This is a genomic window from Nonomuraea sp. NPDC049421 (genome assembly GCF_040677005.1).
In the GTDB taxonomy this organism is placed as follows: Bacteria; Actinomycetota; Actinomycetes; order Streptosporangiales; family Streptosporangiaceae; genus Nonomuraea; species Nonomuraea salmonea.
Genome location: NZ_JBFAQA010000015.1, coordinates 115,344 through 171,830, shown reverse-complemented (window position 1 = coordinate 171,830; position 56,487 = coordinate 115,344). Strand labels below are relative to the sequence as shown.

Annotated in this window: 52 protein-coding genes (2 of these 52 running past the window's edge); 20 read left to right on the top strand and 32 right to left on the bottom strand. The window is 70.6% G+C overall.

What is annotated here, in order from left to right:
- A protein-coding gene (locus AB0K18_RS25730) for a type II toxin-antitoxin system PemK/MazF family toxin (protein ID WP_364918681.1) crosses the window boundary here: on the top strand, positions 1–26 show its final stretch. Its footprint begins 307 nt before the window's first position; the window shows 26 of its 333 coding nt (coding positions 308–333); its start codon lies beyond the left edge, outside the window; the stop codon is at positions 24–26.
- A 159-nt stretch (positions 27–185) separates the two neighbouring features.
- Positions 186–923 carry a neutral zinc metallopeptidase gene (locus tag AB0K18_RS25725; protein ID WP_364918678.1) on the top strand — a complete coding sequence of 246 codons (738 nt, stop codon included), beginning with the start codon at positions 186–188 and terminating at the stop codon, positions 921–923.
- A gap of 415 nt (positions 924–1,338) precedes the next feature.
- Here the strand turns inward: AB0K18_RS25725 and acnA are convergent, their stop codons facing one another.
- Together acnA and AB0K18_RS25715 are read right to left on the bottom strand one after the other, a co-directional pair.
- Complete coding sequence (gene acnA, locus AB0K18_RS25720) at positions 1,339–4,071, bottom strand: aconitate hydratase AcnA (RefSeq protein WP_364918675.1); 2,733 nt, start codon at positions 4,069–4,071, stop codon at positions 1,339–1,341.
- Positions 4,072–4,214: 143 nt separating this feature from the next.
- The gene (locus tag AB0K18_RS25715; protein ID WP_364918672.1) at positions 4,215–4,943 is read right to left on the bottom strand and encodes a metal-dependent hydrolase; all 729 of its coding nucleotides are present in this window, start codon (positions 4,941–4,943) and stop codon (positions 4,215–4,217) included.
- Between the two features lie 409 nt (positions 4,944–5,352).
- Here AB0K18_RS25715 and AB0K18_RS25710 point away from each other — a divergent pair, with 409 nt between their 5' ends.
- The 3 genes from AB0K18_RS25710 (at position 5,353) to AB0K18_RS25700 (ending at position 7,419) form a co-directional block, all read left to right on the top strand.
- Positions 5,353–6,096 (top strand): PadR family transcriptional regulator, encoded by a 744-nt coding sequence (locus tag AB0K18_RS25710; protein WP_364918670.1) that lies wholly within the window; start codon positions 5,353–5,355, stop codon positions 6,094–6,096.
- A gap of 4 nt (positions 6,097–6,100) precedes the next feature.
- Positions 6,101–6,649, top strand: coding sequence for a DUF1707 domain-containing protein (locus AB0K18_RS25705; protein WP_364918667.1), 549 nt, complete (start codon positions 6,101–6,103; stop codon positions 6,647–6,649).
- An 89-nt stretch (positions 6,650–6,738) separates the two neighbouring features.
- Positions 6,739–7,419: a DUF6879 family protein gene (locus tag AB0K18_RS25700; protein ID WP_364918665.1), complete on the top strand. Its 681-nt coding sequence runs from the start codon at positions 6,739–6,741 to the stop codon at positions 7,417–7,419.
- Here AB0K18_RS25700 and AB0K18_RS25695 read toward each other — a convergent pair.
- From AB0K18_RS25695 to AB0K18_RS25655, 9 genes are all read right to left on the bottom strand, one after another.
- Complete coding sequence (locus tag AB0K18_RS25695; RefSeq protein WP_364918662.1) at positions 7,416–8,303, bottom strand: ATP-binding cassette domain-containing protein; 888 nt, start codon at positions 8,301–8,303, stop codon at positions 7,416–7,418. The genes AB0K18_RS25700 and AB0K18_RS25695 overlap by 4 nt on opposite strands.
- A complete protein-coding gene (locus tag AB0K18_RS25690; protein WP_364918659.1) occupies positions 8,303–9,244 on the bottom strand; it encodes an ABC transporter ATP-binding protein in 942 nt (313 codons plus the stop codon). The genes AB0K18_RS25695 and AB0K18_RS25690 overlap by 1 nt, the downstream gene beginning before the upstream one ends.
- Positions 9,241–10,125 (bottom strand): ABC transporter permease, encoded by an 885-nt coding sequence (locus tag AB0K18_RS25685; RefSeq protein WP_364363751.1) that lies wholly within the window; start codon positions 10,123–10,125, stop codon positions 9,241–9,243. Before AB0K18_RS25685 ends, AB0K18_RS25690 begins: the two co-directional genes overlap by 4 nt.
- On the bottom strand, positions 10,122–11,117 hold the full coding sequence (locus AB0K18_RS25680; RefSeq protein ID WP_355422059.1) for an ABC transporter permease: 996 nt from the start codon (positions 11,115–11,117) through the stop codon (positions 10,122–10,124). The genes AB0K18_RS25685 and AB0K18_RS25680 overlap by 4 nt, the downstream gene beginning before the upstream one ends.
- 83 nt (positions 11,118–11,200) lie before the next feature.
- Positions 11,201–12,958 carry an ABC transporter substrate-binding protein gene (locus tag AB0K18_RS25675; protein WP_364918656.1) on the bottom strand — a complete coding sequence of 586 codons (1,758 nt, stop codon included), beginning with the start codon at positions 12,956–12,958 and terminating at the stop codon, positions 11,201–11,203.
- A gap of 397 nt (positions 12,959–13,355) precedes the next feature.
- Positions 13,356–13,955 carry a response regulator transcription factor gene (locus AB0K18_RS25670; protein WP_364556821.1) on the bottom strand — a complete coding sequence of 200 codons (600 nt, stop codon included), beginning with the start codon at positions 13,953–13,955 and terminating at the stop codon, positions 13,356–13,358.
- Positions 13,952–15,064 carry a histidine kinase gene (locus tag AB0K18_RS25665; RefSeq protein ID WP_364918653.1) on the bottom strand — a complete coding sequence of 371 codons (1,113 nt, stop codon included), beginning with the start codon at positions 15,062–15,064 and terminating at the stop codon, positions 13,952–13,954. The genes AB0K18_RS25670 and AB0K18_RS25665 overlap by 4 nt, the downstream gene beginning before the upstream one ends.
- The gene (locus AB0K18_RS25660) at positions 15,061–16,176 is read right to left on the bottom strand and encodes a histidine kinase (protein ID WP_364918649.1); all 1,116 of its coding nucleotides are present in this window, start codon (positions 16,174–16,176) and stop codon (positions 15,061–15,063) included. Before AB0K18_RS25660 ends, AB0K18_RS25665 begins: the two co-directional genes overlap by 4 nt.
- 57 nt (positions 16,177–16,233) lie before the next feature.
- Positions 16,234–17,391, bottom strand: a complete 1,158-nt coding sequence (locus tag AB0K18_RS25655; RefSeq protein ID WP_364918646.1) for a hypothetical protein — start codon at positions 17,389–17,391, stop codon at positions 16,234–16,236.
- A gap of 119 nt (positions 17,392–17,510) precedes the next feature.
- Here AB0K18_RS25655 and AB0K18_RS25650 point away from each other — a divergent pair, with 119 nt between their 5' ends.
- On the top strand, positions 17,511–18,428 hold the full coding sequence (locus AB0K18_RS25650) for an LLM class F420-dependent oxidoreductase (RefSeq protein ID WP_364918644.1): 918 nt from the start codon (positions 17,511–17,513) through the stop codon (positions 18,426–18,428).
- A 231-nt stretch (positions 18,429–18,659) separates the two neighbouring features.
- Entirely contained in the window at positions 18,660–20,060 is a 1,401-nt protein-coding gene (locus AB0K18_RS25645; RefSeq protein WP_364918641.1) for a sugar porter family MFS transporter, read from the top strand.
- Positions 20,061–20,156: 96 nt separating this feature from the next.
- Here AB0K18_RS25645 and AB0K18_RS25640 read toward each other — a convergent pair whose 3' ends face one another.
- Complete coding sequence (locus AB0K18_RS25640; protein WP_364918638.1) at positions 20,157–20,927, bottom strand: CAP domain-containing protein; 771 nt, start codon at positions 20,925–20,927, stop codon at positions 20,157–20,159.
- Between the two features lie 527 nt (positions 20,928–21,454).
- Positions 21,455–22,720: a class I SAM-dependent RNA methyltransferase gene (locus AB0K18_RS25635; protein ID WP_364918635.1), complete on the bottom strand. Its 1,266-nt coding sequence runs from the start codon at positions 22,718–22,720 to the stop codon at positions 21,455–21,457.
- Between the two features lie 65 nt (positions 22,721–22,785).
- Between AB0K18_RS25635 and AB0K18_RS25630 the strand changes: the two genes are divergently transcribed.
- Positions 22,786–24,411 carry an alpha/beta-hydrolase family protein gene (locus AB0K18_RS25630; RefSeq protein ID WP_364918632.1) on the top strand — a complete coding sequence of 542 codons (1,626 nt, stop codon included), beginning with the start codon at positions 22,786–22,788 and terminating at the stop codon, positions 24,409–24,411.
- Here AB0K18_RS25630 and AB0K18_RS25625 read toward each other — a convergent pair.
- Positions 24,404–26,449, bottom strand: coding sequence for an APC family permease (locus tag AB0K18_RS25625; protein ID WP_364918629.1), 2,046 nt, complete (start codon positions 26,447–26,449; stop codon positions 24,404–24,406). The genes AB0K18_RS25630 and AB0K18_RS25625 overlap by 8 nt on opposite strands.
- A gap of 103 nt (positions 26,450–26,552) precedes the next feature.
- Between AB0K18_RS25625 and AB0K18_RS25620 the strand changes: the two genes are divergently transcribed.
- Both AB0K18_RS25620 and AB0K18_RS25615 read left to right on the top strand, forming a co-directional pair.
- The gene (locus AB0K18_RS25620; protein ID WP_364918626.1) at positions 26,553–27,218 is read left to right on the top strand and encodes a TrkA family potassium uptake protein; all 666 of its coding nucleotides are present in this window, start codon (positions 26,553–26,555) and stop codon (positions 27,216–27,218) included.
- A complete protein-coding gene (locus AB0K18_RS25615; RefSeq protein WP_364363717.1) occupies positions 27,218–27,877 on the top strand; it encodes a TrkA family potassium uptake protein in 660 nt (219 codons plus the stop codon). The genes AB0K18_RS25620 and AB0K18_RS25615 overlap by 1 nt, the downstream gene beginning before the upstream one ends.
- 13 nt (positions 27,878–27,890) lie before the next feature.
- Here AB0K18_RS25615 and AB0K18_RS25610 read toward each other — a convergent pair whose 3' ends face one another.
- Entirely contained in the window at positions 27,891–28,124 is a 234-nt protein-coding gene (locus AB0K18_RS25610; protein WP_364918623.1) for a hypothetical protein, read from the bottom strand.
- A 118-nt stretch (positions 28,125–28,242) separates the two neighbouring features.
- Between AB0K18_RS25610 and AB0K18_RS25605 the strand changes: the two genes are divergently transcribed.
- Entirely contained in the window at positions 28,243–29,970 is a 1,728-nt protein-coding gene (locus AB0K18_RS25605) for an HAD-IIB family hydrolase (protein WP_364918620.1), read from the top strand.
- Between the two features lie 24 nt (positions 29,971–29,994).
- Here AB0K18_RS25605 and AB0K18_RS25600 read toward each other — a convergent pair whose 3' ends face one another.
- The 6 genes from AB0K18_RS25600 to AB0K18_RS25575 all read right to left on the bottom strand — a co-directional run bounded on the left by AB0K18_RS25600 (position 29,995) and on the right by AB0K18_RS25575 (position 34,309).
- A complete protein-coding gene (locus AB0K18_RS25600) occupies positions 29,995–30,666 on the bottom strand; it encodes a DUF3159 domain-containing protein (protein ID WP_364918617.1) in 672 nt (223 codons plus the stop codon).
- A gap of 4 nt (positions 30,667–30,670) precedes the next feature.
- Complete coding sequence (locus AB0K18_RS25595) at positions 30,671–31,057, bottom strand: OB-fold nucleic acid binding domain-containing protein (RefSeq protein ID WP_355413502.1); 387 nt, start codon at positions 31,055–31,057, stop codon at positions 30,671–30,673.
- A gap of 28 nt (positions 31,058–31,085) precedes the next feature.
- A complete protein-coding gene (locus tag AB0K18_RS25590; RefSeq protein WP_364918613.1) occupies positions 31,086–31,721 on the bottom strand; it encodes a DUF3710 domain-containing protein in 636 nt (211 codons plus the stop codon).
- A 93-nt stretch (positions 31,722–31,814) separates the two neighbouring features.
- Positions 31,815–32,258: a dUTP diphosphatase gene (gene dut / locus AB0K18_RS25585; RefSeq protein ID WP_364918610.1), complete on the bottom strand. Its 444-nt coding sequence runs from the start codon at positions 32,256–32,258 to the stop codon at positions 31,815–31,817.
- Positions 32,255–32,809, bottom strand: a complete 555-nt coding sequence (locus tag AB0K18_RS25580) for a PaaI family thioesterase (protein ID WP_364918607.1) — start codon at positions 32,807–32,809, stop codon at positions 32,255–32,257. The genes dut and AB0K18_RS25580 overlap by 4 nt, the downstream gene beginning before the upstream one ends.
- 93 nt (positions 32,810–32,902) lie before the next feature.
- On the bottom strand, positions 32,903–34,309 hold the full coding sequence (locus AB0K18_RS25575) for an AI-2E family transporter (RefSeq protein WP_364918604.1): 1,407 nt from the start codon (positions 34,307–34,309) through the stop codon (positions 32,903–32,905).
- A 241-nt stretch (positions 34,310–34,550) separates the two neighbouring features.
- Between AB0K18_RS25575 and AB0K18_RS25570 the strand changes: the two genes are divergently transcribed.
- Positions 34,551–36,713 (top strand): DUF6351 family protein, encoded by a 2,163-nt coding sequence (locus AB0K18_RS25570; RefSeq protein ID WP_364918601.1) that lies wholly within the window; start codon positions 34,551–34,553, stop codon positions 36,711–36,713.
- Between the two features lie 85 nt (positions 36,714–36,798).
- On the top strand, positions 36,799–37,344 hold the full coding sequence (locus AB0K18_RS25565; protein WP_364918598.1) for a winged helix-turn-helix domain-containing protein: 546 nt from the start codon (positions 36,799–36,801) through the stop codon (positions 37,342–37,344).
- On the opposite strand, the gene valS is transcribed toward AB0K18_RS25565, so the two are convergent.
- Positions 37,345–39,852 (bottom strand): valine--tRNA ligase, encoded by a 2,508-nt coding sequence (gene valS / locus AB0K18_RS25560; RefSeq protein ID WP_364918595.1) that lies wholly within the window; start codon positions 39,850–39,852, stop codon positions 37,345–37,347. It abuts the gene before it with no gap.
- 78 nt (positions 39,853–39,930) lie between these two features.
- Between valS and AB0K18_RS25555 the strand changes: the two genes are divergently transcribed.
- A complete protein-coding gene (locus AB0K18_RS25555) occupies positions 39,931–40,215 on the top strand; it encodes a DUF4235 domain-containing protein (protein ID WP_364918592.1) in 285 nt (94 codons plus the stop codon).
- Here AB0K18_RS25555 and AB0K18_RS25550 read toward each other — a convergent pair.
- Genes AB0K18_RS25550 through AB0K18_RS25540 form a run of 3 tightly spaced genes read right to left on the bottom strand, consistent with a single transcriptional unit; the run spans position 40,148 to position 44,081 of the window.
- Positions 40,148–41,581: a trehalose-6-phosphate synthase gene (locus AB0K18_RS25550; RefSeq protein WP_364918589.1), complete on the bottom strand. Its 1,434-nt coding sequence runs from the start codon at positions 41,579–41,581 to the stop codon at positions 40,148–40,150. The two genes, AB0K18_RS25555 and AB0K18_RS25550, sit on opposite strands and share 68 nt — an antisense overlap.
- Positions 41,582–41,598: 17 nt before the next feature.
- Complete coding sequence (locus AB0K18_RS25545) at positions 41,599–43,137, bottom strand: FAD-dependent monooxygenase (protein WP_364918586.1); 1,539 nt, start codon at positions 43,135–43,137, stop codon at positions 41,599–41,601.
- Positions 43,134–44,081 (bottom strand): MBL fold metallo-hydrolase, encoded by a 948-nt coding sequence (locus tag AB0K18_RS25540; RefSeq protein WP_364918583.1) that lies wholly within the window; start codon positions 44,079–44,081, stop codon positions 43,134–43,136. The genes AB0K18_RS25545 and AB0K18_RS25540 overlap by 4 nt, the downstream gene beginning before the upstream one ends.
- Before the next feature lie 190 nt (positions 44,082–44,271).
- On the opposite strand from AB0K18_RS25540, the gene paaI reads away from it, so the two are divergent.
- Genes paaI through AB0K18_RS25525 form a run of 3 tightly spaced genes read left to right on the top strand, consistent with a single transcriptional unit; the run spans position 44,272 to position 46,541 of the window.
- Entirely contained in the window at positions 44,272–44,640 is a 369-nt protein-coding gene (gene paaI / locus AB0K18_RS25535; RefSeq protein ID WP_355413540.1) for a hydroxyphenylacetyl-CoA thioesterase PaaI, read from the top strand.
- A 7-nt stretch (positions 44,641–44,647) separates the two neighbouring features.
- Positions 44,648–45,946, top strand: a complete 1,299-nt coding sequence (gene paaK, locus AB0K18_RS25530; protein ID WP_364918580.1) for a phenylacetate--CoA ligase PaaK — start codon at positions 44,648–44,650, stop codon at positions 45,944–45,946.
- Positions 45,939–46,541, top strand: coding sequence for a TetR/AcrR family transcriptional regulator (locus AB0K18_RS25525; protein ID WP_364918577.1), 603 nt, complete (start codon positions 45,939–45,941; stop codon positions 46,539–46,541). The genes paaK and AB0K18_RS25525 overlap by 8 nt, the downstream gene beginning before the upstream one ends.
- Here AB0K18_RS25525 and AB0K18_RS25520 read toward each other — a convergent pair.
- From AB0K18_RS25520 to AB0K18_RS25505, 4 genes are all read right to left on the bottom strand, one after another.
- A complete protein-coding gene (locus tag AB0K18_RS25520; RefSeq protein WP_364918574.1) occupies positions 46,531–47,349 on the bottom strand; it encodes a hypothetical protein in 819 nt (272 codons plus the stop codon). The two genes, AB0K18_RS25525 and AB0K18_RS25520, sit on opposite strands and share 11 nt — an antisense overlap.
- Positions 47,350–47,441: 92 nt before the next feature.
- Positions 47,442–47,741: a DUF4193 domain-containing protein gene (locus tag AB0K18_RS25515; protein ID WP_020542847.1), complete on the bottom strand. Its 300-nt coding sequence runs from the start codon at positions 47,739–47,741 to the stop codon at positions 47,442–47,444.
- 307 nt (positions 47,742–48,048) lie between these two features.
- A complete protein-coding gene (locus AB0K18_RS25510; RefSeq protein ID WP_364918811.1) occupies positions 48,049–49,197 on the bottom strand; it encodes a HAMP domain-containing sensor histidine kinase in 1,149 nt (382 codons plus the stop codon).
- A gap of 161 nt (positions 49,198–49,358) precedes the next feature.
- A complete protein-coding gene (locus AB0K18_RS25505) occupies positions 49,359–50,012 on the bottom strand; it encodes a response regulator transcription factor (protein WP_345387406.1) in 654 nt (217 codons plus the stop codon).
- 255 nt (positions 50,013–50,267) lie between these two features.
- On the opposite strand from AB0K18_RS25505, the gene AB0K18_RS25500 reads away from it, so the two are divergent.
- Positions 50,268–50,432, top strand: coding sequence for a hypothetical protein (locus AB0K18_RS25500; protein WP_165974805.1), 165 nt, complete (start codon positions 50,268–50,270; stop codon positions 50,430–50,432).
- Between the two features lie 52 nt (positions 50,433–50,484).
- Here AB0K18_RS25500 and AB0K18_RS25495 read toward each other — a convergent pair whose 3' ends face one another.
- Positions 50,485–51,273, bottom strand: coding sequence for an inositol monophosphatase family protein (locus tag AB0K18_RS25495; protein ID WP_364918572.1), 789 nt, complete (start codon positions 51,271–51,273; stop codon positions 50,485–50,487).
- A complete protein-coding gene (locus AB0K18_RS25490) occupies positions 51,273–53,294 on the bottom strand; it encodes a S9 family peptidase (RefSeq protein ID WP_364918570.1) in 2,022 nt (673 codons plus the stop codon). The genes AB0K18_RS25495 and AB0K18_RS25490 overlap by 1 nt, the downstream gene beginning before the upstream one ends.
- 11 nt (positions 53,295–53,305) lie before the next feature.
- Here AB0K18_RS25490 and AB0K18_RS25485 point away from each other — a divergent pair, with 11 nt between their 5' ends.
- Complete coding sequence (locus AB0K18_RS25485) at positions 53,306–54,256, top strand: ferrochelatase (RefSeq protein WP_364918568.1); 951 nt, start codon at positions 53,306–53,308, stop codon at positions 54,254–54,256.
- Between the two features lie 3 nt (positions 54,257–54,259).
- Here AB0K18_RS25485 and AB0K18_RS25480 read toward each other — a convergent pair whose 3' ends face one another.
- Positions 54,260–55,444, bottom strand: a complete 1,185-nt coding sequence (locus AB0K18_RS25480) for a lytic transglycosylase domain-containing protein (RefSeq protein ID WP_364918566.1) — start codon at positions 55,442–55,444, stop codon at positions 54,260–54,262.
- Positions 55,445–55,543: 99 nt separating this feature from the next.
- Between AB0K18_RS25480 and AB0K18_RS25475 the strand changes: the two genes are divergently transcribed.
- On the top strand, positions 55,544–56,487 hold the 5' portion of the coding sequence (locus tag AB0K18_RS25475; protein WP_364918563.1) for an MFS transporter. Its footprint extends 259 nt past the window's final position; only the first 944 of its 1,203 coding nucleotides appear in the window; it begins with the start codon at positions 55,544–55,546; the stop codon falls past the right edge of the window.

Here is a 56,487-nt window from a genome sequence, read left to right as displayed (position 1 = left end):
TCACCGTGCTCAAGCGCATGCTCTGAGCACCGTCCGCGCGGCTTCGAGCCGATGATCCGGCTCGCATCCCCAGCGTGCAGGATGGGTCGGTCGCCACAGAAGTGGTGATGCCGCCCGGCGAATTAGAGGTTCGCCGGGTGGCGTCACCCACTCTGCCACACCTGCCGCTGCTTTAGGCTGCCGCCGTGCCGTTCTCGTTTCTTGCGCCCGCTGTCGCCGTCCTCATCGCCGTCACCGGATCCCCGCCTGCTGCGGCCTTTCCTGCCGAGGGTGGGAAGCTGGCGGCGGTGTCGTGTCCTGAGACGGCGCTCTCCGATGGTGGGATACCGCGGGGGCGGGAGTACCTCGCTACGGTTGTGAAATGTCTGGATAAGTCGTGGCGGGGCTACTTCAGGCGGGCCAAGCTGCGGTTCGGCCCGCCTGACGTTCGCTACGTCGACGATCCCCACGGCGCCCAGTGCGGCGTCCCCCTCGACGGTGTCGACGCGCTCTACTGTCACCCCACCCGCACGCTCGTCTTCCCTCTGGCGGGGCGTTGGATCGAGGGGCGTACCGACCTCTATCCCTTCAAGGTCGCCGCCCACGAGTACGCCCACCACCTGCAGACGCTCACCGGCGTGCGGCGCGCCTACGAGGCCCGTCACCGTGCCGAGCCTCGTCGCAGGGCCGAGTTGCGGCGGAGGTTCGAGTTGCAGGCCGACTGCCTGGCCGGGGTGTTCATGGGCAGCGTGTACGGCTCCCTCGCGCGTACCGGCAAGGACTGGGCGGCCCTCAAGGACGCCGTACGGGCGAGCGGCGACGAGGACGGGCACACCAGCCACGGAAAGGGCGCCACCCGCGTGAGGTGGCTGGAGCGCGGCCGGCGTGCCCTCACCCCGTCCGCCTGCGACACCTGGTCGGCCAAGGCGAGCAAGGTGTCCTGAACGCACACAGGAAGGCGACAGTCCTCGGGGCTGTCCCTCAGGTAAACCCAGGAAAGCCCTTGAGGACTGTCCCGTAGGAAAGGTGACAACCGCCCGGCAGGGGTCGTCCCCCAGGAAAGGCAAGAGCCGCCCGGCGGGGGTTGTCCCGCGGGGCGGCTCTTGAGGTGTTCGGGTGGTTCCCCCGATACGGGCGCGTGAGGATCGCGCCCAACCCCCGGCACGACGGCCAAGGGCCCCCGCCCCCCGTCCCGGCTCATGACCGGGACGGGAACACGGGAAGCTGTCACATCCGGACGAGGCAGCGCCCCGCACGGCGTCTCCACCAAGCGAAGCCGCGCCCCGCCCGGCGTCACCGCCGGACGAAGCTCCGCCTCCCCCAACGTCACCGCAGAGCGACGCGGTGCCTCTCCCGGCGTTACTTGGCGAGCAGGGAGCGCAGGACGTACTGCATGATGCCGCCGTGCCGGTAGTAGTCGGCCTCGCCCGGCGTGTCGATGCGGACGACCGCGTCGAACTCGACGTCGCCGGCCTTGACGTGCACCGTCTGCGGGATGCCGCCCTTGTTGAGCTCCTCGACGCCGGTGATGTCGAACGTCTCCTCGCCGGTCAGCCCCAGCGAGGCGGCCGAGGCGCCCTCGGGGAACTGCAGCGGCAGCACGCCCATGCCGATGAGGTTGGAGCGGTGGATGCGCTCGTAGGACTCGGCGATGACGGCGCGCACGCCGAGCAGCGCGGTGCCCTTGGCCGCCCAGTCACGCGAGGAGCCGGAGCCGTACTCCTTGCCGGCCAGGACGACCAGCGGGGTGCCGGCGGCGGCGTAGTTGACGGAGGCGTCGTAGATGAACGACACGGGCCCGTCGGGCTGGGTGAAGTCGCGGGTGTAGCCGCCCTCGGTGCCCGGCGCGATCTGGTTGCGCAGACGGATGTTGGCGAACGTGCCGCGGATCATCACCTCGTGGTTGCCGCGCCGCGAGCCGTAGGAGTTGAAGTCCTTGACCTCGACGCCGTTGGCCTGGAGATACTGCGCGGCGGGCGTGCCGACCTTGATGGAGCCGGCCGGCGAGATGTGGTCGGTGGTGACGGAGTCGCCGACCTTGACCAGCACCCGGGCGCCGGGGATGTCGGTGACGGGCTGCGGCTTCTCCGGCATGCCGTCGAAGTAGGGGGCCTTGCGGACGTAGGTGGAGTCGGCGTCCCACTCGAACGTGTCACCGGTCGGGATGGGCAGCGAGCGCCAGTGGTCGTCGCCCTTGAAGACGTCGGCGTAGTCGCGCTCGAACATGTCGCGGCCGATGGAGGAGTTGACCACGGCGGCGATCTCCTCCGGCGCCGGCCAGATGTCGCGCAGGTAGACGGGCTCGCCGTCGCTGCCGATGCCGAGCGGCTCGGTGTCGAGGTCGAGGTCCATCGTGCCGGCCAGCGCGTACGCCACGACGAGCGGCGGCGAGGCCAGGTAGTTCATCTTGACGTCGGGGTTGATGCGGCCCTCGAAGTTGCGGTTGCCCGACAGCACGGCGGTGACGGCCAGGTCGTTGGCCTGGATGGCCTCGCTGATCTCGGGCAGCAGCGGCCCGGAGTTGCCGATGCAGGTGGTGCAGCCGTAGCCGACGAGGTTGAAGCCGATCTTGTCGAGGTAGGGCTGCAGGCCCGAGCGCTCGAAGTAGCCGGTGACGACCTGCGAGCCGGGCGCGAGCGACGTCTTGACCCAGGGCTTGCGGTTGAGGCCCTTGTCGACGGCGTTGCGGGCGAGCAGGGCCGCGCCGAGCATGACGTACGGGTTGGAGGTGTTGGTGCACGAGGTGATCGCGGCGATGGAGACGATGCCGTGGTCGATCTCGAACGTCGTGCCGTCGGCCAGGGTGACGGGCACCGGGTGGTGCGGCCGGGAGCCGCCGTTGGCGGTGGCGTTGGAGGCTGGCGAGTCGGAGGCCGGGAAGCTCTCCTCGACGGCCTCGTCCACGCCGTCGCTGACGTAGTTCTGGACGTCGTGGCGCCAGGTCTCCTTGGCCGCCGACAGCACGATGCGGTCCTGCGGGCGCTTGGGGCCGGCGATGGACGGCACGACGGTGGCCAGGTCGAGCTCGATGTACTCGGAGAAGACCGGCTCGGGCGCCGACGGGTCGAGCCAGAGGCCCTGGGCCTTGGCGTACGCCTCGACGAGCGCGATCTGCTCCTCGGAGCGGCCGGTCAGGCGCAGGTAGTCGACGGTCTGGCCGTCGATCGGGAAGATGGCGCAGGTGGAGCCGAACTCGGGGCTCATGTTGCCGATGGTGGCGCGGTCGGCCAGCGGCACCGAGGAGACGCCCTCGCCGTAGAACTCGACGAACTTGCCGACGACGCCGTGCTTGCGCAGGATCTCGGTGATCGTCAGCACGAGGTCGGTGGCGGTGGCGCCGGCCGGCAGCTTGCCGCTGAGCTTGAAGCCCACGACGCGCGGGATGAGCATGGAGATCGGCTGGCCGAGCATCGCGGCCTCGGCCTCGATGCCGCCGACGCCCCAGCCGAGCACGCCGATGCCGTTCTCCATCGTGGTGTGGGAGTCGGTGCCGACGCAGGTGTCGGGGTAGGCCTTGCCGTCGCGGGTCATGACGACGCGGGCGAGGTGCTCGATGTTGACCTGGTGGACGATGCCGGTGCCGGGCGGTACGACCTTGAACTCGTCGAAGGCGGTCTGGCCCCAGCGCAGGAACTGGTAGCGCTCGCGGTTGCGCTCGTACTCGCGCTCGACGTTGCGCTGGAAGGCGTCGGGGTGACCGAAGTAGTCGACGATCACCGAGTGGTCGATGACCATCTCGGCGGGCGCGAGCGGGTTGATGCGCGCGGGGTCGCCGCCGAGGTCGCGTACGGCCTCGCGCATGGTGGCCAGGTCGACCACGCAGGGCACGCCGGTGAAGTCCTGCATGATGACGCGCGCGGGCGTGAACTGGATCTCCACGCTCGGCGCCGCGTTCGGGTCCCACTCGCCCAGCGCACGGATGTGGTCGGCGGTGATGTTGGCGCCGTCCTCGGTGCGGAGGAGGTTCTCCAGCAGGATCTTCAGGCTGTACGGGAGACGTGCGGCGCCCTCGACGGCATCCAGCCGGAAGATCTCATACGACGCGTCACCGACGCGGAGCGTGTCACGGCTGCCGAAGCTGTTCGCGGACACGATGATTCGCCTCCTCCATAGACAGGTGTTCAGACAGAATCCTGCCGCACTGCGGAACCGGACGGCACCTTAGGTGTGCCTAACTCGCAGGCCGCGGCGGATGTCTCGATATCAAGATATCGACAGAGTATCTCGACATCAAGTTAAACGGGCGCCAGCCGCCAGAACAGCAGGCCGACGATGGCCACCGACAGGATCGGCGCAAGGATCTTCTGCTCGAACTTCCTGCCCGTCTTGATGCCGATCTTCCACGGCAGCACGAACTTCGCCCCCAGCGGCCAGAGCACCGGGCAGCCCCGCTCGGTCATGCAGTCGCCCACCACGTGGATGAAGCAGCCGACGCCGACCGCGAGACCGAGCCAGGCGTAGCCCACGTCGAGGGAGAGGAAGACCGCGAACAGGCCGGCGGTCATGCCGATGTTGATCATCGCCGAGCCGAGCTTGTTGCCCGGGATGCCGACGCCGATGGCCCGTAGCGAGAGCCCGATGAGCAGCACGACCATGATGTCGCGCCCGATCGGATACGTGCTGGCCAGCCAGTGCGCCCCGAACCCGAGCGCCACCGCGAACAGCAGCGAGTGGGTGGCCCCTCGATGGCCGCCGCCGATCCAGGAGACGAACTTGGCGAGCGCCCACGTGATCGGCCCGAATGTCTGCGCGATGGTCGCGCTGGGATGGTCGAGGTCGGGCAGCATGGCCGCGCCCGCGCAGATGATCGCGCCGGCGATGAGCTCGGCCGGGCTGAGCGCGGTGGCCATGATGCCGGTCTCGACGAACCGGGAGGACTCGTTCAGCAGCGGGAGTGCGGCGAGCGGCGGCGCCAGCCCCAGCCAGGCGATGGCCCCCGTCATCGCATGCGTGTGCCCCATCATGATCGGGACTGTACGGCAAAGAGCCCCTTTACGCGCTTGTCCATGCCGTGCGGGAAGAAGAGCGTGCCCAGATCGCGGCGGGCAAAGCCTCAGCAAAGCGCCCCGAACCGGTCGCGAGCCGCGTCCGTCTCCCTTCCCGGAGGTATCGGCATCTTCCCCAGGAGGCTGAGGACCCACTCGGAAGGCCCGCAAACGCAGACGAGGTCGTCTCCGCGGCGACAGCACCCCCCAGCCCTGCCGACGCGGAACGACCTCGTCTGCTGTGTTCAACGACGCCTCCCCGGATCCTGTTCCCGGCATTCCGCAACTTTTTCGTGATCTGGCTCACTCCTGTCTGTGACTTGTCACTCGACATGTTTCCGATATATCGTTGACGCATCGAGAGTGAATCACGATATAGGGGGACAACATGACGCACCACATCACCGCAGGCGGGCCCTGGCCCGGCGCGCACGACTACAAGCGCGCGGCCCGCGAGGCGTTCCAGGCCATGGCCGACGCCTTCGAGCAGTTCGGCGGCCGCAGGGGCGGCCCGCACCACGGCGGTCATCACCACGGCGGCCACCACGGCGGCCCGCACGAGCACCGCGGCAGGGGCCGCGGACCCGGCGGACCGTTCCCGTTCGACTTCGGGCGCGGCCCCTGGGGCCCCGGCCCGTGGGGCGGGCGCGGCGGCTGGGGCGGCCGCAGCCGCAAGGCCAAGCGCGGCGACGTGCGCGCCGCGATCCTCGCCCTGCTCGCCGAGGAGCCGCGCAACGGCTACCAGATCATCCAGGAGATCGCCGAGCGCAGCGAGGGCGGCTGGAAACCCAGCCCCGGCGCCGTCTACCCGGCGCTGCAGCAGCTCACCGACGAGGGCCTGGTGATCTCGGAGGAGAACGAGGGCCGCAAGACCTTCAAGCTCACCCAGGAGGGCCGCGACTACATCGAGGCGCACGCCGACGAGGTCCGCGCGCCGTGGGACGACATGCGTCCCGACATCGATGACAACACCGCCGATCTCTGGCATATCGCCCGACAGTCGGCATTCGCCATGATGCAGGTTCTTCAGACCGGAAACGACGCACAAATCCGCGAAGCGCGTAAGACTTTGGTGGAGACCCGGCGCAAGCTCTACCAGATCCTGGCCGACGGCGACCCGGGCGAGGAGTGAGACGATGGCCGTTGCCGCACCGGGCAGCCGGTACGGAGAGAGCGAGGACACCGCCATGGACCACCCCGATCTCCGCATCGGCGACGCCGAACGCGAGCAGACCATGGCCGCCCTGCGTGAGCACTTCGCGCAGGGCCGCCTCACCCACGAGGAGCTCGACGAGCGCCTCGACCGCACACTGGCCGCCAAGACCGCCCGTGACCTGGCCCAGGTGACGGCCGACCTGCCCGGTCCGCGCCCCGCCTACCAGGAGCCGCCGGCGGGCCCGTACGACATGGGCGACTGGCGCGCGGCCATGCACGCCCACAGGCAGCAGATGCAGGCCGTGCGGCACGCCCAGCGTGAGATGCGCCACCAGATGCGCCACCAGGGCTGGCACGGCCACATGCGCCGCCACCACCGCGGGCCCCACCCGCTGGTGCCGATCCTCACCGTGTTCCTGGTGCTCAGCCTGATCTTCGGCGGCTTCGGCATCTTCAAGGTGCTGTTCGTGATCTGGGCGGGCGCGCTGGTCTTCAGCCTGGTGCACCGGCGCTTCCACCACCGCCGCTGAGCGGGCCCGCCCGGCGCGTTTTGGGCCTTGACCGGCCCTGAGACGCACCTGATGATCTGGGCGGGCCGCACAGCGAAGGGGAAAGCCGCATGACCGAGCAGGGCACTCCCGACCGCCGCACGAACCCGTTCACCGCCGTTCCCGGCGCGGACGGCCTCGTCATGGACGTGCCGGCGTACCAGGCCGGGTTCGACCGCGACCACGAGGGGTGCACGGAGCCCATGTGGAAGCTGGAGCGGGCGCAGACCTTCTACGAGCCCGACGTGGCGAGCTGGCGGGCCATGATGGACGGCGAGTGGGAACGTTCCCTGGCCCTGCTCGCCCGCATCGCCGAGCCGCTGGCCGACTACTTCAGCCGCCGCCAGCCGGTCAGGCGGGTGCGGGTGGTCGAGCTGCCCGTGACGCCGTACCTGCAGTGGGAGCTGCACGTGCTGGCGGTGCGCGCCGCGGCGGGCTCGCCCTGCCGGGTGGTGCGGGCCGGCCGCGTGGCGGCCCTCGATCCGCTGCCGGAGCTGGTGATCTTCTCTCCGTCCCTGATGTACGAGGTGCTGTACGACGAGTACGGCGGGGGCAGGGGCGGCCGGCGGATCACCGACCCCGGCGTGGTCGGGCCCTGCCTGCGGGCCGTGCGGGAGCTGTTCGCGGCGGGCGAGGACGTGCGCGACTTCCACGAGCGGGAGATCGTGCCGCTGCCCCCGCCCGCCGTCACCGACGAGATGCGGGCCGCGCTGCCCGCCTACGCCCACCGGACGGAGGAGTTCCGCGTCTAATCGCCGGTGGGGCAGGACGCGAGTCCCGCGCAGGACACGAAGTGGCCGGGCGTGACCTCCAGCAGGCCGCCCGTGCCACCGCCCTCGTGGTAGGCGCACGTCTCGACCGGCACCGCGTCGTCCCACGCCTCGTGCAGCCGCGGCACGGCCGACAGCAGCTCCCGCGTGTACGGGTGCAGCGGCCCGCCGAACACGTCGTCGGTCGGCCCCATCTCGGCCACCCTGCCCTGGCGCAGCACCACGGTCCGCTCGGCCAGGTAGGTGCCGAGCGACAGGTCGTGCGTGATGTAGAGCACGCCGAGGCCCCTGGTCTTGAGCTCGGCCAGCAGGTTGAGCACGTCGATGCGGGTGGAGGCGTCGAGCATGCTGGTGATCTCGTCGGCGACCAGCAGCTTGATGTCGAGCAGCAGCGCGCGGGCGATGAGCAGCCGCTGCAGCTGCCCGCCGCTCAGCTGGTGGGGGTATCTCCCGAGCACCTGGCCGGGGTTGAGCCGCACGTCGCGCAGCGACGTCTCGACCCGCTCGCCCCACTCGGCGGCCGGCACGCCCGGATAGTACGCCTCCTTGATCATCGCGAACACCCGGTCCGCCTTGAACACCGGGTTGAACGAGCTGAACGGGTCCTGGAAGATGCCCTGGACGTGCCGGTAGTACTCCTTGCCCGCCCGCACCGGCAGCCCGTCGAAGGTGATGGAGCCGCTGGTGGCGGAGTTGAGGCCGAGGATCATCCGGCCGATCGTGCTCTTGCCGCTGCCGCTCTCCCCGATCAGGGAGACGACCTCGCCCGGCACGACGTCGAAGCTCACGCCCTTGACGGCCGCGACGCTCCTGCCGCCGAAGGCGCCGATCCGAAATTCCTTGGTGACCTCGCGCAGTGTCAGCATCAGGCCTTCCAGCAGGCTACGTGGTGGTCGGGGGCCAGCTCCGCCACCGGCGGGTCCTCGGCGCACTCCTCGCCCGCGATCGGGCAGCGGTCGCGGAAGCGGCAGCCGGTGGGCGGGTTCAGCAGCGACGGCGGAGCTCCGGCGATGCCCTCCAGCCTGCGGTCGGCGTAGCGCACGCCGACCTCGGGCAGGGAGTCGAGCAGCAGCCGCGTGTACGGGTGCCGCGGGGCCTTGACGATCACGTCGGCGGGGGCCTTCTCGGCGAGGCGGCCGGCGTACATGACCATGATCGTGTCGGCGAGGTGGTGGGTGAGCGCGAGGTCGTGCGTGACGAAGATCATGCTCTTGACGTAGCCGCTCTCCCTGAAGCCGAGCAGGGCGCGGGCCACGGCCTTCTGGGTGGAGACGTCGAGCGCGGAGGTGACCTCGTCGGCGATCAGCAGGGACGGGTCGAGCAGCGTCGAGATGACCATCACCATGCGCTGCTTCATGCCGCCCGACAGCTCGATCGGGTAGCGGTCGAGCACGTCGCGGGGCAGCCCGACCTGGTCCATGCGGCGTTCCAGCTCGGGCAGGTCGAGGGTGGCGCCGCGCGAGGCGAGCAGCTCGGCGACCATCCTGCGGATCTTGCGGGTGGGGTTGAGCGCGCTCATGGCGTACTGCGGGATGAGGGAGACCTCGTGGAAGCGGAACGCGTTCATGGCGCGGTCGTCGTCGATGGGCAGCTCCTGGCCGTCGAGCACGACCGTGCCGCCGACGCGGCGCATCCGGCCGTCCATGCGGATGAGCGACTTGCCCAGCGTGCTCTTGCCGCAGCCCGACTCGCCGACCAGGCCGAGTATCTCGCCGTCGCGCAGCTCGAAGGACATGCCGTCGAGGGCCCGCACGTCGCCCCTGAGCGTTCTGTAGTACACCTTCAGCTCGCTGACCTGCAGGCTCATGTCTCCCTCAGCTTCGGGTTGAAGACCTCGTCGAGGCCGACGTTGGCCACGTACAGGGCGCCGACGATGGCGGTGATGGCCGCTCCCGGCGGCACGAACCACCACCACATGCCGAGTTGCAGCGCGCTCCACTGGTGGGCGTTCTGCAGCATCAGGCCGAGTGAGACGCCCTCGGTGGGGCCGAGCCCGATGAAGTCGAGCGAGGAGCCGATCAGCACCGAGCCGCCGAACAGCAGGATGAACGTCATGAACAGGTAGGAGCTCATGTTCGGCGCGATCTCCCTGGCGATGATCCGCCAGGTGCCCGCGCCGCTCATCCTGGCCAGGTCCACGAACTCCCTGGTACGCAGCGAGAACGTCTGCGCCCTGATCGCCCGCGCCGCCCACGGCCACTGCGTCAGCCCGATGAACAGGCCCTGCACGGCCACGCTGCGGATGCCCAGGTAGGCGTTGATGATGAGCAGCACGGCGAGGGTGGGGATGACCAGCACGACGTTGGTCAGCATGTTGAGCACCTCGTCCACGATGCCGCCGCGGTAGCCGGCCACGAACCCGATGGCCATGCCGATGACCGCGGCGATGCCGCCGCCGATCACCCCCACCACGAAGGTGGCCCGCAGCCCGTGCACGAACTGCAGGAACACGTCCTGGCCGAAGGTGGTGGTGCCGAGCCAGTGCGCGCCGCCGGGCGGGCTCATCGGCTGCGGCCCGTAGTCGTTGGGGTTGCCGCTCACCAGCAGCGGCCCGAACAGGCCGAGCAGGAGCAGCACGACCACGATGCCGAAGCCGACCATGAGCTTGGCGTTGCGCACCGCGAAGTGCAGCGCCTCGCGCCGCACGCCGGCCGGCTCGTGCGGCGCGACGTCCTGGATCACGCTCATGCCTGGGCACCCGCCATTCCCGCCCTGGTCCGCGGGTCGACCACGACGTAGACGATGTCGATGATGAAGTTGGCGATCAGCACGCCGAGCACGATGAACAGGAACGTGCCCTGCAGCAGGAAGAAGTCCTTGTTCTGGATGGCCTTGAGAATGAGGCTGCCGAGGCCCGGATAGGCGAAGACGATCTCGGTGACCAGCGCGCCCGCCACCAGCACGCCCAGCTGCAGGGCCAGGCCGGTGATCTGGGGCAGCACCGCGTTGCGGAAGGCGTAGCGGCGGATGAGCCTGCTGGGGGCGCCGAGCGCCGACAGGTAGTTGGAGTAGTCCGACTCCAGCTCGTAGATGATCATGTTCCGCATGCCGATGGCCCAGCCGCCGAGCGCCACCAGGAACAGCGACAGGAACGGCAGCGCCCAGTGGTGCAGCAGGTCGAGCACGAACGTCCACGACCAGGTGGGCCGCAGCGAGAAGCTGTAGCCGCCGGCCACCGGGAACCAACCGAGCAGCACGCCGAACGCCCACGCCAGCAGCACGGCCAGCCACATGTACGGCATCGCGGTCAGCACGTACCCGACGGGGAGCACGGTGTTGTCGAGGAGCTTGCGGCGGGCGGCGTACGCGCCGAACTGGTTGCCCACCACCCAGCTGAGCAGCACGGAGGGGACGATCAGCGCCAGCGTGTACGGCACCGCCTGGGTGATCACGTCGGCGACCGGGGTCGGGAAGAGCCAGATGCTGACCCCGAAGTCCCCGCGCAGCAACGCGCCCCAGAAGTTGAGGTACTGCTGCCAGAGCGGCTGGTCGAGCCCGAACAGGCCGGTGTAGTACGCCCGCATGGCCTCGACGGCCTCGGGCTTGGTGACGTTGGCCCGCGCGACCATGCTGGCGACCGGGTCGCCCGGCATGAAGCGCGGGATCATCCAGTTGACCGTGACGGCGACGAAGAAGGTCAGTCCGTAGATGAGCAGTTTCCTGCTGAAGTAACGACGCACAGGTTTGTGTCTCCAGAGCGGCCCCTCCGCCTCCCGGGGAGGTGCGGAGGCGGAGGAGCGGGGGCGTTCGTCCGGTCAGGTGGTCACGAGCCCGCGGGCTGGAGCTGGGTGAGCGTCTCGAAGCCGCCGAGCTCGAGCCAGTTGCGCCACATCACGGCGCCCGTCTTGGGCGCGCTGCCCTGCGACGACGGCCAGTTCTTCCACACGCTGGTGCTGGACTGCGCCCACAGGCCGTTGTACCAGAGCGGGATGACCGGCATGTCGGTCAGATGGATCTCCTGAAGCTGGGAGGTGATCTTCTGCATGCCGGCGACGTCGTCGGTCTTGACCTGGTCGAGCTGCTGGACGAGGTCCCAGGCCTTCTTGTTCTCGTAGCGGGCGAAGTTGACGGTGTTCTGCTGCTTCTGGACCGGCAGCTGGAACAGGTACTCGTAGTAGGTGTAGGGGCTGTTGGACAGCTGCCGCTCGTTGTTGATCAGCAGGTCGAAGTCGCCCTTGGCGCGCTGCTCGACCAGCGCGTTGAAGTCGGGGAACTCCGGCGTGATCTGGATGCCCGCGCTCTTGGCGCTGGCGGCGATCGACCTGGCCGCCTCCATCCAGTCCGTCCAGCCGGACGGCACGATGATGGTCAGGCTGATCTTGGAGCCGTCCTTGTTCTCGACGTACCCGTCGCCGTCGCCGTCCTTGTAGCCGGCGTCGGCGAGCATCTGCTTGGCCTTGCCCGCGTCGAAGGTGAAGCCCGACTTCGCCACCACGTCCTTGTCGACGAACGCGTCCCACTGCGGCAGCAGGCCGGTGGGGCTGGCGGCCTTGACGAGGTCGCCGTAGACGCCCTCGACGATCTTCTTGACGTCGACGGAGGTGGCCAGCGCCTTGCGGAAGGCGGGGTCGTCCATCGGCTTCTTGGTGGTGTTGGGCACCAGCCACGCGGTGTTGGCCGACAGCATGTACGGCGGCTCGTTGTAGTACGTGGTCAGCCCGAAGTTGCCCTTGACCAGGTTCGCCACGCCGGGCAGGAAGTTGTTGCTGAGGTCGAGCCCCTGCTGCAGCAGCATGCCCATCGCGACCTCGTTGCTGGGGGTGGCGATGTCCACGATGTAGCGCGGCTTGGGATCCATGTTGAGCACCGACTTGCCCCACCAGTCGTCGCGCCGCTGCAGCACCACGCGGTCCTGGTCCCTGCTCATGAACGTGTACGCGCCCGTGCCCACCGGGTTCTCGTTGACCCCGTCGAGGACCTCCTCCTCGGAGCGGTCCTTCCACAGGTGCTCGGGGACCATGGACCGGCTGTAGAGCATGTAGTCCCACTGCTGGTAGTTGGCCTTGGAGAAGGTGAACTTCACGGTCTGGTCGTCCACCGCCTCGGCCGACTTCAGCCAGTCCCACAGCTGGTGGTAGGGGATGGTCTCCATCTTGCCGAGCTCGAAGGAGAAGACGACGTCCTTGGCGGTGAACGGCTGCCCGTCGGACCACTTGATCCCTTGCCTGAGCTTGAGCTCGTAGGTGGTGTCGTCGGTCCACGAGCCGCTCTCGGCCAGCCAGGGGGTGAGCTTGGCGGCGTTGGTGTCGTAGTGGAAGAGGGTCTCGTAGACCAGGCCCTTGGTGCCGACCGCGGAGTCCCACTCCCTGATCGGGTTGTAGTTGCCCGGAGGCCCCCACTGCGTGCCCGTGGTGTACAGGGTCTCGTTGCGCGGAAGCTGGTCGGGGTTGGCGCTGGCCGCCGCGCCCTGGCTCTGCGGCGCGGAGGCCGAGGGGGCGGGCGTGCCTCCGCCTCCGGTGCAGGCCGCGGCGAGCAGACCCGCGGCTAGAAGCGGGATCATCATCCGAGCCCGGTTACGCATCGTCTCTCTCCTTACTCCGCGCGGCGGCGCGGAGGTACGCACGTCCTGTCAGAGACCCCGAGTCGCCCGTCAGGAGACGCTGTCTGGGAGCGCTCCCAAAGCGGGTGCGAATATCGCCCCCGTCCAGGAGCCCGGGAGCGATGCACTCTTCAGTAGAAGCGGCCCCGCAAAGGGGCTGCTGAACCGGATAAGTACCGCGAACGTAAATTCCGCGTGTCCGTGCCGTCAAGAGGCGTGACGGTTTCGAGATGTGGGCGTGGAAACGCTTTCACAGCCGGGGATGCCGTCTCATCAGGCTGGATGCGGCCCCTCAGGTTGACCGGTTCAATCGTGCCGACCGGCGGCAGGCCGGCTCCTGCTCGTACGAGGCGGGCGGCGACTCCGCCTGCGTGACCTGCTAGAGCCAGCCCATGCGCTGGGCCGTACGGATGGCCTCCAGCCGGTTCTGGGCGTTGAGCTTCGTCATCGCGCTGGACAGGTAGTTGCGCACGGTGCCCTCGGTCAGGTGCAGCTCGGCGGCGATGCGCGCGATCGTGGCGCCGTCGCCCGCCAGCCGCAGCGCGTCGCGCTCCCGCTCGGTCAGCGGGCTGTCGCCCGCGGCCATCGCGGCGGCGGCCAGCTCGGCGTCGAGGTAGCGGCCGCCCGACTGCACCTTGCGGATGGCCATCGCGAGCTCCTCGGCCGAGGCGTCCTTGCCGAGGAAGCCGCTCACCCCGGCGGCCATCGCCCTGCGCAGGTAGCCGGGGCGGCCCAGGCTGGTCAGGATGACGATCTTGCACTGGGAGCTGATCCGCTCGGCGGCGCTCAGGCCGTCCATGCCGGGCATCTCGATGTCGAGCACCGCCACGTCGGGGCGGTGCTCGGCGACCGCCGCCACCACCTCGTCGCCCCTGCCGACCTGCGCCACCACCTCGATGCCCTCCTCCAGGTCGAGCAGGGCCGCGATGGCGCCGCGGATCAGGTGCTCGTCGTCGGCGAGCAGCACGCGCGTGGTCATGCCGGCACCGCCGCCCGCAGCAGGTAGCGGCCGCCCTCGCCGGGCGCGGCCTCCAGGGTGCCGCCCACCGCGCGCAGCCGCTGCGCGAGCCCGGCCAGGCCGTTGGGCGCGTGCTCGCCCGCCGGTCCCGTCACGCCGTCGTTGGACATCTCCAGCACCCCGTCTTCTATCGTGATCGTGCAACGTTCGGCCTTGCTGTGCTTGAGCACGTTCGTCGCGCCCTCGCGCACGACGGTGGCCAGCAGCGTCCTGGCCTCGGGCGTCAGCGCCTCGGTCTCCGCTCGCACGGTGCAGCGCACGTCGGCCGCCTCCAGCACCGCGCGCACGCTGGCCAGCACCTCGTCCAGGTCGACGGCCCGGTAGTTCTGCACGACCGTACGCACCTCGCGCAGCGACCGCCTGGCCAGGTCGCGCACCGCGAACATCTCGGCCGCCGCGGCCTCCTCGTCCTCGCGCAGTGTCCGCTCGGCGTGCTCGGTCATGGTGGCCACGTCGGTGAGGCTCTGGCCGAGCAGGTCGTTGAGGTCGCGGGCGAAGCGCAGCCGCTCCTCGGAGACCGCCAGCCTGGCCATCGCCTCCTGCCCCTCGTACGCCTCCTGGGTCAGCCGCCACAGCCACAGGTTCGCCCAGACCGCGCCCACCGAGATCACCGTGAAGACGACCTGGACCACCGACAGCAGCGGCACGATCATGTCGGTGGCCAGCCAGGCCCACACGGCACCCAGCACCAGCGACACCCCGGCCAGGACGAGCACCATGCGTCTGCTGATGAACGGCGTCATCAACGCCAGCCATGTGGGGATCGCCCAGATCTGCCCGAAACCCAGCAGCATGCCCACCGCGATCACCCCGGTCACGACCAGGATGACGGTGGGCCGGGGCCGGCCCGTGACGGCGATCCTGAACGGCCGCGTGCTGAGCACGTTGAACACCAGCAGCGCCGCCGAGCCGAGCGCGATCGGCGGCCACTCCGCCCCCGCCTGCCACATCAGGTAGAAGGCGTAGTAGCCGAAGAAGGGGAAGAGCAGGATGAGGTCGGTGCAGTAGACGATCAGCCAGCGGACCTTGGTCAGCCGGTCGGCGCTGCGGACGCGGTCGATGAGGTTCACGCCGGCACCGCCGCCCGCAGCAGGAACTCGCCGCTCGCCGTGGGCTGGGCGGAGAACGAGCCGCCCGCCGCCACCAGCCGCTCCGACAGGCCGCGCAGGCCGCTGCCCGCTTCGGCGGGCACCTGCGCGACCCCGTCGTTGACCATCTCCAGCACGCCCGCGTCGATCCTGATCGCGCAGCGGGTGGCGGTGCTGTGCTTGAGGATGTTCGTGCCGCCCTCCCGGACGGCCCAGGCCAGCAGCGTGCGCGCGGACGGCGACAGGTCGTCGGTCCTGGCCTCGATGACGCAGGCGGTGCCGGCGGCCTCCAGCGCCGCGCGCACCCCGGCCAGCTCCTCGTCCAGGTCAAGTGCCTGGTAGCCGTGCACCGCCTGCTGCACCTCGAACAGCGACTCGCCGGCCAGCGTGCGTACCTCGGCCATCTCGTTCGCGGCCCTGGCGGCGTCCTTGGTGGCGAGCTTGGCTGCCAGCTCGCTCTTCAGCGTGATGACGGACAGGCTGTGGCCGAGCAGGTCGTGCAGGTCGCGGGCGAAGCGCAGCCGCTCCTCCGCCACCGCGAGCCTGGCCCTGGCCTCCCTGCCGCGGTTGGCGTCCCTGATCACCCACCACAGCCACCGCCACACCAGCATGGCCGCGATCTCCGCCGCGCCGCTGCTCGACATGGCGAGCAGCACGACGGGCAAGGACCTGTCGGTGAACTCGACCACGTACGCGGCGCCCAGCACGATCACCGCCAGCGACAGCCACAGCAGGGTGCGCGGGCGGAAGTAGAGCGAGGCCAGCGACAGCCAGATCGTCGCGGTGTCGAGCCACACGTTGCCGATAGCGCCGCCATGGGGCATCAGCAGGAACACCACGACGGCCAGCACCCCGGCCGCCCACAGCTTGCGCGTAGGGGGGCGCCGCTCCTCGTAGCCGTCGCGCATGACGAAGGGGAGCAGCCCGAAGTACGGGACCATCAGCACCAGGGCCGCCACCGCGTTGCCGGTCGGGATCTCGCCCTGCGCCATGGCGGCCATCGTGTAGGCCGCGAAGATGAGGCCCACCAGCACGATGGTGCCGTCCATCCAGTGCAGCAGGATCTTCTTGGCGGTCTCGGGACGCGCACCCATGACGCCCCTCCCCTGCTGACCGAAATCGTCCCGGGAACCTCCCAGGTCAGCGAAATCTTATCTATTGGCCGGGGTATGCCAAAGAATGCGCGAGACGTCCGGCTGTGGGGCGGCGCCGCGCAGCGACAGCCAGGCCAGGCGGTGGCGGGTGGCGTAGGCGGTCAGCCTGCGGGCGTCGCCGGCGCTGAGGTCCCCCGTGCTCGCCTGGACGGGGGTGAGCGCCAGGTGCGGCCACACCTCGTCCTCGATCCTCAGGTCGTGGGCCTCGGCGAGCTGCTCGGCCGCCTTGCGCACGCCCGCCGCCATCAGGCCGAGCCTGGCGCCCTCCGAAGTGCCCGCTGAAGTGCCCGCTGTAGTGCCCGCGGGGGTGCCCGCCGGGGTGCTCGCTGGAGTGCGGGGCTCGACGGGGGCCAGCAGGTTGACGGTACTCACCTCCGCGCCCGCCCTGCGGGTGGTCCGCAGCATGGCCACGTCGTCGGCCGACAGGCCGCCGGGGCCGAGCGGCAGCGTGAAGCTGACCCGCAGCGGGCGCTCGCGCTGCACGGCCTCGATGGCGTGAGCCCGGCGCAGCACGGCGGCGCGGTCGGCGCTGTCGCGGATCTCGAAGTCGGCGGACGTGGCGTCGAGCGTCCCCACGACGCGGCGGTACGCGGCGGTCAGCGCGCCCGGCCTCGTGCAGGCGACGGCCAGCTCCCGCCCGCGCGGCCCGCCGAAGACAGGCACCGCACCGCCCCCGAGCACCCGCAACCTCCCGACCCGCTCCACCACCTCGCCGTCGCTTACTTGCGACCCGCCGTTCCGGCCGGCCACTCCGCCATCGCTCCCCTGCGACCTTCCGCCTGAACCGGCCACCCCGCCGTCAAGGGTGCGGGTCCGGCCCGTTTTGCCTGCCCAGGTGGGGGTGCAGCCGTCGCCGGCGGCCACCAGGTGGCCGAGTGCGTAGTGGCGCAGGCCGGTGCGGCGGGCGTGGGCCGCGAGGTCGAGCGGGGGCTCGCGGGTGGCGTCGGTGAACGCCACGAACCCGCTGGGCGGCTCCTGGAGCGGCTGCTCGACCTGCGTGGCGACCGGTCGCGCGGCCGGCGGGCGTTCGGGCCGCGGGGCGGCGCCCGCGGGGAGCATGCGGATCGCCGCGGCGGTGCCGGCGGCCAGGGCGAGCGCCCCGAGAACGGCGAGCGGGCGCGGGAGCGTGCCCGGCTCCCTCCTGTGCCGAGACATGGGCAACCCCGTGTGGTCGGTCGGCTACGATTCGTCGCTGCGGCTGAACGCTAGCAAGCACCTGCGGCGTGGCGCGGCCCTTTTCCGGTTCACGTCCGTTGTGTGCGGATAATGTGGTCATGAAGCTGCGGATCTTCACCGAGCCCCAGCAGGGCGCCACCTATGACGACCTGCTCTCCGTTGCCCAGGCCTCCGAGCGGCTGGGCTTCGATGCGTTCTTCCGGTCCGACCATTACCAGCGCATCGGCGCCGGCGACCCAGGTCCCGGCTCCACCGACGCCTGGATCACCCTTGCCGGCCTTGCCAGAGAGACGTCCACGATCCGGCTGGGCACGCTGGTGTCGCCGGCCACGTTCCGGTTGCCTGGGCCGCTGGCCATCAGCGTGGCGCAGGTCGACCAGATGAGCGGCGGCCGGGTCGAGCTCGGCTTCGGCACCGGCTGGTACGACACCGAGCACTCGGCGTACGGCATTCCCTTCCCGCCCGTCAAGGAGCGCTTCGCCCGCTTCGAGGAGCAGCTGGAGATCGTCACCGGCCTCTGGACGGCGGAGAAGACGTATTCCTTCGAGGGCAGCTACTACCGGCTGGCCGACTCGCCGGCGCTGCCCAAGCCGGCCCAGCGCCCGCGCCCGCCGGTGATCATCGGCGGCACCGGGCCGAAGCGCACGCCGCGGCTGGTGGCCACGTACGCCGACGAGTTCAACGTGCCGTTCCGCCGCCCCGCCGAGACCGGGGAGGCGTTCGACCGGGTGCGTCAGGCGTGCGAGGCGGCCGGGCGCGGCGTGATCCTGTCGGCCGCGCAGACCACCGTCGTCGGCGCCGACCGGGCCGAGGTCGAGCGGCGCTGCGCGGCCATCGGCGAGGACCCCGACGCGCTGCGCGAGAGCGGCCTCGCGGGCACGCCTGCCGAGGTGCTGGAGAAGATCGGCACGTTCGCCGAACTGGGGGCCGAGCGGCTCTACCTGCAGATCCTCGACCTGCAGGACCTGGAGCACCTGGAGCTCATCGCCGCCGAGGTGCTGCCGCACCTGCCGTAGCCGGTCACCGGCCGTTCGTATCCCGCGCTGGTGGCGCGTGGCCGGGCTGTTGTGCGGGCGCCGGGCGTGGGCTGGATGTGAGCGATCTGCTTGTCCCGCGCCCGGCGCCGCTCCCAGAACGCTGCCCTTTTCCGCACCCCCTACGCCCTCGCACGCCCTTCTGGGCCGGATGTTCCGAATACGTGAGTGATCAGCGGGTAGCTGCCCACCATTCTTGGGGGAAGGACCTGCATGGCTACTCAATACACCCATCATGAGCATTTGGGTCACGTGGTCTTCATCACCGCGGCCGCGGCCATCGGTGGGTTCCTCTTCGGGTACGACAGTTCCGTCATCAACGGCGCCGTGGTCGGCATCCAGCGTCACTTCCAGGTGGGCCCGGTCGAGATCGGTTTCGTGGTGGCCATCGCGCTGCTGGGCTCGGCGTTGGGCGCGTGGGCGGGCGGCGGGCTCGCCGACCGGTGGGGACGTACGCGGTCGATGCAGGTCGCGGCGCTGCTGTTCGCGGTCAGCTCGGTCGGGCAGATGCTGCCGTTCTCGGTCTGGGATCTGGCGTTCTGGCGGGTGGTGGCGGGGTTCGCGATCGGCATGGCGTCGGTGCTCGGGCCCGCGTACATCGCCGAGGTGGCCCCGCCCGCCTACCGGGGGCGGCTGGGCTCGTTCCAGCAGCTGGCCATCGTGCTCGGCATCGCGGTCTCGCAGCTCGTCAACTACGTGTTCGCGCGGGTGGCGGACGGCGACGTGAACAACCACATCTGGGTGCTGCAGGCGTGGCAGTGGATGCTGGGCGCCTGCGTGGTGCCGGCGCTGTTGTTCCTGCTGTTCGCCTCGAACATCCCCGAGTCGCCGCGCTATCTCGTCATGTCGGGACGGACGAGCCGGGCCCGTCAGGTGCTGGCCGAGATCGAGAGCGACGACACCGACCTCGACGAGCGCATCGCGGAGATCCAGCACGTGCTGCGCACCGAGCGGGTGCCGGGGCTGAAGGACCTGCGCGGCAAGGCGCTGGGCCTGCTGCCGATCGTCTGGATCGGCATCGCGCTCTCCGCCTTCCAGCAGCTGGTCGGCATCAACGTGATCTTCTACTACTCGTCGGTGCTGTGGCAGTCGGTCGGCGTCAACCAGAGCGACTCCCTGCTGATCAGCTTCTCCAGCTCGATCATCAACATCATCGGCACCTTCATCGCGATCGCGCTCGTGGACCGCATCGGGCGCAAGCCCCTGCTGCTGATCGGCTCGGCCGGCATGGCGATCTCGCTGGCCACCGCGGCCTGGGCGTTCAGCTTCGCGCAGGGCCAGGGCGAGTCGGTCTCCCTGCCCGACCCGCAGGGCACGATCGCGCTCATCGCGGCGAACGTGTTCGTGCTGTTCTTCGCACTGTCGTGGGGTGTCGTGGTGTGGGTGCTGCTCGGCGAGATGTTCCCCAACCGCATCAGGGCGGCCGCCCTGGGCGTCGCCGCCGCGGCCCAGTGGATCGCCAACTGGGCGATCACCGTGTCGTTCCCCGCGCTGGCCGAGTGGAACCTGCCGCTGACGTACGCCGCGTACGCGCTGTTCGCCGTGCTGTCGTTCCTGTTCGTCGGCAAGTGGGTCAAGGAGACCAAGGGCCGCAAGCTCGAAGAGATGGGCTGAGTGCCCGGTGTGTCGTGGCGGGGACGGGTAGAGGCGCGGCCTCCCCTTCCCCGCCACGAGCGCCCTCCTGGCGGAAGCCCGATATGGCCGGCGGGATCAGCGGGCGGCGAAGTCCTGGGTCCAGTAGATCTGGCCCCTGGAGTTCTTGGCCGCGCCGACTCCGATGAGCGTGTACTTGCAGTTCATGATGTTGGTGCGGTGGCCGGCGCTGTTCATCCAGGACCTCATCACCTCGGCGGGCGTGCGCTGGCCCATGGCGATGTTCTCGGCCCAGGCGTTGCCGCCGGTGAAGCCGGCCGCCTTGATGCGGTCCATGAACGAGCGGCCGTCCTTCGAGTCGTGGTCGAAGTAGTTCTTCGCGGCCATGTCGGCGGAGTGGCCATACGCGGCGGTGTGCAGCTGCGCGTTGTGCTGGAGCGGCTTGCAGCCGCCCTTGGCCCGCTCGGCGTTGACCAGCCTGACGACCTCGTTCTCCTCGGTGCTGCCGACTCCGCCGCCGTTGGCGGGCGGCGGCGTGCTGGGCGCGGCGGTCGGGTTGCCGGGCTTGGGGGTCGGCGTGCCGGTCGCCGGCGGCGAGGGGACGGGCGTCGGCGTACCGCTACCGGGGGTGCAGGTGAGCTTGACCGGCCTGGACTTCGCGGTGTGCCCGCGGTAGTCGGTGGCGACGGCGTAGTACGTGCCCGGCTTGCAGGCCAGGGCGAGCGTGAGGCGGCCCTTCCTGGTGGCCCCGCTCTTGACGACCGGGTCGGCACCGGGGACGGCCCGCTTGATGCGGATGCGCATGAGCGCGTCCGTGAAGCAGCCGCGTCGGACGGCCGAGGACTGGATCTTCAGTGCGTCGCTGACGCGCGGCTTGGCCACGCTCACGCGGCACCGAGCCGCCTCCCGGGCTGCCGCAGTAGCCGCCTCCGTAGCCGCGGAAGCCTGTGCCGCGCTGAGTGGCGTGGCGATCGCTGCCAGGCTGACGGCGGCGGCGAGTACCCCAAGGGGTCTACGCATAGGGGGTTTCCTCCAGTTGCGGTAGACGCTGGATGGCAACGCATTCTGGCGGGACCGATACCGATTTGTCATCCGATTGGAGACATTTGGGACCCTCAGCTGTAAACCAAAGTGATCCCTGAGGCGTCTGTGCAGGCCAGCGCGGTCGTACCGAAACCCCTATGAGCACGCGAGAACCGGCCTCCGCGTCAGAGCGCGCGGAGGCCGGTCATCCGGGCGAGTGAGATTCCCGCCACATCACAGCAGCAGGTTGATGACGATCGTCAGCAGGATCGACAGCAGCACGGACACGACGATCATCGCCAGGCAGCCCATCCAGCCGCCCAGCGGTCGCACGTCCCAGTTCCCGAACCTCATGCCGGGGGCACCTCCCCCCTCAGCGCGGGTTCAGCTGTTCATGACGGAGATTTGCCCTCGCGCACCAGCAGCGCCACGCACTCCACGTGGTGGGTCATCGGGAAGGCGTCGAAAGCGCGCAGGTCGGCGAGGGGGTAGCCGTGGTCGCGGAACCAGGCGAGGTCGCGGGCGAGCGTGGCGGGGTCGCAGGAGACGTAGACGATGCGCAGGGGCTCGAGCGCGCTGACCCGGTCGACCACCTCGCGGCCGAGCCCGGCGCGCGGCGGGTCCACCACCACGATGTCGGCCCGCTCGATCTGGAAGCGGTCGAGCGCCTCCTCCACCCGGCCGCGCTCGACCCGCGCCTGCGGCAGGTCGCGCAGGTTGGCGCGGGCGTCGCGGACGGCGGCCGCCTCGGACTCCAGCCCGAACACCGCGCCCTCGGGGCCCACCGCCTCGGCCAGCCCGGCCGCGAACAGCCCGACCCCGCAGTAGAGGTCGAGCGCCCACTCCCCCGGCTCGGGCGCGGCGTAGGCGAGCACCGCGTCGAGCAGCGTCTCGGCCGCCCCCGGGTGCACCTGCCAGAAGCCGCTGCCCGCCACCCGGAACTCGCGGTCGCCCACCTGCTCGTGCAGCACCCCCGAGCCGCGGCGCGGCACCGTGCGGCCCTTGCCCTGGTCGAGCAGGATCGAGGCGGGCGCGTCGAGCTCGGGCACGGGCACGCTGCGCCGCGGCCTGGGCGCGACCACGACGGCCCGCTCACCGTCTGAGGAGGCGATGACCTCGACCACGGCGGCGCCCGGCCACTCGTGGTCCTGCGCGCCCACGGCCTCCACCTCGGGGTGGGCGATCAGGCAGGCGTCGACGACCTGGATGTCGTGGGAACGGTGCTTGCGGAAGCCCAGCTCGCCCGCCGGAGTGGCGGCGAACTGCACCCGCGTGCGCCACCCCAGGCCGTCTTTGGCGCCCGGCACCTCCTCGACGACGACCTCGCGCTCGATGCCCGCCAGCCGGCGCAGCTGCTCGGCCACCACCTGGGCCTTGAGCCGCCGCTGCGCCTCCAGGGTGGCGTGCTGCCAGTCGCAGCCGCCGCACCTGCCAGGACCGGCGTAGGGGCAGGGCGGCACGACCCGGTCGGGCGAGGCGTCGAGGATCTCGACGGCGTCGGCCCGCAGGAACCTGGCCGTCTCCTCGGTGACGGCGGCGATCACCCGCTCGCCCGGCAGCGCGTGGCGTACGAACACGACGCGCCCTTCGTGGCGCGCCACACACCAGCCGCCGTGCGCGACCGGACCTACCGTCAGCTCGAGAGTTGCCTGTTCCACAGGGAACAGCCTATGCCCAGGCCCGGAGGGCTCCCGTCCCGCTCGGTCGCCTACTGTAGATGGTCATGGACAGAGTGGTACGGCGGAGGCTCGGCTTCGGCGGCACTCTGCTGGCCACGCTGTTCGCGTGCGCCTCGCTGACCCCGTCACTGCTGCCCCGCCCGTGGCTCTACCAGGGCGTGATGGGCGCGGTCACCGGCATACTCGGCTACGCCGTGGGCGCCTCGCTGGGCGCGCTCGGCCGCTCGGTGATCCGCTACCGCTTTTCCGAGCGGGCGCGGCGGATCAGCTGGCGGGTCATGCTGGGCGGCTGCGCCGCGCTGGCGGCCGTGGCCCTCTGGTACAGCTACGACTGGCAGCGCGACCTGCGGGCGCTCATGGGCATGGACACCCGCATCACCTGGTTCCCGCCGGTGATCCTGGCCGTCGCGGTCGCGCTGTTCTGCCTGTGCCTGCTGCTGGCCCGGCTGATCCGCCTGGCCGGGCGCAGGCTCAACGCCTGGCTCGACCGCTACGTCCCCGCCTACGTGGGCCACGTGGTGGGCGCGTCCGTCATCGCGCTCGTGGTCACGGTGTTCGCCAACGACGTGCTGTTCAACGGGTTCGTGGCGCGCATCAGCGACATCTCCTCCGTCGCCAACGAGGGCACCCATCCCGGCGTGCGCAGGCCCGCCTCGGCGTACGTGTCGGGCGGCCCAGGCTCGCTCGTCTCCTGGGAGTCGCTGGGCCGCGAGGGGCGCCGCTTCACCGCCACGGCCACCACGCCGGCCCGGCTGACCGCCTTCTCCGGCCGGCCCGCCGTCCAGCCCATCAGGGTGTACGTCGGCCTCGACGGCGCCTCGTCACCGCGGCAGCAGGCCGCCCTCGCGGTACGCGAGCTGGAGCGGACCGGCGCGTTCGACCGCCGGGTGCTGGCCGTGCTGGGCACCACCGGCACCGGGTGGGTCGATCCGCACATCGCCGACGCGCTGGAGTACATGTACGACGGGCGGTCCGCGCTGGTCGCGATGCAGTACTCGTACCTGCCGAGCTGGGTGTCGTTCATGGTCGACAGGGACAAGGCGGCGGCCGCGGGGCGGGCGCTGTTCGACGCCGTACGCGAGCGGTGGGCGCGGCTGCCCGCCGCGAAGCGGCCGAAGCTGGTGCTGTCGGGCGAGAGCCTGGGGTCGTACCAGATGGAGGAGAGCGTCCGCGACCTCGACGAGCTGGCCGCGAAGGCGGACGGCGCGATGTTCGTGGGCCCGCCCAACGCCAACCCCATCTGGCGGCGTCTGACCACCGGCCGCGAGCGCGGCAGCCCCGTGTGGCGGCCGGTCTACGACGACGGTGAGACGGCCAGGTTCGCCCAGGAGCCCGGCGACCTGTCCGAGCCTCCGGCCCCGTGGCCCCACCCGCGCGTGGTCTACCTGCAGAACACCACCGATCCCGTCGTGTGGTGGTCGCCTGAGCTGATCTACGACCGGCCCGCCTGGCTGGAGGGCGAGCGGGGACCTGGCGTCAATCCGGAGATGAACTGGTTCCCGCTGGTGACGTTCTGGCAGGTGCTGGTGGACATGACGGCCGCGCTGGACGTGCCGGCCGGTCACGGCCACCGCTACGGCGCGAACATCGCGGACGGGTGGGCCGCCGTCGCGCCGCCGCCCGGCTGGGACGCCGGCGACACGCTGCGGCTGCGGGCGCTGCTCAACTAGCGGGGCCCCTCTCCTGCCGATCGGCCGTCCCGTGCCAGGGACGGCGCACCGCGCCCGGCGCGAACGGCTCCGGCCTGCCGATGAGCCGGTCGGAGGAGTGCAGCTGCCAGGGCACGCTGGTCACCATGACGCCGGGCTTGAACAGCAGGCGGGCCTTCAGCCGCAGCGCGCTCTGGTTGTGCAGCAGGTGCTCCCACCAGCGGCCGACGACGTACTCGGGGATGAAGACCGTCACCACGTCGCGGGGCGAGCGGCGGCGCAGCGTCTTGACGTAGTCGAGGACGGGCTGGGTGATCTCGCGGTACGGCGAGTCGAGCATCTTCAGCGGCACCGGGATGCCCCGCCGCTCCCACTCCTCCTGCAGCTTGCGGGCCTCCTCGCCCTCGACGCCGACCGTGACGGCCTCCAGCGTGGAGGGGCGGGTGGCGCGGGCGTACGCGATGGCGCGCATCGTCGGCTTGTGGATCTTGGAGACGAGCACGATCGAGTGGTTGCGCGCGGGCAGCATGGACGGCTCGTAGTCCTCGGTCAGCTCCAGCTCGGCGGCGACCTTGTCGTAGTGGCGCCTGATGCCCTTCATCATGAGGAAGAGCACCGGCATCGCGATCACCACGATCCAGGCCCCGACCAGGAACTTCGTCAGCAGCACGACGATCAGCACCAGCCCGGTCATCACCGCGCCGACGAAGTTGATCACGCGGCTGCGGTGCATCTGGTGGCGGACCCGCAGGTCGGTCTCGGTCTTCAGGTGGCGGGTCCAGTGGATGACCATGCCGGTCTGGCTGAGCGTGAACGAGACGAAGACGCCGACGATGTAGAGGTTCAGCAGCCGGCTGACGTCGGCCTGGAACCCCCACAGCAGCAGGCAGGCGCCCAGCGCCAGGATGATGATGCCGTTGGAGAAGGCCAGCCGGTCGCCGCGGGTGTGCAGCTGGCGCGGCAGGTAGCGGTCCTGGGCGAGGATCGAGCCGAGCACGGGGAAGCCGTTGAACGCCGTGTTGGCCGCGAGGAACAGGATCAGCGCCGTCACCGCCGAGATCACCACGAACGGCACCGACCCGCCGCCGAACACCGCGTCGGCCACCTGGGAGATGATCGGCTGCTGGTAGTAGCCGGGGCCGACCGGGGTGCCGTCGGGCTTGAGCAGGTCTTCCGCCACGACCGACGGCTCGGCCACCTTGACCCCCGAGGCCAGGCCGAGCGCGATGATGCCGCCGAACATGGTGATCGCGACCAGGCCCATCAGCAGCAGCGTGGTGGCCGCGTTCTTGCTCTTGGGCTTGCGGAAGGCGGGCACGCCGTTGCTGATCGCCTCGACTCCGGTCAGCGCCGCGCAGCCGGTGGAGAAGGCGCGCAGCACGAGGAACGCGGCGGCGAAGGCGGTGAGGTTCGTCTGCTCCGGCTGGATCGTGAAGTGCGCGCTCGGAGCCTGGAGGTGCTCGTGCAGCAGCAGCGTACGGAACCCGCCCCACACGATCAGGCCCAGGACAGCGATCATGAACGCGTACGTGGGGATGGCGAAGGCGGCGCCCGACTCGCGGATGCCGCGCAGGTTGACCACGGTGAGCAGGACGACGATGGCGATGGCGATGGTCGGCTTGTGCTGGCCCACGAACGGGATGGTCGCGCCGACGTAGTCGACGCCGTTGGCGACGGACACCGCGACGGTCAGCACGTAGTCGACCATGAGGGCGCTGGCCACGGTGAGCCCGGCGTTCTTGCCGAGGTTGGTGGTGGCGACCTCGTAGTCGCCGCCGCCGCTGGGATAGGCGTGCACGTTCTGCCGGTACGACGCCACGACCGTGAGCATCACGACCACGACGGCGGCGGCCACCCAGGGGCTGTAGGAATAGAACGAGACCCCCGCCAGGGAGAGGATGACGAGGATCTCTTGGGGTGCGTACGCGACCGACGAGAGCGCGTCACTCGCGAAAACGGGTAGCGCGATCCGTTTCGGGAGGAGTTGCTCGTGGAGCTGCCCGCTTCGGAGGGCGCGCCCCACGAGCAAGCGTTTGACAAGATCCGTTACCTTCGCCACGTAACGAGATGCTAGTCGCAGGCCGAGGCCGGGCCCGAGGCACTCCCCCCGAGGGCCATACTGGTGTCGAGCAACCGGCCGACCGCGTCAGATGCGGGGGGAAATGCATATAGTGATCATGGGGTGTGGCCGGGTCGGATCGACCCTCGCGCACATCCTCGAGGACAGCGGGCATTCCGTGGCCATCATCGACCGCGATCCGCAGGCCTTCCGCCGGCTGCGCGCCGGTTTCCACGGGCGCCGGGTGACCGGCGTCGGCTTCGACCGCGGCGTGCTCATCGACGCCGGCATCGAGTCGGCCGCCGCCTACGTCGCGGTCTCCAGCGGCGACAACTCCAACATCATCTCCGCGCGCGTCGCCCGCGAGACGTTCGGCGTCGACAACGTCGTGGCCCGCATCTACGACCCCCGCAGGGCCGAGGTCTACCAGCGGCTGGGCATCCCCACGGTGGCCACCGTGCGCTGGACCGCCGACCAGGTCATGCGCCGCATCCTGCCCGAGGGCGCCGAGCCGCTGTGGCGCGACCCGACCGGCACCGTCGTGCTCGCCGAGGTCACCGTCAACCCCGCCTGGATCGGCACCCGCGTCACCGACCTCGAAGAGAGCGCCCGCACCCGCGCCGCCTTCGTCAACCGCATGGGCGAGGCCGTCACCATCACCCGTGACACCGTGGTCCAGGAGGGCGACGTGCTCCACGTGATCGCCGCCGAGGCCGACATGGACCGGATCAACAAGGTGCTCGCCGCGGCACCGGAAGAGGACGAGTGATGCGCGTCGCCATCGCCGGCGCCGGTGCCGTGGGCCGCTCCATCGCGGCCGAGCTGCTGGAGAACGGCCACGAGGTGCTGCTCATCGACAGCGACCCCCACGCCATCAAGATCGACAGCGTCCCGCGGGCCGAATGGCTGCTCGCCGACGCCTGCGAGATCGCCTCGCTCGACGAGGCCGGGCTCAACAACTGCCACGTCGTGGTGGCCTCGACCGGTGACGACAAGGTCAACCTCGTGGTGTCGCTGCTGGCCAAGACCGAATACGGGGTGCCGCGGGTGGTCGCCCGCATCAACCACCCCAACAACGAGTGGCTGTTCAACGAGTCGTGGGGCGTCGACGTGGCCGTCTCGACGCCGCGCCTGCTCAGCGCGCTGGTGGAGGAGGCGGTGAGCGTCGGCGACCTGGTCAGGCTGATGACGTTCCGCCAGGGGCAGGCCAACCTGGTCGAGCTCACCCTCGCCGATGACGCGCCGGTGGTGGGGCAGCGGGCGGGCTCGGTGCCGTGGCCGGTCGACTCCGCGCTGGTGGCGATCCTGCGCGAGGGCCGCGTCCTGGTGCCGACCGCCGACGACCCGCTGGAGGCGGGCGACGAGCTGCTGTTCGTCGCCAGCCAGGAGGTGGAGCAGGAGCTCGCCCACCTCCTGTCGCAGCACTAGCGAGGTACGCGGCTCAGAACAGGCCGAAGTGCTTGTGCTGGTGGTGGTGATGGTGACGGCGGAAGTCCACCTTCGCGCAGCCGCCGTCGGTGGTCCAGATCGTGAACGGCTTCAGCCTGAGCACGCCGGTCACCTCCTTCCCGCACACGTGGCTCGGCCCCCAGAAGTCGTCCGCGATGGCGGGCGTGGGTGCGAGGAGCAGCGCGGCGGCGGTCATGGTGACGGCGGCGATGACGCTTCTGTACATGGCGGTCCCCCGAAATGTGAGAGATGATCGTTCGCCAGCCTTGTACCCCTGCGCGTGGATCGACTGATTCAGCGTTCGGCCCGGAGATCTTTACTCCTGAGCGGGTAGGTGCCGGGCCATGCGCTACAACGTGCTGGCCACCGACTACGACGAGACCCTCGCCTCGGGCGGCCAGGTGGCGGAGGCCACCATCGCCGCCCTCGAACGCCTGTCCAAGGCCGGGATCAAGCTGCTGCTGGTCACCGGCCGCGAGCTGGACGACCTGCTGTCGGTCTTCCCGCACCCCGCCCTGTTCGACCTGATCGTGGCCGAGAACGGCGGGCTGCTGTACGACCCGCACCAGCGCACCTGCGACGCCCTGGCCCCGCCCCCACCGCCCGAGCTGGCGCAGCGGCTCAAGGACGCGGGCGTCAGCCCGCTCGGCGTCGGCCAGGTGCTGGTCGCCACCCGCGAGCCGCACGACGTGCAGGTCCTGGAGGCCATCCGCGAGCTGGGCCTGGAGCTACAGGTCATCTACAACAAGGGCGCCGTCATGGTGCTGCCGCCCGGCGTCAACAAGGCCAGCGGCCTCTGCGCGGCACTCGACCGGCTCGGCCTGTCGCGGCACAGCGTGGTCGCGGTCGGCGACGGTGAGAACGACCACGCCTTCCTGCAGGCCGCCGAGTGCGGGGCCGCCGTGGCCGACGCGCTGCCCGCCCTCAGGGACGCCTGCGACCTGCCGCTCGACGGCCCGGCCGGGCGCGGGGTGGCCGAGCTGGCCGAGAAGCTCATGGCGGGCGAACTCGACGGGCTGGAGCTCGTCCGGCACCACGTCCTGCTCGGCCACGACGAAGGGGCCGAGGTGCGGCTGCCGACGTACGGGCTGGGCCTGCTGGTCGCCGGGCCGTCCGGCAGCGGCAAGTCCACGGTCACCACCGCGCTGCTCGAACGGCTCGTCGGCGACGGCTACCAGTGCGTCATCGTGGACCCCGAGGGCGACTACGCCGAATACCCAGGCGTGACCGTGCTCGGCGACCCTGACCGGGTGCCCTCCGTGGACGAGGTCGCCCACGTGCTGGAGCATCCCGGGCACAGCGTCGTCATCAACCTCATCGGGCTGCAGCTGCGCGACCGGCCGGCGTACTTCGCGGAGCTGCTGCCCCGCCTCACCGGGCTGCGCGCAAAGCTCGGTCATCCGCACTGGCTCGTGCTCGACGAGGCGCACCACCTGATGCCCGCCGAGGTCCGGCACGTGCCGCTGCAGCATCCCGGTGACCTGGGCTCGGTGCTGATGATCACCGTGCATCCCGACGCGCTCAGCCCCGCCGCGCTCGGCCTGGTCAACGGCACCATCGCGGTCGGCAAGGAGCCGGAGAGCACGCTCGCCGCCTTCGCCACCGCCCGTGGGCTGGACGCGCCCTCACTACCCGACGGGCCCGGCGACATCGCGCTGTGGCTCGACGGCACCGAGTCAGGCCGCCGGCTCACGCTGGCCCCCGCCCGGCAGGAGCGCACCCGGCACCGGCGCAAGTACGCGGCCGGGACCATGTCGAAGGACAAGAGCTTCTACTTCACCGGGCCCGAGCAGCGGATGCGGCTGCGGGCCAGGAACCTGCACACGTTCGTGGAGCTGGCCGAGGGCCTGGACCACGACACGTGGCTGCACCACCTGCGGCGGGGGGACTACTCGACGTGGATCCGCGACTGCCTCGGCGACGCCGAACTGGCCGACGAGGTGGCGGCGCTGGAACGCGACGAGGCGGCCGACGCGGACTCGACGCGGCGGCGCGTGGCCGACCTCATCGGCGCCCGCTACACGCTCCCCGCCGAACCCACCGCCTTCGACCCGGACCACGACGACCGCTGACCCCCTGAAGCCCCGGCCTGTGTGTCAGGCGGGGGCTACGGGGGGCTTGACCGGGGTGCGGCCGCGGCCGAGCACCCAGAGCATGGCCGCCAGCGCCGCCACCTGCAACGGCCAGCCCATGACGATCTTGGCGAAGCCGAGCGCGGCGACCGCCTCGTCACCGCCGCCGAACAGGTAGACGGGCCCCTGCACGGCCACCCTGACCGCGCACGGCAGCATGAGCAGCCAGGTCAGCCGCGTGCACAGCCGCACGATGCCGGGATCCTTGTGCCAGCCCGTCGGGTCACCCGTGACCGAGCCGATCAGGAACCCGACGACCGGCCACCGGGCGACGATCGAGATCAGCATCGCCACCGCGTAGCCGGCGTTGTAGAGGATGCCGGGCAGGAAGTAGTCTTTCGCGTCGCCCGTACGGCTGGCGAAGAACGCCCCGATCGCGATGCCGATCAAGCTGTTGATCACGAACTGCGGCGTCGACCGCTGCAGCACGCGCATCAGCAGCAGCACCACCGACAGCGAGATGCTGATGATGAGCGACAGCTTCAGATCCTCGCTGAGGATCCACGCCAGCGTGAACGCGACCGTCGGCACCGCCGCCTCGATGATGCCTCTGACCCCGCCGAACGCCTTCGCGAGCTGGGCTCGCACCGCCGCTTCGACCGTGTCGTGGGCGACCTCTTCCGCCTCGGCACTCACCTGATCAACTCCCTGGGCGCAGCTCGTAACGCGGATTGAACATCACTTTGCGCCCGTCCTGCAGGCTCACCAGGCCCTCGGCCTTGACCGTGCGGCCCGGCTCGATGCCCGCGATCCTGCGGCGGCCGAGCCAGACCAGGTCGATGACGTCGGACCCGTCGTAGAGCTCGGCCTCGAGAGCGGGAGCACCGCCCCTCGGACGCAGTGTCACCGTACGTAGCGTACCCGCCACGCAGAAGCGGCGGCGGCCGCCACACGAGACGATGGGGGTGGCGCCGACCTCGTCGGCGTCCTCCCGCAGCTCGCGGGCCTCGATCTCTGACTGGGGGGAGGCCAGCCGGCTGAAGAACCCGCGCAATCCCCCACGTTTGGGGGGCTCTGCCGTACTCATGATGCCTCAGCCTATGTGATGTCAGCCGTCAGCGAATCTCGCTGATCTCCGGTCCTCGCCTGAACGGGTTGAACCGCGGCCCCTCGCCCGCGTCGCCGCCCGGCTCGTTGGGCCGGCGCAGCGGGATCGGCTCCTCGCGCGCCATCGGCTCGTCGCCCCGCACGACCACGACGTCCTTGATGAAGTCGTGGTACGCGGCCGCCGTCGCGTCGTCGACGGCCGCCTTGCCCGAGATGACCGCGAGCAGGAACCAGCGGGGCCCGTCGATGCCGATGTAGCGGGCCGGCCTGCTGTCACCGTCGAGCCGCATCTCGCCGCTCAGCTCCGGGCCGAACGGCCCCTCCTGCTCGTGCAGCACCCCCGCCTGGCTCGCCAGCTTGGTCCGCACCTCGTCCCACAGGCCCGAGCTGCGCGGCGCGGCCAGGGCCTGCAGCTGCAGCGAGCTCTCGTCGTACAGGACGACCACGCCGACGTGCTGGTCCCCCACGGAGGCCAGCCGCACGTCGAAGTCGGGGTTGTGCGGCAACCGCAGGCCGCCCAGGTCGATGCGGTCGTTGTCCGGGTGGGGCTCGTCGGCGTCCCACGGGCCGGACTCCCGCATCGGCGCCGCAGCCTCCTGCTCGGCCGCCTGATCCGGCTGCTCACGACGACGACGTCGGAACACGTTCCTCACTCTCCCTGCTCGTCGGGCCCATCGGCCCGTTGTACGTCCGTCTCACGCGGACCCCCTGCCTCGGGCCCGCTCGATCTGCACCGGTCAGCGCCCCGTGGACCCGAACCCGTTCGCACCGCGCACGGACCCCGGCAGGCGCTCCACCTCGTGGAAGGCCGCCCGTTCCACGCGCTGCACGACGAGCTGCGCCACCCGGTCGCCCCGGCGCAGCCGGAACGGCTCCTTGGCGTCGGTGTTGATCAGCGTCACCCTGATCTCGCCCCGGTAGCCGGCGTCGACCGTGCCGGGCGCGTTGACCAGCGTGACCCCGTGCTTGGCCGCCAGGCCGGAGCGCGGATGGACGAACGCCGCGTAGCCGTCGGGCAGCGCGATCGCCACCCCCGTGCCGACCACGGCCCGCTCGCCTGGCTGCAACTCGACGTCCTCGACCGCGTAGAGGTCGGCGCCGGCGTCACCCGCGTGCGCGTACGACGGCATCGGCAGCTCCGCGTCGAGCCGCTGGATGAGGACCTCTACTGTGTTGCTCAAGGATTCACCTCGTAATCCGGATGTTCGACCTCGATGGCGGCCAGATCGCCGTGCTTGGCGAAGTGTTCCATGTTCACCTCGATGAACAGCGCTGCCGCGCGGACGGCGACCGGTCCGTCCGGGGCGCCGATGCGCCCCTCAGCCTCAAGGTACGCCTTCCTGCCCGCGATGCCGTTGCACCAGGCACGCAGGTGGAGTGTCGTGCCCACGGGAACGGGGAGGAGGTAGTCGGTCTCCAGCCGTCCCGTCACATATGGCTTGCGGAACAGGTATACGGACATACCGATGACCTCGTCCATCGCGGTCGCCAGCACCCCGCCGTGCGCCAGCTTCGGCGCCCCCTGGTGCGCCTCCCCCACCGTGAACTCGGCCTCGACCGTCGTGCCATCGGGCGTCCTGGCCTTGAGATGCAACCCCGTGGGGTGCTCGGTCCCGCACCCGAAACACTGACCGTAGTGGGAGGACAGAACGGTGCCCGGGGCGGGCGCCCCCGGCACCGCCTCGGGCGGTCCAGCGTGGGGAGGCGGCGTGGTGAGGGAGGAACGCGTCACGGGTGACGAGGTTACTCCGTACCACCCATACCCGAATCCCACCCAACCCCCACCGCTCCACTGCCGCATCACCCGCCCCCGCACGCCGGTGGATCATGGGCGCGAAGGAGCGGCCTCCGTATCGGCCCCGGACACGTCACCGCCCGTCATACCGCCGGCGCCATCAGCCGTACCGGAACCGTGAACGTCACCGTCACCAGCGGCACGGGGACCGCGAGCGCCAACGTCATCAGCGGCACCGGAAGCGTGAGCGTCGCCGCCATCAGCCGCATGGGGACCGCGAGTGCCGCTGTCGCGGCGGCTGTCGCCCTCGCCTCCGTCGCCGTGACGGGCGCCTCCGTCACTCCGGCGGCCGCCGCCGGTGCCGTGGTCGGAGGTGTCCGTCGTGTCGTCGGTGGGTGGGGGTGGGGCGGGTGGGGATGGGTCGTGGTGGCCTGGGGGGAGCTCGGGGGGTTTGTGGCGGAGCTCGGGCAGTGCGCGGTAGATGACGGCTGCCACGGGGACCGCCACTGCGGCGCCGGCGATGCCGGCCAGGACGCCGCCCACCGACAGGACGAGGATGATCGCCAGCGGGTGGAAGTGCAGCGCCCGGCCCACGATCAGCGGCTGCAGGACGTGGTTTTCGAGCTGCTGCTCCACGATGAGGATGCCGAGGAAGATCAGCGCGTAGACGAGCCCCTTGGCGCCCAGCGTGACCAGGGTGGCGACGGTGCCGGCGAAGAAGATGCCGACGATGGGGATGAAGCTGGCGAAGAAGATGAGCACGGCCAGCGGCGCCCACAGCGGCACGCCCATGCCGGCCAGCACGATGCCCATGATGAGCCCATGGACGGCGGCCACCGCCACGGTGCCCTGGACGTAGTGGGAGAGCGTGGTCCAGGCGGCCCGCCCGGCCCTGTCGACCCTGGGCGCCACCCCGCCGAACGCCTTGAGGAACCACGTCCAGATGCGGTCACCGTCTTTGAGCAGGAAGAACGTGACGAACAGCAGCAGCACGATGGACGCGAGCACCTCGACGGCGACCGCGCCGGCCGACAGCACGGTGCCGGTGATGGCGGTGCGCTGCTCGTTGACCATGGTGGCGATCTCGTCGACGTAGTCGGTGATCTGCGCCTCTTCGAGGTGGAGCGGCCCGGTGATCAGCCATTCCTGGACGGTCCTCGCGGTCTCCTGGACCTGGCTGACGAGACCGGGGAACTCTTCGCTGGCCCGCGCGCCGACCAGCCAGCCCGTGCCGACGAGCACGGCCAGCGCCACCAGCATGGTGATCCAGGTGGCGTAGATGGGCCGCATGCCGGCGCTGCGCAGGCTCTTGGTGAGCGGGAACAGCAGCGCGGTCAGCAGGAGCGCGATCGCCACGGGCAGCGCCACGAACGCGAGGCGGGCGATGACCTGGACGATGAAGTAGACGACCACGCCGACGAGGATCAGGCAACCGGACCATGCGGCCATCCTGGCCAGCACGGGCGGCACGAGCTTGGTTGGGCGGTCGGGCAGCACGTGTTCAAGACTGGCATGTCCGGGCCCGTCACGCGCGCGGATATCGGCGCGACCACGACCGCTGTCAGCGTAATCCGGCCCCCCGGCCCCCGACCCCCCGGCCCCCGACCCCCCGGTCCCCCAGTGCAGCCCCTCAGTGCCGACGGCCTCACGTCGGCGTGCACCTTCGCGCGAGGCCGTCCCCTCACATCGGCGACATCGGGTCTGTGCAAGGGGCGGTGATCGTGTCACCGTCGTGACCATGAAGGCTCCGGTGATCCTCGTCATGGCGGCGTCCTGTCTGGTCGCCGCGCCCGTCGCCCCCGCGCCCGCGTCCGCGTCCGCCTCCCGTGTGCCGCTGTCCCTGGAGGTGCTGTCCAGCCGGCCGGATCAGGTCAGCGGGGGTGATGCGCTGATCAGGGTGGACGGTGACGTCAGGGCCAGGGTGCTGCGGAACGGTGAGGACGTCACGGAGGCGTTCGAGCGCAGCGGCAAGGGACGTACGGGGCTCGTGACGGGCCTGCGGGACGGCGAGAACACGATCACGGCGGTCGCCGGCCGGCACAGGAAGAGCATCAGATTACGCAACCACCCCCTTCAGGGGCCCATCTTCTCGGGCGAGCACCAGTACCCGTTCCTGTGCAAGACGGAACGCAGCGGCCTCGGCCCGCCGAAGCCCGACAACCAGGACGGCCAGGGCATGCGGGTCGAGGGCGGCTGGAGCAAGGACTGCTTCGCCCCGACGGTGAACGACCGCCTCTACCGCTCGACGGACGGCACGTACAAGCCGATGCCCGCCGGACGGCCCGCCGACATGGCGACCACCACCCTGCCCGACGGCCGGACGGTCGACTTCGTGGTACGCCGCGAGCGCGGCGTCATCAACCGCTTCCTCTACTCGATCGCGATGCTGGAGGACGGCTACACCGGCCGCGCGGTCTACCGGTTCGACGGCGGCGTGGCGATCGGCCACGACCAGGGGACGATCGGCGGCGGCGCGCTCGACGCGCACCAGCTCGGCCAGGGCTACGCGATCATGTACTCGTCCGGCACCCGCACCAGCACCCATTACAACCTGATCCTGGGCGGCGAGACGGCCCTGATGGTCAAGGAGCGGTTCATCGAGCGGTACGGCCCGCCGCTCTACACGGTGGGCGTGGGCGCGTCGGGCGGCGCGATCCAGCAGTACATCTATGGCCAGAACCACGGGACGAGGGTGATCGACGCCGCCATCCCGCAGTACTCCTATCCGGACATGGTCACCCAGACCATCCACGTGGGCGACTGCGAGCTGCTCGAACGCTACATGGACCGGCATCCGCGCTGGGCCAAGTGGGACGACCGTACGGCGCTGATCGGCATGAACGCGAGCGACACGGTCGCGAACCCGTACACCGGGCGGCCCGGCTCCGACGAGTGCGTGAACGGCTGGCGCGGCCTGACCCCGCTCACCATGAACCCGCTGTGGACGTCCAACAACGACCCCGAGTGGCAGCGCATGGACCCGCCGGGCGTCAAGGACACCGTCCAGTGGACGCACTGGGACGACCTGCGCAAGGTGTACGGCGTGGACGAGACCGGCTACGCCCGCTCGACCTGGGACAACGTGGGCGTCCAGTACGGGCTCAAGGCGCTCACCGACGGCGTGCTGACGCCGGAGGAGTTCCTCGACCTCAACGCGCAGGCGGGCTCGTGGAAGGAGGCCGCGGACATGGTGCAGGAGGCATGCCCGTTCGTGCCCTCGGCCTGCCCCGCCGACCTCGACCCGTGGAGCGCCCGTAACGCCCACCAGGGCGATCCCGCGCCGCGCCGCACCGGTGACCCTGTGGCGATCAGGAACGTGCTGCGCAGCGGGCTGGTGTTCGGCGGGGACATCGACATTCCGGTGATCGACTGGCGGCACTACCTGGAGGAGGAGCTGGACATGCACAACGCGCACCAGTCGTTCGCCTCCAGGAAGCGGATGCTGGACCACGACGGGCAGGCGGGCAATCAGGTCGTCTGGTTCACGGACGCGCGTCCGAACGGGCCGGAGTTCGACCAGACTCCCGAGGCGCTCAAGGTGATCGACGCGTGGATGGCCAACATCCGGAAATATCCGGCGCGCGGCGTGATCAGGAACAAGCCGCCCCAGGCCGTGGACCGCTGCTTCGCCACCGACGGCACCGAGATCGCCGCAGGCGCGCACGTCTGGGACGGCGTCCTGGACCGCCGCGCCCCCGGGGCGTGCACCAAGCGTTTCCCCCTCTACGGCACCTCCCGCACGGTGGCGGGCGGCCCGATCGAGGGCGGGGTCTACAAGTGCCGGCTCCAGCCGGTCGACCGGGCGATCGCCAAGGGCCTGTACGGCTCCTGGCGCCCCACCCCGGACCAGCGCGCCAGGCTGAAGCAGATCTTCCCCACGGGCGTGTGCGACTACCGCTAGGAGCGGCACAGGGGCGGGGGGCGGGCCGGGTGCGGGGCTTGGTGGGCGGTGGGGGGACGGAGGGGTGGCAATAGAGTGGCCTGCCATGGGCACTCAACGCCGCCCCGCCACCGAACCGGAGGCCCGCGCCCTGGCCTCGGCCGCCCGCCTGCGCATCCTGCGGCTCTGCCTCGACCAGGCGCTGACCAACAAGGAGATCGCGGGCCGGCTGGGCGCGAACCCCGCCACCACGCTGCACCACGTACGCAAGCTCGTCGAGACGGGTTTCCTGGCCGCCGAGCCGCGCAGGCCGGGCCCGCGCGGCTCGACGGAGATCCCCTACCGCACCACCGGCAAGACGTGGGAGATGGACGTCCGCGAGAGCGGCGTGACCGGCGCCAACGCTGCCATGCTCGGCGCGTTCCTTGAGGAGGTGCGGCTGGTCGACGTCGCGGACGGCGAGTTCACCAGGCTCGGGGTCAGGCTGACGGAGGAGGGCCGCGAGGAGCTGTGGCGGCGGCTGCGCGAGGTGATCGACGACTTCCGCGACCGTCAGCCTCCGGCGGACGGCGCGGCGTACTCGCTCTTCCTCGCCGTCCACCGGGACGTCACCAGGGACCCGCTCAGGGAGCCACTCGGGGAGCCCGAGTGATCAGCCCAGGTCCACCTCGACCTTGAGCTGCTCACCGGTCTCCAGCACGAACTCCTCCACGTTGCCCGCCGCGCACACGTCGTCGGACGCCTGCGCGAGCAGCCCGGCGCCGGGCGTCCACACGCTCAGCCGCGACACCTCGGCCCGCATCGACAGCTTGGCCTCCGACTTGGCCTTGCGCACCTGCCCGAGCACGTCGGAGGCGACGGCCAGCACCGCCGGGTCGCCGGTGCCGCGCTCGGCGGCGGGCCAGGAGGTGCGGTGCACAGAGCCGTCACGCCACCACGACCACACCTCTTCCGTGACGAACGGCAGGAACGGCGCGAACATCCGCAGCAGCACGTCGAGCGCCTGCCGCAGCGCCGCGTGCGCCGAGGCCGCGGCCGGGCCCGACTCGTACGCCCGCGCCTTGACCAGCTCCAGGTAGTCGTCGCAGAACGCCCAGAAGAAGCGCTCGACGACCTCGATGGCCCTGGTGTGGTCGTAGGCGTCGAACGCCTCGGTGGCCTCGCGCACGGTGTCGGCCAGCGCCGCCAGCATCGACAGGTCGAGCGGCTCGGTCACCTCGCCGTCGCTCTCGGCCAGGCCGAGCACGAACTTGGAGGCGTTGAGGATCTTGATGGCCAGCCGCCGCCCGATCTTGAGCTGCCCGGGGTCGAAGGCGGTGTCGACGCCGTAGCGGCCGTTGGCCGCCCAGTAGCGCACCGCGTCGGAGCCGTGCTTGTCCAGCAGGTCGAGCGGGGTGACGACGTTGCCCTTGGACTTGGACATCTTCTTGCGGTCGGGGTCGAGGATCCACCCCGAGATGGCGACGTCGCTCCAGGGCAGCTCGCCGAACTCGTAGTGCGAGCGCACCACGGTCGAGAACAGCCAGGTGCGGATGATCTCGTGGGCCTGCGGCCGCAGGTCGGCGGGGAAGACCCGCTTGAACAGGTCGTCGTCGCTGCCCCAGCGGCCGGCGATCTGCGGGGTGAGCGACGAGGTGGCCCAGGTGTCCATGACGTCGGGGTCGGCCATGAACCCGCCGGGCACGCCGCGCTGCTCCTCGGTGTAGCCGGGCGGCACGTCGGACGACGGGTCGACGGGCAGCATGTCCTCGGTGGGCACGATCGGCGCGTCGTGGACGGGCTGCCCCGACTCGTCGATCGGATACCACACCGGGAAGGGCACGCCGAAGAAGCGCTGGCGGGAGATCAGCCAGTCGCTGGTGAGCCCCTCGACCCAGTTGTCGTAGCGCACCCGCATGTGCGGCGGGTGCCAGGTGAGCTCGCGCCCGCGGCCGAGCAGCCGCTGGCGCAGCTCCTCGTCGCGGCCGCCGTTGCGGATGTACCACTGGCGGGTGGTGACGATCTCGAGGGGCTTGTCGCCGCGCTCGTAGAACTTCACCGGGCGCTTGACCGGCTTGGGCTCGCCCTCGAGGTCGCCTGACTCGCGCAGCATCTCCACGATGCGCTCGCGGGCGCTGTGGACGGTCTTGCCGGCCAGCTCCTTGTACGGCTCCGCCTCCACGCCCTCGGGCGGCTCCGGCAGCAGCCGGCCGTCCCAGCCGATGACCGGCCTGGTGGGCAGGTGCAGCTCGCGCCACCAGGTGACGTCGGTGATGTCGCCGAACGTACAGATCATCGCGATGCCGGTGCCCTTGTCGGGCTCGGCCAGGCGGTGGGCCAGCACCGGCACCTCGACGCCGAACAGCGGCGTCAGCACCGAGGTGCCGAACAGGTCCTTGTAGCGCTCGTCGTCGGGGTGGGCGACCAGCGCCACGCAGGCCGGGATCAGCTCGGGCCTGGTGGTCTCGATGGTGACCGGGCCCTTCTCGCCGTAGAAGGAGATGGTGTGGAAGGCGCCGGGCCACTCCCTGTCCTCCAGCTCCGCCTGAGCGACCGCGGTGCGGAACGTGACGTCCCACAGTGTCGGCGCCTCGGCGAGGTACGCCTCGCCGCGCAGCAGGTTGCGCAGGAACGCCCGCTGCGAGACCGCCCGCGCCTCGTCGCTGATGGTGGTGTAGAGCAGCGACCAGTCGACCGACAGGCCGATGCGCTTCCACACCTCCTCGAACGCCTGCTCGTCGATGGCGGTCAGCTTGTGGCACAGCTCCACGAAGTTGCGCCGCGAAATGGAGATGTCGCGCTTGCCGGGTTTGTCCGGGGGCACGAAGTCGGGGTCGTAGGGCAGCGAGGGGTCGCAGCGCACGCCGTAGACGTTCTGCACGCGGCGCTCGGTGGGCAGGCCGTTGTCGTCCCAGCCGAGGGGGTAGAACACCGACTTGCCGAGCATGCGCTGGTAGCGCGCCATGATGTCGGTGTGGGTGTAGGAGAAGATGTGGCCGATGTGCAGCGAACCCGACACGGTGGGGGGCGGCGTGTCGATGGAGTAGATCTGCTCACGCACTGCGGACCGGTCGAAGCGGTAGGTGCCCTCTTCGTCCCAGCGAGCTACCCATACCTGCTCCAAGCCGTCGAGAGTCGGCTTTTGGGGCATGGAGGGACGGCGTAGTCGCTGTTGAGTCATGCCTCCTTATGGTACGGCTTCGCAGGCCCGGCAAGCGGTAGAGACTAGTGTTCGTTACAAAGGGGAAGGGAGATCGACATGGCGGAGGAGAAGCCAGATATCGCCTGGCGGGTCATCGGCGGACTCGTGGGTCTGGTGACGGCGTGGGCGGCCCGTAAGGTGCTGGGTTTCGCCTGGACGAAAGCGACCGGCAAGGAGCCGCCCATCGACACCGAGTCGCCTGAGGTGAGCCTCGGCGAGGCGATCGGCTACGCCGTCGTCATGGGGGTGGGCATGTCGGTGGCGCAGATCGTGGTCAACCGGACCGCCAAGAGGCGCTACGACGCGTGGAAGTCGCTGAAGCAGGTGACTCCAGGGCAGTGAGGAACTCGTTGGCCCAGCGGTCCACGTCGTAGGTGGCGACCCGGCGGCGCATCGTCCGCATCCGCCGGGCCAGCTCGTGCGGCGTGGCCCGCATCGCGTTCAGCAACTGCCGCTTGATGTCCTCCACGTCGTACGGGTTCACCAGGTACGACTGCCGCAGCTCGTCGGCCGCCCCGGTGAACTCGCTCAGCACCAGCGCGCCCTGCAGGTCGTGGTGGCAGGAGATGTACTCCTTGGCCACCAGGTTCATCCCGTCGCGCAGGGGCGTGACGACCATGACGTCGGCGGCGAGATAGAGCGCGGCCAGCTCCTCGTGGTTGTACGACTGGTGGAAATACCAGATGGGCTGGTAGCCGAGCTGGGCGTGCTCGCCGTTGATCCGCCCGACCTGCAGCTCGATGTCGTCGCGCAGCCTCCGGTACTCGTCCACGCGCTCCCTGCTGGGCGTGGCGATCTGCACGAACACCGCCTCGCCTGGCCGCAGCCGCCCGTCCTTGAGCAGCTCGCCGAAGCCTTCGAGGCGCTGGCCGATGCCCTTGGTGTAGTCGAGCCGGTCCACGCCGAGCAGCACGTGCTCGGGCTCGCCCAGCTCGATCCTGATCTCCTTGGCCCTGGCCACGACCTGCGGCTCGCGCACGAGCGCGTCGAGCTGCGCGAAGTCCACCGAGATCGGGAACGCCTGTGTGGTGACGATCCGGTCGTCGAGGAAGATCTCGTTCCCCTTGTACGGCAGCCCGAGCAGCCGGCGGCACAGCCGGCGGAAGTTCGAGGCGCCGCCCGGCAGCTGGAAGCCCACCAGGTCAGCCCCGAGCAGCCCTTCGACGAGGTCCTTGCGCCACGGCAGGCGCCAGAACAGCTCGGTCGGCGGGAAGGGGATGTGCAGGAAGAACCCGATGCGCAGGTCGGGACGCAGGCGGCGCAGCATGGCGGGCACGAGCTGGAGCTGGTAGTCCTGCACCCACACGACCGCGCCCTCATCGGCCGCCTCCGCGGCGGCCTCGGCGAAGCGCTGGTTGACGACCTGGTACGCCTCCCACATCTCCCTGTCGAAGACGGGCGTGGCCACGACGTCGTGGTAGAGCGGCCACAAGGTGGCGTTGGAGAAGCCCTCGTAGTAGAGCTCCACCTCGCGGGCGGACAGCGGGACGGGGATGAGGTTCATCCCGTCCTGCTCGAACGGCTCCAGCTTCTCGTCGGGCGCCCCGTGCCAGCCGGCCCAGGCTCCGTGGCGGCGCTGCATCACCGGGGCTATCGCGGTGACGAGCCCGCCAGGACTCCTGCGCCACGAGGCCGTTCCGTCGGGTTCGATCGTGCGGTCCACCGGCAATCGGTTCGCGACGATCAAGAACGAGCTACGGCCAGTCACGCAGTCCTCCTATGGGGTCATATGTCAGGAAAGCCGCCGAGCGCGCGGCCAACAGCGGCCGCCACCGACTCCGGGCCCGCGTGAGGGAGGATCGCGGCGATGTGGGAGTCGGGCCTGATGAGCCATGCCTCATCCGGCCCGGCGCCGAGCCTCTCAGCGAGCGAGCCAGTCCCATCGATCTCCGCGAGCCCGCGAACGGCGAGCGGCGCCGTAATGACCTTGCCCAAGACCTGCACAAACAAACTCGAATCGCACATATCACCCAATAGCACGAGGAATCCGTCTCGTGTAATATCGCGCAACCTGCCGCCCGGCACGGCCAGGTCAGGCAGGATCACGCCGGGTGACGGCGGGCACACCGCGCCCTTGGGCGGCCGGCCGGCGAAGGGGCGTGAGGGCTCGGGCGTGGTCAGGGGCGAGCCGACGTACCAGAAGGGCTCGGCGAAACGCCCCGAGTCGACCTCGTCCACCCGCCCGCCCTCCAGCACGGCCCGCCGCCGCATGCGCTCCTCCACCGTGCGCGGCACGAGGAAGCGCATGGTGGCGCCGGTCACCTCCAGGTTCTCCACCGCCGCCGCGTGCCGCTCCACGTGGTACGACTCCAGCAGCCCCGCCCCCGCCCACCCGTTGAGCACGAAGGCGAGCTTCCACGCCGCGTTCTCGGCGTCCGGCACCCCGGAGTTGAGCCCGCGCGCCCCGAACGGCGCCACCAGGTGGGCGCAGTCGCCGGCCAGCAGCACCCGCCCGACCCGCATCCGCGAGGCCAGGCGCGCGTGGAAGCGGTAGGTGCTGTGCCACAGCAGCTCGTACGGGCGGTCCCCGATGACCTGCCGGACCTTGCGTGCGATGTCGGCGTCGGTGGGGATGAAGTCGGGCGCGATCTGCCAGTCGATCCGGTACGTGCCCCCGGGACACGGGTGGATGAGCACCTGCCGCCCCGGGTTCCACACGGGGTCGAAGTAGAAGCGGCGCTCGTTCTCCCAGCCCGGCAGGTCGGCCTTGATGTCGCAGATCAGGAACTGGTCGTCGAACGTCTCCCCGGTGAACGACACGCCGAGCGCCGACCGGATCGCCTGCGCCCGCGCGCCCGCGCAGACCAGCACGTACGGCGCCCGCAGCCGCCGCTGCCCGCAGTGCACGGTGACGCCGGAGTCGTCCTGGGTCAGGCCGGTGACCTCGTGCTCCCAGCGCACCTCGACGAGCGGCTGCGCGGCGATGGCCGCGTCGAGTATCTGCTCGGTGCGGGTCTGGGAGATGTTCACGCACGGCGGCAGCGGCCCCTCGCGCTCGAACGTCCACGACAGCAGCTCGCGGTCGCGGTAGTAGGTGCGGGCGGTGGTCCAGGCCAGGCCCTCCTCGGCCACCTGCCCGGCGCCGGCGGCGGCCCAGATGTCGAGCACGTCGCGCTGCTGGCAGATCGACTTCGACCCGCCGGACCCCCGGCCCGGCCGCTGGTCGAGCACCAGCACCTGAACGCCCCACCGGGCCAGCAACAGCGCGGCACTCTGCCCGACCGGTCCCGCGCCTACGACGATGACCTGCGGCTCGGCGCTCATGACTGGAGTTCGTCCCAGACCTGGCGGTCGCGCTCCGCGGTCCAGATGCGCGGGCGCTCGACGCCGTGCAGCTCGTCCCACAACCGGGAGACGTTGAACGGGAGGCAGTGCTCGAAGATGGGCCAGGAGCCGTAGCGGGGGGCGAGTGCGCGGTGTGTGCGCTCGAACGCCTCCTTCACCGACTCCGACGCCCCGACCTCGCGCAGCATGACGGTCAGGAAGTCGCGGGTCTGGCCGATGGCGGCCGCGACGGCGTCCTCGCCCTCGGCCACCGCGCCCCTGCCGCCCACCAGCGTGCGCGCGCCGAGCGCGGCCACCCGGTCGAGCGTCGTGGAGGCCCAGTCGCGGTGGAAGGCGTCGCCGGTGTAGAGGGCGGCCTGCGACTCCACCAGGTCGCCGGCGAACAGCACGCGCTGCTCGGGCAGCCAGGCCACCAGATCGCCCTCGGTGTGGCCGCGCCCGCAGTACTGCAGCACGAGGTCGCCGCGCCCGCCGCCCAGGTCGATGGTGAACCGGTCGCTGAACGTCGCGGTCGGCCAGGTCAGGCCGAGGATCGAGGCGGGCTCCTCGAACAGGCGGGGCATCCTGGCGTACTCGCTGGCCCAGTCCTGGGCGCCGCGCTCGGCGATCAGCTCGCGGGTCTTCTCGTGGGTGACGATCACCTCGGCGCCGAACGCCGACGCGCCCAGCACCCTGACCGCGTGGTAGTGCGACAGCACGAGGTAGCGGATCGGCTTGTCCGTGTGCTCGCGCAGCCGGGCCAGCCACCGGCGGGCCGCCACCGGTGTGGCCAGGGCCTCGAAGCAGACGAGGAAGTCCTCGCCCTCGACGGCCCCCACGTTGGGGTCGCCCTCGGCGGTGAGCGCGTACACGCCGTCCGCCAGGATCTCCAGGGACTGCCGCTTCTCGCCGAGGTCCGCCGACGAGGCGAACGGCTTCGCCATCGCTGTCTCCTCCCGCTCAGGGCGCCGCCGTCCCGGGGCCGGGGCGGTGTGCGCACTCCTAGGAGTCTCTTCCCACCGGCGCGCCGGAAGTCCCGGCGGCGCGCCCTTGACAGGCGTGTCCCGCCGGTGATTGGTTTACCGAACATTCGGTCAGTTGACAAGGGAGACCTTCGTGGAGAGCGCGCGGCGCATGATGGACGCCGACACCGCCTCCGCCGCCCTCGGCATCGAGCCCGCGGAGCTGGGCGACGGCCGGGCGGTGTGCCGGATGACCGTGACCGAGCGGATGGTCAACGGCCACGGCCTGTGCCACGGCGGTTACGTGTTCCTGCTGGCCGACACCGCGTTCGCGTGCGCGTGCAACAGTCATGGGCCGGTCACGGTGGCGGCGGGGGCGGAGATCACGTTCGTCTCCCCCGCCCGCGCGGGTGACGTGCTGATCGCCGAGGCGGAGGAGCGCACCCGCTACGGCCGCAGCGGCATCTACGACGTCACCGTGCGCAGGCCGGACGGTCAGGTGGTCGCGGAGTTCCGCGGCCGGAGCCGGGAGCTGAAGTGAGACGGCCATGAGACTGGGACGACCCCCCGCCCCCGACGAGCTCGACCCGATCGAGCGCGTCTCCCGCGACGAGCTGGCGGCACTCCAGCTGGAGCGCCTGCGGCACACCCTCGACCACGCCTACCGCAACGTCCCGCTCTACCGGGAGAAGTTCGACGCGGCGGGCGTGCACCCCAGCGACTGCAAGGAACTCGCCGACCTGGCCGAATTCCCCTTCACCACGAAGGAGGACCTGCGCGAGAGCTATCCGTTCGGCATGTTCGCGGTGCCCCGCGAGCAGGTGGCGCGGATCCACGCCTCCAGCGGCACCACCGGGCGGGCCACCGTGGTCGGCTACACCAAGCGCGACCTCGACGTGTGGGCCGAGGTGATGGCCCGCTCGATCCGCGCCTCCGGCGGGCGGCCCGGCGACATCGTGCACGTGGCCTACGGCTACGGCCTGTTCACCGGCGGGCTCGGCGCCCATTACGGGGCCGAGCGGCTGGGCTGCACGGTGGTGCCGGTCTCGGGCGGCATGACGCCCCGGCAGGTGCGGCTCATCGCGGACTTCCGGCCCGACGTGATCATGGTGACGCCGTCGTACATGCTGGCGCTGCTGGACGAGTTCAGGGCCCAGGGCATCGATCCGCGCGCCACGTCACTGCGGGTCGGCATCTTCGGCGCCGAGCCGTGGACGGAGCAGATGCGCGCCGAGATCGAGGACGCCTTCGACCTCGACGCCGTGGACGTCTACGGCCTGTCGGAGGTGATGGGTCCCGGCGTGGCCAACGAGTGCGTCGAGACCAAGGACGGCCTGCACGTCTGGGAGGACCACTTCTATCCCGAGACCGTCGATCCGTTCACCGGGGAACCGGCCGACGAGGGCGAGCTGGTCTTCACCACGCTGACCAAGGAGGCCATGCCGGTCATCCGCTACCGCACCCGCGACCTGACCAGGCTGCTGCCCGGCACCGCGCGGCCCGCGTTCCGGCGGATGCGGAAGGTGACCGGGCGTACCGACGACATGATCATCGTGCGGGGTGTGAACGTGTTCCCCACCCAGATCGAGGAGGTCGTGCTCGGCGTCGAGGGTCTGTCGCCGCACTTCCAGCTCCGCCTCACCCGTCCTGGGCGGCTCGACGTGATGACGGTCAGGGTCGAGGCGCGGCCGGGGTTCGGCGAGGGGCGCGAGGCGGCCGCTCAGGCCCTGCGCGGCGCCGTCAAGGAGACCGTGGGCGTGAGCGTCGAAGTCGAGGTGGTGGACCCTGAGACGCTGGAGCGGTCGGTGGGCAAGCTGAAGCGCGTCATCGATGAGCGTCATGATTGAGACCACCACGAAGCCCAGGCGCGGTCGCGGGCTCGATCCCGAGTCGGTGCTGTCGATCGCGGTCGGCGTCTTCAACGAGCGCGGCTACGACGGCACCAGCATGGAGGACCTCGCCAAGGCGCTCGGCGTGACCAAGTCGGCCATCTACTACCACGTGCCGGGCAAGGAGCAGCTGCTCGCCAGGGCGCTCGACCGGGCGCTCGACGGGCTGTTCGCGATGGTGGCCGACGAGCGGGCCGCGAAGGGTGCGGCCATCGACCGGCTGGAGTGGGTCGTCAGGCAGAGCGTGCGCATCCTCGTCGAGCGCCTGCCGTACGTGACGCTGCTGCTGCGGGTGCGCGGCAACAGCGGCACCGAGCAGGCGGCGCTGGAGCGGCGGCGGGAGTTCGACCGGTTCATCACCGGGCTGGTCGGCGAGGCGGTGGCGGAGGGCGGGATCAGGGCGGACGTCGATCCAGGGCTGGTGACGCGGCTGCTGTTCGGCACCGTCAACTCGATCACCGAGTGGTATCAGCCGGCGCGCGGCGGCTCGGCCGACGATCTGGCCGACGCGCTGCTCATGATGGCCTTCAGCGGCCTGCGGCCTACTGGCTGAGCTCGCCGCGCGGCTTTTCCTGGACGGCCTGCTGGGCCGGGGAGGGGGCCTTGACGCGCAGGTCGGCGCGGATGGCCTGGCCGAGCTTCTTCGTGGCCATGCGGTTGAGCGCGCCGCCGGCGATGGCGCCGGTCAGGAAGGGGCCGAAGGTGGTGAGGTGGCGGCCGAGCGTGCGCATGAGGCGGTTGCGCAGGGCCGTCTTGGTGGCCGCTCCGAGCGCCAGGGAGACGGACGCGGGCGCGAGGGGGTCGATGCCGCGTTGCTTGGCCCAGGCGGCGGTGAAGGCGACGGCGCGCTGCGCGCCGGATCCCTGGACGTGGACGCCGTAGACCTCGTGCAGCTCGGCCAGCAGCTTGACCTCGATGGCGGCGACGACGATGGTCTCGGCGACGAGCTGGGCGGGAGCGGAGAGCAGGAGGGGTGGCGCGGCGAACTCGGCCGCGGCCAGTGCTCCGCCGATGGCGCCGACCGTCATCGTGGCCTTTTGAGCGGTGCGCACCAGGTCGTCGGCGAGCTCTTCGCCGGTCAGGCCGTGGTGGTGCTCGGCGAGGGTGTGCAGGTCTCTGATCGGGATGCGCGGCGCGATGTTGAGGAAGACGTCGGCCAGCCAGCGGCCCCGGCCCGCGCCGGTGGCCCGCGCCCGCTTCGCCCCGGCGGACAGCGCCTGAGCGAGTCGGCCGAGCAGCCTGCGCCGCTCGGCCGGCTCCAGCTCACCCGGAGCGGTGAGCTTGCCAACGAGCTCGCCGACCTCACGATCGGGGTCGGCGACCTCACTGCCCGCTTGGCGGTCTTTCTCCGGTTCGGCCACGCGATGCCTCCGTAATTCATGTCGCGATCGCTCGGGTTCGTGGGCTTTGGTCGTCTTCGGTCCCTCTACCCCGAGCTCGTTCGCTCCAGTGATCAGGCGGCGCACTCCCGGCAGACCTGCTGACCGTTCTTCTCGGAGGCCAGCTGGCTGCGGTGGTGCACCAGGAAGCAGCGCGAGCAGGTGAACTCGTCGGCCTGACGGGGGATCACCCGCAGGGAGAGCTCTTCGTTCGACAGATCGGCACCGGGCAGTTCGAGCGACTCCGCCAGGTCGGTCTCATCGATGTCGATGCTGCCGGACGACTTGTCGGTGCGCCGCGCCTGGAGTTCCTGGAGGCTGTCTTCACCCAGGTCGTCGTCTGTCTTGCGCGGGCTGTCGTAGTCGGTAGCCATTGTGCTTACTCCATCCCCCTCATCTATATGTCTTCGCGCTCATCGCGCGTCTTCTAACGTCCGGGAAGCCCATCTTGTGCCCGTTCCGTCGGGGAGATTTCCCATCGGTACCCCGAGGAAACGGACCACGAACCTCCCAACACGTCAGGGCCTGCTGCCGTCGGCAATGGTTAGCCAAATATGGCGAAACCCACAGCCTTGGCGTCATGCACCACCGTGTTCGACGGCACATCCAACCACATGTGCGGCGAGAACGAGACGCCCCCATGCGACAACACGCGGACGAACACGTCAGAACGTCACCACGTCAGCGCCGCGGCAGCCTAATGGTCACCACGAGCCCCCCGCCATCACGTGGCACAGCGGCCACATTCCCACCGTGGGCCTGCACGACCGCGCGCACGATGGACAGCCCGAGACCCGCTCCCTTGGCCGAATCCACCCGATCCGCATGAAGCCTCCTGAACGGCTCGAACAGGCTGTTGACCTCGTACGCGGGGACGTGCTGCCCCGTGTTGGCCACCTGAACAACCAAGGCACCGTCCGCCATTCCCGTACGGATCCAGACTTTTCCGCTTTCGGGAATGTTGTACTTCACCGCGTTCTCCAGCAGGTTGCTCACCGACCGCTCCAGGAGCACCGGATCGCCCACGGTAGGCGCGCTGACCAGTTCGGTGGTGACGGTCACACCGTGTTCGGCGGCGAACGGCACGACCTGTTCGACCGCCGTCTGCGCGACCTCCTTCACGTCCAGCGGTTTGCGCACGGCGAGTTCGCGTTCGCTCCTGGCGAGCAGCAGCAGTCCTTCGATGAGCTTCTCGTTACGCGCGTTGACCTCAAGGAGGGTACGCCCGAGCGCTTTGAGGTCCTCGGAGGCCGCCGGATCGGAAAGCGCGATCTCCAGGACCGTCCTGTTGATGGTGAGCGGAGTGCGCAATTCGTGTGAGGCGTTGGCGACGAATCTCCGCTGGGTGTCGAAGGCGACGTTGAGCCGGGTGAGCATGGCGTCGAAGGTGTCGGCCAGCTCCTTCAGCTCGTCGTTGGGGCCCTCGAGCGCGATGCGCTGATGGGCCAGCGTGCTCTCCGACAGCTTGCGCGCCGTGGCGGTCATCCTGGCGACCGGCCGCATCGCCCTGTCGGCCACGAAGTAGCCGATGATCAGCGCCAGGATGCCCACCCCGAACAGGGCCATCACCGCGCTCTGCAGCAACTCGCCGCGGGCGTTGTGCACGGTCGCCTCTTTGGCCTGCAGCCACTGGTTCTGGGCGATCGCCGCATCGATGGGGTTGATGCCCCGCGTGTCCAGTGTCGGCCACTCGTTGCCGATGGACGCCCCGACGATGGCGTACATGGACAGCAGCAGGGCCACGGCGGCGCCGAACACGAGCGCGCCGTAGGTGAGCGTCAGGCGCCAGCGGATGCTGACCTTGCCGGGAAGCTCCTTCACACGTTCCATGGTGGAGCGTGGGGTGAGCTGCCGCGCGGGCGGCGGTGGGCCGTCCCACACCGGTGGTCCCGTCGGGGGCGGCGGCGTCTCCTGGACGCGCGTCGCCTTGCGTTCCGAGTGCGGGCTGATCATCGGATGCGTCGGGCCCGCTTCGCGCTCTGGCCTGTCCGTCACAACTTGTACCCAACCCCGGGCACGGTCTCGATCACCTGAGGCTCGCCCAGCTTCTTCCGCAGCGTCATCATGGTCACCCGGACCACGTTCGTGAAGGGATCGATGTTCTCGTCCCATGCCTTGTCCAGCAGGTCCTCCTGGCTGACCACGGCGCCGTCGGCCCGCATCAGCTCTTCGAGCACCGCGAACTCCTTCTTGGTCAGCACGACCTCCCTGCCGTCGCGCTCCACCAGCCGCTTGCCCGGGTCGAGCCTGATGCCGGCGCGCTGCAGCACGGGAGGCAGCGCGGGGGCCGAGCGCCGGCCGAGCGCGCGCACCCTGGCCACCAGCTCGATGAACACGAACGGCTTGGCCAGGTAGTCGTCGGCGCCCAGGCCGAGGCCCTCCACCTTGTCGTCCACGTCGCCCGAGGCGGTCAGCATGAGGATGCGGGAGGCCGTCCGCTGCTCGACCAGCCTGCGGCACACCTCGTCACCGTGCACGACCGGCAGGTCACGGTCCAGCACGATCACGTCGTAGTCGATGTAGGAGGTACGCTCCAGCGCCCCGCCGCCGTCGTAGGCGACGTCGACCGCCATGGCCTCGCGCCGCAACCCCGTCGCGATCGCGTCGGCCAGCACCCGCTCATCCTCAACCACCAGCACGCGCACGCCCGGTACACCTCTCTCCGATTCTGGTCACTCATTCTGGCCACAACCTCGATAAGCGCACGGTAAGGCATGTTCCGGCCACCCGGGACCGGCCGGAGGCCCCCGTGCGGGCGCGGCTTACCGAGGCTTGGAGAAATTCATGTTTCGGAGGGCGACAAGCCGGGGTATGCCGTCGGGACACCCATTGCCCAGGCTTCATCCGGCAATGGGGAGACTTCGCCCTTGGACGGATCGAACCCCCGGAGAGTAGGTGAGATGGGCGAGTTCACGACCACGATCGAACACCGCCTCGACCAGGCTTACAAGGGCCTGCGGGAGGCCCGCAGCGTCGGCGACGACTACCTCGCCGACACCCTCACCGCCGAGATCGAGGACCTGCGCCGCCTGGCCGACGATCACGGCATACCGTTGCCCCGCTAGCGAGACGCCAAACGGCCGGAGCCACGCTCCGGCCGTTTCGCACCTGACGCACTCAGGCTCCGCGCAGCGGATCCAGTGACGCAAGGAGGTCGTGCAGCTCCTCGAACAGGCCGGGAGCCGCGCACAGCGCGAACTCCGAGCTGACCGGCCGGCCGTGCAGGCCGCCGAGCCTGGCGCCCGACTCGGTGGCCACCAGCCCGGCCGCCGCGAAGTCCCACTGGTTGACGCCGCGCTCGTAGTAGGCGTCGACCCGGCCCGCCGCCAGCGAGCAGATGTCGATGGCGCACGAGCCGCCACGCCGGATGTCGCGCACCCGTGGCAGCACCTTCGCCACGACCTCGCCCTGGCTCTCGCGGCGCGCCTTGGCGTAACCGAACCCGGTGGCGACCAGCGCCTGCGACAGCGGCACGCCGGTGTTGCAGCGCAGCCGCTCGGCGCCGAGCCATGAGCCCTCGCCGAGCGCCGCGGTGTAGACCTCGCCGCGCTGCGGCACGTTGACGACGCCGGCCACGACCTTGCCCGCCACCTCGACGGCGATCGACACCGCCCAGTCGGGCAGGCCGTACAGGAAGTTGACGGTGCCGTCGATCGGGTCGACGATCCAGCGCACGTCGCCCTCGCCCGGCGCCTCGCCCTGCTCCTCGCCGAGGATGCGGTCATCGGGCCTGGCGGCCAGGATGCGCTCGCGGATGAGCGCCTCCGACGCCTTGTCCAGGGTGGTGACCACGTCGGTGGGGCTCGACTTGGTCTCGATCTCGCGGGACATCGTGGGCCGCTTGGCGAGCAGCATGTCGCCGGCCTCGCGGGCGATGTCCTCGGCGAGCCTCAGGAAGTCCGTCATCAGGCCACCGACTCCGGGCGCTTCCACTCCTGGCCCAGCACGTGGTGGCCGAGGAAGGCGAGCACGGTCTCGTACCAGGCGACGATGTTGCCGGGCTTGAGTATCCAGTGGTTCTCGTCGGGGAAGTACAGGAACTTCGCGTCGACCTCCGTGCGGCGCAGGTCCCACCACAGCCGCAGCGCCTCGCCGATCGGCACCCGGTAGTCCTTGTCGCCGTGGATGACGAGCATCGGGGTGGTGATCTTGTCGACGGAGTTGTGCGGCGACAGCAGCTGGTAGCGCTCGCCGCCGGGCTCGCCGAACTCGCGCTGCCAGTACATCGCGGCGTCGGTGGTGCCGGCGAACTGGTCGAGGTTCCACAGCGAGGCGTGGGTGACGATGGCCTTGTAACGGTCGGTGTGGCCGGCGAGCCAGTTGGCCATGTAGCCGCCGTACGAGCCGCCCATCGCAGCCGTGCGCTCGGCGTCGATGTCGTCCCTCTCCAGGGTGGCGTCCACGATCGCGTCGAGGTCGGCCTGGGTGCGCGGGCCCCAGTTGCCCCAGCCGCGGTCGATCATCTCCTGGCCGTAGCCGGTGGACATGCACGGGTCGGGCATGAGCACCGCGTAGCCCTGCTGGGCGAGGATCCACGACTGCCAGCGCCACTGCCAGTCGTTCCAGGAGCCGAGCGGGCCGCCGTGCACGAACAGCACGAGCGGGGCCGGGTCTGCGGCGGAGGCGGTCTCGGGCACGGCGAGCCAGCCGCGGACGGTGGCGCCGTCGTCGGCGGTGGCGGTGACCTCGGCGAGCGTGCCGGGCACCTCGGGGCGCGGCGCGGGCGACGGCAGGTCGGTGACCTCGCCGGTGACGGCGTCGATCCTGGCCGGCCCGGGGGCCAGGGCGACGCCGCTGTGCAGGGCGTAGACGAAGCGGCCGTCGGGCGACGGGTTGACGTGCAGGTACGCGGCGTCGTCCCCGGTGAGCCTGGTGACCTCGCCGTCGAGCGGGACGCGGAAGACCGGCCGGCGGCCCTGGTGGTCGGCGACCAGGTAGACGGCCGAGGAGTCGGGGGCCCACTGGACGTCGGTGGGGAACGCGTCGGGCGTGTACTCGCGGCCCTGCCCGGTGGCGAGGTCGGCGATCCACAGCGTGCTGCGCGCGGAGACGTCGTAGCCGGTCCTGCGGTCGCGGGCGCAGGCGAGCTTCGTGCCGTCGGGCGAGACGGCCAGCGGGCCGCCGAAGTCGTGGCCGTCCTCGCTGAGCAGCACGCGGCGCTCGCCGGTGGCCACGTCGATGACCACCAGGTCCGTACGCGACTCGCCCTTGGGCAGGTAGACCTGCCACGTGGTGATCACGGAGGCGCCGTCGGGGGCCAGCTCGAACGTGCCCTGCCGCAGCGCGTCACCGGCGTCGGGCGTCAGGTCGCGGACGTCCTCGAGCCGGTCGGCGCCGAGCCGCGCGGCGAAGAGCCGGGGCCGGCCCGGGCCGAGGTCGTGGTCCCAGTAGCGGACCGGGAACTGCTCGTGCAGGATGGCGCTGATCCCGGCGTCCTTGCGGGCCTTGCGCTTGTCGGCGTCGGCCGACTCCTCGCCGTCGAGCACGTCGGCGGAGAAGACCACCACGTCGCCCGCCGTGCGCACGGCGCCGATGCCGCCGGCCCTGCTCGCCACCTGGCGGGCCTCGCCGCCGGCGCGGGGCAGCAGCCACAGGGCGGGCACCTCGTCGGTGGCGTCCTTGACGGTCGGGTCGGGGCGGGCGGAGGTGAACAGCACGTCGCCGGCCGCGGTGAAGACGGCGGCCGATTCGCCCTTGGCCGAGCGGGTCAGCCGGTACGGCTCGCCGTCCACGGGAATCGCCCAGAGCGCGGTGCCGTACGACTTGCCGTCGGGGTTCAGGGACTGCACGGCGGAGATCAGTCTGGACCCGTCGGGCGACAGCTTGAGCGAGAGAACTCGGGGGATGGCCACATAGTCGCGTATGTCGTTGAATGCGCTCACCCGACCGAACCTACCTCGCGGCGAGGACCGCCGACATCCCCGCATAGGGTTGTCACGTGGGAATTTACGACGCCTTGCTGGTCTTGTCGTTCGGCGGCCCCGAGGGTCCCGACGACGTGATGCCGTTCCTGGAGAACGTCGTGCGCGGCCGTGGCGTGCCGCGCGAGCGGCTGCTCGAAGTGGCCGAGCACTACCAGAGCTTCGGCGGGGTCAGCCCGATCAACCAGCAGAACCGTGACCTGGTCGAGGCGCTGCGCCCGGTCGCCGGGGTGCCCGTCTATTGGGGCAACCGCAACTGGCACCCGTTCGGCGAGGACACCGTGCGCCAGATGAAGGCCGACGGGGTGCGCAAGGCCGCGGTGTTCGCCACGTCGGCGTTCGCCGGCTACTCGAGCTGCCGCCAATACTACGAGGACATCGACCGGACCTCCGTCGAGGACGGCCCCGAGCTGGTCAAGATGCGCCACTACGGCGAGCACCCCGGGTTCGTGACGGCGATGGCCGACCGCACCAGGGCGGCCCTCGAGCGGCTCGGCCGTGACGACGCCAGGCTGGTGTTCACCGCCCACAGCATCCCCACGTCCATGGCCGAGACCGCGGGCCCCGAGGGCGGCCTCTACGAGGCGCAGCTGCGCAGGAGCGCCGAGCTGGTGAGCCGGGCGCTGGGCCGCACCGAGCCGTGGGACCTGGTGTGGCAGTCGCGCAGCGGGCCGCCGCAGGTGCCGTGGCTGGAGCCCGACGTCTGCGACCACCTCCGCAAGACCGACGCGCGCTCGGTCGTGCTGGTGCCGATCGGGTTCGTCTCCGACCACATGGAGGTCGTCTACGACCTCGACACCGAGGCCAGGCAGGTGGCCGCCGAGCTGGAGCTGCCGATGGAGCGGGCGGCGACGGCGGGCACGCATCCGGCGTTCGTGCGGATGGTGCGCGAGCTGATGGACGAGCCCGAGCCCGTCCCCTGCCCGCTGACCTGCTGCCCGCCCCCGCGCAGGCGGCCTCAGGCGTAGGCCCTACGCATAGGCCTTCGCGTAGGCGTCGGCGATCGACATCACCTTGTTCACGTAGTCCCACGAGTGGTTGTAGAACCAGATCGCCTTGCGCAGCCGCTCGCCGCCCTGCCCGGCCTTGTTGGCGCACAGGTAGTTCGCCGCGCCGGGCACGGCGTCGTACGGGCTCCAGATGTCCTTCTTGCCGTCGCCGTCGCCGTCCACGCCGTAGTGCTTCCAGGTGGCGGGCATGAACTGCATCGGCCCGAGCGCGCCGGCGCTCGACGGCCCGTTGTTGCGGCCGTGCCCGCTCTCCACCTGCCCGATGGCGGCGAGCACCGTCCAGGACAGCCCGGGGCAGCGGGTGGCGGCGGCCTTGTAGAGCTCCAGATAGCTGCCCGGCCGGCCCACGGTGACCTGCTGCTGGGCCGGCGGCTGCCGCCGCTTGGGCGTACGGGCGGCGGCGTCGAGCACGACGACCTGGCTGCGCTTGCCGAGCAGCTTCTTCACGCCCGTCTTGCTGATCTTGCCCTCCTTGCCGTGCAGCAGCACGGCGACGCCCTGCGCGAACCCCAGTGACCTGCCGAGATCGGTGCTGATGAGCCCGTCCACGCCGTGCAGCCCGAGCGAGGCCGAGGCGGCGACGCGCAGCCTCGGCCCGCCGTCCACCTGGTAGACGGCCCCCAGGATCATGCCGAACTTCTTCATCGCGTCCGCGTCGGCGACCAGCTCGCCCCTGGTCAGCGCGCTCCACACGGCGGGCTGGTCGGCGACGGGCTGCGGGGTCCAGGAGCGGAACTCGGCCGGGTCCACGGCCAGCAGGTTCAGCGACGTGCCCGACACCTTGACGGCGCCGGCGTCCACCACGGCGACCTTCTGCACGTGGGACAGCTCGCCCAGCCGGAACCTGGTCTGCTTGGGCACGGTGCCGGCCGCGACGGCGAGCACGCGCGGCGGCGTGACGGTGACGCTGGGGCCGCCCTCACCGAAGTCCTTGACCGGCTCGGCGGTGGGCACCATCTCGTCGAGGCGCGGCGCGGGCGACTGCTGGGGCGTCTGTTGGGGGCGCAACCTGCGTACGGGCTGCTCCTGGGCGGTGCCGACCAGATCCTCACCCAGGACGACCACGACGCCCCCTGCCGCGGCGGTGACCACGAGCACGGCGGCGACCATGAGCATGACCGCGCGAAAGCTGGGAAGACCGGACACTCGGGACACGTTAACTCACCCCTGCGCGAAATCACTTGCCATCCGGACATACGGTGCGCAATGGTTAGCCCGCTCAGGCTCAAGTAAGGGGGAAACAGCGTGGTCGGGCCTTACCGGGGGTTGTTCGAGAGGCCCGGAGCGGCGGCGTTCGTCCTGGCCGGGCTCATCGGCCGGATGCCGATGTCGATGCTCGGCATCGGCGTGATCCTGCTGATCTCCACGCTCACCGAGTCGTACGCCACGGCCGGCGCGGTCGCCGCGACCACCAACCTCGCCTTCGCCGTGGCCGCTCCCCTGTCCGGGCGGCTGGTGGACCGGTTCGGCCAGAGCCGGGTGATCCCGCCGTTCGCGGTGGTGAACGCGCTCGCGCTGGCCGCGCTCATGGTGTTCGCCGGCTCCGCGCTGCCCGACTGGACCTACTACGCCGCTGGTCTGATCGTCGGCGCCACGTCGCTGTCGCTCGGCTCCATGGTGCGGGCCCGCTGGTCGGTCATCCACGGCGGCTCGGGGCGGCTGCACACCGCGTTCGCGTTCGAGTCGGTGATCGACGAGGTGGTCTTCGTCACCGGTCCTGCGCTGGTCACGGTGCTCGCGACCGCCGTGAACCCCTACGCGGGGCTGATCGTGGCGCTGGTCTGCATGCTGGGCGGCTCGCTGGCGCTGGCCGGGCAGCGGAGCACCGAGCCGCCCGTGCAGGAGATCAGGTCGTCGTCGGGCTCGCCGATCCTCATCCCCGGCGTGGCGGTGCTGGCCGGCGTCGCCCTCGCGCTGGGCGCGATCTTCGGCTCGGTGGACCTGATCACGGTGGCGTTCGCGGAGGAGCACGGCGTGAAGGGCGCCGCGGGGTTCCTGCTGGCGGCGTTCGCGGGCGGGTCGATGGTGTCGGGCCTGTGGTTCGGCTCGCGGCACTGGCGGATCTCGCTGCGGGCCAGGTTCGTACGGGCGCTCGCGCTGTTCGTGGTGGGCCTGGTGCCGATCGTCTTCATCGACCACGCCTGGCTCATGGCCGCCGCGCTGTTCCTCGCCGGCTTCGCCATCTCCCC

Coding starts and splice junctions, on each gene's coding strand:
- AB0K18_RS25715 (WP_364918672.1), bottom strand. CDS start 4,943: ATGATGGGGCACACGCATGCGATGACGGGGGCCATCGCCTGGCTGGGG.
- AB0K18_RS25710 (WP_364918670.1), top strand. CDS start 5,353: ATGACGCACCACATCACCGCAGGCGGGCCCTGGCCCGGCGCGCACGAC.
- AB0K18_RS25705 (WP_364918667.1), top strand. CDS start 6,101: ATGGCCGTTGCCGCACCGGGCAGCCGGTACGGAGAGAGCGAGGACACC.
- AB0K18_RS25700 (WP_364918665.1), top strand. CDS start 6,739: ATGACCGAGCAGGGCACTCCCGACCGCCGCACGAACCCGTTCACCGCC.
- AB0K18_RS25695 (WP_364918662.1), bottom strand. CDS start 8,303: ATGCTGACACTGCGCGAGGTCACCAAGGAATTTCGGATCGGCGCCTTC.
- AB0K18_RS25690 (WP_364918659.1), bottom strand. CDS start 9,244: ATGAGCCTGCAGGTCAGCGAGCTGAAGGTGTACTACAGAACGCTCAGG.
- AB0K18_RS25685 (WP_364363751.1), bottom strand. CDS start 10,125: ATGAGCGTGATCCAGGACGTCGCGCCGCACGAGCCGGCCGGCGTGCGG.
- AB0K18_RS25675 (WP_364918656.1), bottom strand. CDS start 12,958: ATGCGTAACCGGGCTCGGATGATGATCCCGCTTCTAGCCGCGGGTCTG.
- AB0K18_RS25670 (WP_364556821.1), bottom strand. CDS start 13,955: ATGACCACGCGCGTGCTGCTCGCCGACGACGAGCACCTGATCCGCGGC.
- AB0K18_RS25660 (WP_364918649.1), bottom strand. CDS start 16,176: ATGGGTGCGCGTCCCGAGACCGCCAAGAAGATCCTGCTGCACTGGATG.
- AB0K18_RS25655 (WP_364918646.1), bottom strand. CDS start 17,391: ATGTCTCGGCACAGGAGGGAGCCGGGCACGCTCCCGCGCCCGCTCGCC.
- AB0K18_RS25650 (WP_364918644.1), top strand. CDS start 17,511: ATGAAGCTGCGGATCTTCACCGAGCCCCAGCAGGGCGCCACCTATGAC.
- AB0K18_RS25645 (WP_364918641.1), top strand. CDS start 18,660: ATGGCTACTCAATACACCCATCATGAGCATTTGGGTCACGTGGTCTTC.
- AB0K18_RS25630 (WP_364918632.1), top strand. CDS start 22,786: ATGGACAGAGTGGTACGGCGGAGGCTCGGCTTCGGCGGCACTCTGCTG.
- AB0K18_RS25620 (WP_364918626.1), top strand. CDS start 26,553: ATGCATATAGTGATCATGGGGTGTGGCCGGGTCGGATCGACCCTCGCG.
- AB0K18_RS25615 (WP_364363717.1), top strand. CDS start 27,218: ATGCGCGTCGCCATCGCCGGCGCCGGTGCCGTGGGCCGCTCCATCGCG.
- AB0K18_RS25610 (WP_364918623.1), bottom strand. CDS start 28,124: ATGTACAGAAGCGTCATCGCCGCCGTCACCATGACCGCCGCCGCGCTG.
- AB0K18_RS25605 (WP_364918620.1), top strand. CDS start 28,243: ATGCGCTACAACGTGCTGGCCACCGACTACGACGAGACCCTCGCCTCG.
- AB0K18_RS25595 (WP_355413502.1), bottom strand. CDS start 31,057: ATGAGTACGGCAGAGCCCCCCAAACGTGGGGGATTGCGCGGGTTCTTC.
- AB0K18_RS25570 (WP_364918601.1), top strand. CDS start 34,551: ATGAAGGCTCCGGTGATCCTCGTCATGGCGGCGTCCTGTCTGGTCGCC.
- AB0K18_RS25565 (WP_364918598.1), top strand. CDS start 36,799: ATGGGCACTCAACGCCGCCCCGCCACCGAACCGGAGGCCCGCGCCCTG.
- valS (WP_364918595.1), bottom strand. CDS start 39,852: ATGACTCAACAGCGACTACGCCGTCCCTCCATGCCCCAAAAGCCGACT.
- AB0K18_RS25555 (WP_364918592.1), top strand. CDS start 39,931: ATGGCGGAGGAGAAGCCAGATATCGCCTGGCGGGTCATCGGCGGACTC.
- AB0K18_RS25545 (WP_364918586.1), bottom strand. CDS start 43,137: ATGAGCGCCGAGCCGCAGGTCATCGTCGTAGGCGCGGGACCGGTCGGG.
- AB0K18_RS25540 (WP_364918583.1), bottom strand. CDS start 44,081: ATGGCGAAGCCGTTCGCCTCGTCGGCGGACCTCGGCGAGAAGCGGCAG.
- paaI (WP_355413540.1), top strand. CDS start 44,272: ATGATGGACGCCGACACCGCCTCCGCCGCCCTCGGCATCGAGCCCGCG.
- paaK (WP_364918580.1), top strand. CDS start 44,648: ATGAGACTGGGACGACCCCCCGCCCCCGACGAGCTCGACCCGATCGAG.
- AB0K18_RS25525 (WP_364918577.1), top strand. CDS start 45,939: ATGATTGAGACCACCACGAAGCCCAGGCGCGGTCGCGGGCTCGATCCC.
- AB0K18_RS25515 (WP_020542847.1), bottom strand. CDS start 47,741: ATGGCTACCGACTACGACAGCCCGCGCAAGACAGACGACGACCTGGGT.
- AB0K18_RS25510 (WP_364918811.1), bottom strand. CDS start 49,197: ATGGAACGTGTGAAGGAGCTTCCCGGCAAGGTCAGCATCCGCTGGCGC.
- AB0K18_RS25500 (WP_165974805.1), top strand. CDS start 50,268: ATGGGCGAGTTCACGACCACGATCGAACACCGCCTCGACCAGGCTTAC.
- AB0K18_RS25495 (WP_364918572.1), bottom strand. CDS start 51,273: ATGACGGACTTCCTGAGGCTCGCCGAGGACATCGCCCGCGAGGCCGGC.
- AB0K18_RS25490 (WP_364918570.1), bottom strand. CDS start 53,294: ATGCGGGGATGTCGGCGGTCCTCGCCGCGAGGTAGGTTCGGTCGGGTG.